Source organism: Arcicella sp. GW821-FHT09D11 (assembly GCF_059416265.1).
On the sequence record NZ_JBWKOV010000006.1, the window covers coordinates 173,014 to 230,684 of the forward strand.

A 57,671-nucleotide genomic window follows, 5' to 3' on the forward strand; every position below is an offset into this window, starting at 1 on the left:
CAATTGTATTAGCAGCCAAAACAGATACGACAGACCTAAAAGGGCTTTTTGCTAACGATAGTCGTATGGGACATGAAGCCTCAGGGAAGCTATATCCATTAGATGAAGCACCGATTTTAGTAAGTAATTCTAATGAATACTTATCGAAAATACAGCCTATCAAAAATACAGCTTTACAGTTTTCAATGGGCGATGCACTTTATCCAAGCAAATACCAATCACTAACGCTAATTCCTTTTTATCAGTTACATGATGCCCGTTATATGATGTATTTTCCTGTAATGAATCAAGAACAATTGGCAGTGAAAGTAAAAGAAATGAAGGAAAAGGAGCAAATAAAATTAGCGTTGGAACAACAAACCATCGACCAAATAGCTTTAGGAGAACAACAACCCGAAGCTGACCATCATTTTCAAGGAAATCAATCAAACACAGGGGGAGAATTAGGGGCTTTTTGGAGAAGTACTACCGACTGGATTAGCTATGATTTAAGAAACGCTGAACAGACTGCTAAGAAATTAAGAATTACTGTTGGAAATGAAAATAAAGCCAGAGAATTTGATATTGTTATTAATGGGGAGTTGTTTAAAACAATTCAACTAGAAGCCAAGAAGTCGAGAAAGCCATCAGATATTGATTATGAATTGCCACAAACATTGAATACAAAGGCTATCAATATCAAATTTGTTGCTAAAAATAAACAAAGTACTGGGGCTATTTATAGTATTAGATTACTGAAGGAATAGTGTGTTTTTTCGCCCTTGGCGTTGCTTACGCTCGTGTTGTTGGAGGACAAACTCCAACAACGGTGGGAACCCTCACAAATACCCGAAACCTCAAACAGAATATACTTATACTATTTTTTACAAATTACATTTACGATATTGTAAGAAAATACTTCAACAAATAATTCTTGCAAAGATGCTTCTAAAAATTCTATCAATCATTTTATTGTGTTCGGGCTTTACTTATGCTCAAGAACGTTTAATTATTATCGGAGGGGGAAAGCGTCCTGCTGATGTACTGACAAAATTTATTGATTTAAGTGGGAAAGACCAAGGCGAGATATTAATCATTACATGGGCAAGTGGCGAACAAGAAGCCAGTTTTGAATCTATCAAAAAAGATATTTCAGCATTATCTCCTATCAAAGTTGTTCATGCGCCAGTTTCTCCGTTGACAGTCGAGTCTAAAGAAGTATTGTTGAGTCAGTTAAAAACAGCTAAAGGTGTTTTCTTTACAGGAGGCGACCAAGTTAGGATTATGAAGGTGTTGGAAGACGAAAGTTTATTCAAGGCTTTGCACGAACGTTATCATAAACAAATAGTTTTTGCAGGTACTAGTGCAGGAACAGCCATCATGTCTGAAAAGATGATTACAGGTGAAGGCAAATTAGACGTAATTGATGGCTCGCAAGTTGAAACAAAAAAAGGGTTGGGATTATTACCCAACGTAATTGTAGATCAGCACTTTGTGAAGAGACAAAGAGAAAATCGCTTGATGGGCTTGATTCTTCAAAATCCAACGTTATTAGGAATTGGAATTGATGAAAATACAGCTGTATACGTACAAGACAATAAATTAGCCGAAGTACTAGGCGAAAGTCAGGTATTGATTTTTGATACCCAACAAAAGAAAAATGAAATGAAAATGTACTTTTTGAAAAAGGGAGATAAATTCGATTTAGTAAAGAAGAGTAAGCTAAAAATATAGTTGACAATATTTTTAATATCATTCAGGAATTAACCCTTGAACATGAAGGTTTTAACTTTATGTTCAAGGGTTAATAATTTACAGGCTATCAGTATTAAAGAGTTTTTCAATAAATCAGCCATCTTTGTATCACCAAACAAGACTAATCAGAAATATTATCATGGGAAAAGCTGCTGAAACACGATTGACAATCCTTCAAAAAGCCTTTGAATTGATTTATATCAATGGCTATCAGGCTACTAGTATTGACGACATTATTGCTACGACTAAAGTAACAAAGGGGGCTTTTTTCTATCATTTCAAAAATAAAGAAGAGATGGGGCTTGCTGTCATCAACGAAATGATGCAGCAAACGATGGGGAAAATGTTGTTAGAGCCACTTTTGACGGCTGAAAATCCATTAATGGCTATTTATCACATAATGGAATATTTATTAATGCAAGAACCTTATTTGCAAATTAAATATGGCTGCCCAACTAATAACCTGATTCAAGAAATGGCGCCTTTAAATGATAATTTTAGTAAAGCACTTACTAAAATTATGGATAATGTTTTACAAAGTACAGAGAAAGCTGTTGAAAGAGCAAAATCTTTAAACTTGGTAAGGGCAGATGTTAATAGTAAACAAGTCGCAATCTTCGTTTCTGCCAGCTATGGAGGTATTAGAAACTTAGGGAAATTATATGAGAACACTGATTATTATCGAGCCTATTTAAACGAGTTGAAAGACTATTTGAATCGATTGAAATAATTTTTTATCTAAAAACATACTATTTAGTATGTTTTTAGATACCTTTGTAACGTTAAAACTTAAAATATCGATGCAAATTCTCTTATTTATTCATTCTCTTTTAAGGTGGCTGGTCTTAATTAGTATTATTTATGCGTTATTCAGGGCTTATCTTGGCTTAAAAAACCAAGCTGTTTTTTCAAAAACAGATAACTCAGTCCGACATTGGACAGCCACCATTGCACATATTCAATTAATTGTTGGGATTAATCTTTACATTAAAAGCCCGACTGTTAAATATTTTTCGAGTAATTTTAAGCAAGCTATTCAGCACTTAGAATTTACTTTTTTTAGTTTAATACACCTCCTTTTAATGTTGATTGCCATCATTGTTTTAACCATTGGTTCGGCTTTGACAAAACGCAGAAAAAGTGATGAAGAAAAATATAAAACCATGTTAGTGTGGTTTTCATTAGCTTTATTCATCATTTTCATAGCCATCCCTTGGCCATTTTCCCCTTTAGCACATAGACCACTTTTTAGACAATTTTAAGATGAAAACTTTTTTCTCAACTAATATAGGGCGTTTACGCATCATCGCTTTTCTTGAAGGGGTATCATTTCTATTCTTGCTTTTTATCGCTACGCCCATGAAGTATTATATGGATAACCCAGCAGGAACGAAAATACTAGGACCAATCCACGGAGCTTTATTTATCCTTTTTATTCTCAATGCTTTGAGTGTGGGCGTAGAAGAAAACTGGAAGTTTTCAACAACCACTTGGAAGGTACTATTAGCCAGTGTTTTGCCATTTGGTACATTTTATATTGACCATAAAATTTTAAAAGAGATTCAAAAAAGTAAAGAAGCTTAAGTATAGTTTTCATCGAACAAATCAACACATTTACAGTACAATTTACCTAAATAGCACTATATTGAAGTACTTATTTGTACTATATGAAAATATTATCATATATTTGTATTGTAATTAAAATAATAGAAATGGAAGTACTAGAAAACAGTCCCAAAGAAAGATTTCAAGCTAGCAAGCAGAAAATGGAAAAGGCTGCCTACATCCTAAAGACAGTGGCACACCCCGTTCGATTGGCTATTATAGAGTTACTCAATCAACAAGGTGAAATGGGCGTAAATGATATTTGTAAAGCCTTAGATTGTGAACAATCGCTTATTTCTCACCACCTGATTAATATGAAACTTCGCGGAATACTTCAATCGCATAAAGATGGACTGAATGTATATTATGATTTGAAGGAGAAAGAAATTGTAAAACTATTGCAATGTATTGAGAATTGTGATTGCAATATGTAAGATTTCTTACGTTTATATATGAAAAAACAACATATATTAATTTTTAATATCACCATTAATGATTAGTCGAAGAACATATACATCCTCATTTTCATTTTCGTTTGTTTCGGGAATTATTAATATTTTGGGCATACAATTTTTAGGATTAGTGGTAACAAATATCACGGGGCATTATAGTACAAGTATTATATTGAATAAAACAGAAACTAATAGAGACATTCTTATTACGTGCTCGTATGTTTTTGTGTACTGGATAGGGTCGTTTTGGGCATCCTCGTGTTTTTATTATGGAAAAAAAAGAGATAAAACTTATATAAAAATATTTCCGATTTTTCTAAACCTGACAATTCTATTATATGCACTTTGGTCACAACACTTAATTATCTGGTTACTTTTTTTAGTTTCTAGCACACAAAATGCTTTAGGGGCTAATCATACTGAAAATCAGGTTAAAGCTTCACAGATTACAGGGGTAGTGATGGCTTCAGGGCTTGACATAGCTAAATATTTTTTTGGTGACTTTTCAGCCGATTACAAAAGGACTTTCTTAAAATCTTTCTATGTTAAGATGTTGAATATCATAGGATTTATATTGGGAGGAATAGCTTCATTTTTTTATAGTTCAATCACTATTTTATGGGTACCTGTAGCATTCTATTGTATAATTGCAATGCTAATTCTAAAGAAAAAACTTTAAGTATTTAATCTTATTCATCAAAATCAATAAACTAATACATTTCATTGATGTATTCTTAACAATGATAGTAGAACAAATTTATACAGGCTGTTTGGCACAAGGTGCTTATTATATTCAATCAGAAGGTGAAGTTGCCATTATTGATCCTCTTCGTGAAGTACAACCTTATATTGCGAAGGCTGCTAGAAATAATGCAAAAATTAAATATATTTTTGAAACCCATTTTCATGCAGATTTTGTATCAGGACATTTAGATTTATCTCGCCAGACGGGTGCTCCAATTGTCTATGGGCCAAAGGCTAATCCAAATTTTGATTGTATTGTAGCAGAAGATGGTCAGATATTTCAAATTGGAAAAGCAACTATCAAAGTACTCCATACACCAGGTCATACGATGGAGTCTTCATGTTTTTTATTAACAGACGAAAACGGTCATCAACATTGTTTGTTTTCGGGAGATACCCTTTTTATTGGAGATGTCGGTCGCCCAGATTTAGCACAAAAATTGGGAAGCATTACAACAAACGATTTAGCAGGATTTTTATATGATTCGTTAAGAAACAAAATAATGACTTTGCCAGATGATTTAATTATTTTTCCTGCGCATGGTGCTGGTTCTGCTTGTGGTAAAAATATGAGCAAAGAAACTTTTGATACATTGGGAAACCAGAAAGCGACTAACTATGCCTTGAAAGAACAAACCAAAGAGCAGTTTATTGCTGCAGTGACAGATGGCTTGTTGCCTCCCCCATATTATTTTCCTAAAAATGTTATGATGAACAAAACGGGTATTAAAACGATGAAGGAGATTGTGAATAATGTGCAGGCTTTATCGGTAGAAGCATTTGAGGCAGCTGCCAATGAAACTGGTGCTGTTGTGTTGGATACTCGTTTGGCGCAAGTATTCAAAGATGCGTTTATCCCAAATTCAATTAATATTGGTATCAAAGGGGATTTTGCTCCGTGGATTGGTACTTTGATTACTGATATTGAACAAGAAATTCTGTTTATTGCAGACAAAGAGAATATAGATGATGTAGTCACCCGTCTTTCACGTGTTGGCTACGACAATGTGATTGGATATTTGGAAGGTGGTATCGAGGCTTGGATAAAGGCAGGTAAAGAAACAGATAGCATTGAGTCTATTTCAGCGACAGAATTTGCTAAAAGATTTGAAGAAGCTAACGGGCAATTAATAGTGAAGGATGTTCGTAAGCAAACGGAATATACAGCTGAGCACGTTGACGAATCCATGAATATTCCACTATCGGCGTTGAGTGATAACATGGCTGAATTTTCAAAAACAAAGACTAATTATATTCATTGCGCTGGTGGATATCGTTCTATGATAGCAAGCTCTATTTTAAAAGCCCGCGGTTTTGATAATGTGGTAGATGTGGCTGGAGGTTTCAATGAGATTGCTAAAACAGCTGTTCCTACAACAGATTTTGTATGTCCTTCTAAATTAAAATAATATTTAACATCCAGAAAAATGATAGAATTAATTCGCGAGCCTTGGCATTGGGCAGTTGCAGGAGTGCTAATTGGCCTGACGGTACCCACTTTACTTATTATTGGGAATAAATCGTTTGGAATTTCATCGTCTTTACGTCATATCTGCGCAGCTTGTTTTCCTGCTAATATTTCTTTCTTCAAATATGATTGGAAGAAAGAAATATGGAATTTGTTTTTTGTAGCAGGTGTATTAATTGGTGGATTTATCGCTACCAATTTTTTATCCAATCCGAGTACAATTGTCATGAGTGAACAAACGGTTACGGATTTGAAAGCTTTGGGTATTACAGATTTTTCAAACTTAATGCCTGCTGATTTATTTAGCGTTGATAATATTTTTACCTTGAAAGGTTTCTTCTTTTTTATACTAGGTGGTTTTATGGTTGGTTTTGGCACACGATATGCAGGTGGTTGTACTTCTGGTCATGCTATCATGGGTTTGTCAACCCTACAACTTCCGTCATTAATTGCCACTATTTCATTTATGGCGGGAGGCTTTTTGATGATACACTTACTATTACCTCTCATTTTTAAACTTTTCTAAGACCATGCAAAAACAAGATGTTTTAATGAATGAAGAGTTTGTGTGTGATGCACCTAACGAGCAAATTAAAAAAGAATCCTTAGCTAGCAATTTTAAATATATGTTAGTCGGTATCATCTTTGGGATAGTGTTTGTAAAAGCTGAAATAGTATCATGGTTCAGAATACAAGAGATGTTTCGGTTACAATCATTTTTTATGTATGGTGTGATTGGTACGGCTGTAGTAGTAGGAATGATTTCGGTATTTCTAATCAAGAAATTAAAGATAAAGACTCTTTCAGGTGAAAAAATTATTTTCCATGATAAGGTATTCAATAAAGGGCAAATCTATGGAGGCTTAATTTTTGGTTTAGGCTGGGCTATTACAGGTGCTTGTCCAGGACCATTGTTCGCTCAAATCGGAAGTGGTTTTGCAGTAGTAAGTATTACTTTAATAAGTGCCATAGCTGGTACGTGGGTGTACGGATATTTAAGAGATAAATTACCGCATTAATTTTTGTATGACTAAAGGATTTTTAGACTTGAGGACTAAAAGTACTTAAAGTGATAAAACTATGAAATCCTTTAGTCCTCAAGTCCTTCATCTTAAAGTCCCCCGAATTCATTGATGAAAAAACCAATTCCAATCATCACCATCGAGCAACTAAATAGTTGTGGTACGCATATTATGATGAATATGGACATTCGGAGATTAGAAGTTCATGCTAAAACGTTGACTCCTGCTGATTTTCCGCATAGACATGATTTTTATAATTTGATTTATATAAAAAGAGGAACGGGGACTCATGATATTGATTTTAGGCATTACGAGGTAGTACCACACCAACTTTTTTTAATGAATGAAGGACAGGTACATGAATGGAGCCTTAGTGATGATATTGAAGGGTATTCCTTTTTCTTTAAGAAAGAATTCTATGAAGTAGATGAAAATAATCTTTCGTTGAATGGATTACCCTTTTTCAATAATAGCCCGAACGATGAACCAATGGTTATTTTTGATAAGTCATTAAGCAATGTAATTGAAGACCATTTTGAAGAAATTATTCAAGAATATGCCGACAAAAAGCCCCATTATGAATCTTACATCAAAACAATTCTCAAACAGATTTTAATTCAGGCACTTAGGGTATATCAACCCAATTATAAAGACGATTCTTCTACTTTAAGTATCTCGAAATTCAAAAGTTTTGAAAATCTGATAGAAGACTATTATCTAAAATACAAATCTGTGAAAGACTATGCCAGTCAACTAAATATCACAGCTAATTACCTCAATGCTATTTGTAATAAAATAGTAGGCAGAACGGCAGGAGAACTAATCCGCAACCGTATTATTTTAGAAGCCAAAAGGCTTTTATTGCATTCAAGTATGTCTATTTGTGAAATCGCCTATCACCTTGGTTATGACGATTGTTCATATTTTATAAGGGTTTTCAAAAAAGATGTTCATCAAACGCCCGAGCAATTCAGGCTGTTGAATCGCTAATTAGTCAAAATCATATCTTTAAAAATCTTCTCGGCTTTCCACATCGAAACCTCAGTAAACCATTTGTTTTGTGGTTGAAAGCACATAACTGGTGCCTGTTTACATCGGTCAGTGCATTCTATTTTAAAAATCTCTACAGTATCTTTTAAGTCATTTTCTTTAATGGCTTCTTTAAAAATCTTCCGCACTTCTTTGTGTTTTCCGCATTTGCTTCCATCACAAATAAAGATTGATTTCTCTGGAAATTTCGAGTCACTCATGGATTTAAGTATTAAGATTGTTTGTCATCTCTATGCGATTATAAAATATAACTTTATTTATAAAAAATAAGTATAAATTAATAATGATAGACTTTATGAAATAAGCCTTTCGCAATGATAAAGCTCATTTTGAGGGGTAAATTAACTATAATAATGGTGATTATTTCTAATTGGTTCATTAAAACTAAAGTTAAGATATGAATATTTACTTAAAAGTTACAGCGGTAGTGGTGTTTCAAACATTTTTTGTGCTAGGTTCAGATGCTCAGAAAGTAATACAGCCTGAACTTGGCAATAGAAGTGTTAACCTTTTAAAAGTCAAAAATCTGACATTCAAAGATTTAAACAAGAATGCTAAGCTTGATAAATATGAGGACTGGCGCCTGCCCATTGACTTAAGAGTAAAAGACTTGGTTGCTCAAATGACTTTAGAAGAAAAGATAGGTTTTATGATTATCAGTACTACTCGTTTGGCTGGTGATTATTCTTTTCAACCTAACGCTCCTAAAGCTGAAATTTCAAGTGGGTTTAATGAAGAAGATTTGATGCAACCCATCAATATGTTTACCCGTAAACCTTTGCCAGTTCCTACCATGTCAACCGCTGGAACAACAAAAGGCGTAATGAATTACAACCTACGTCATTTTATTTTAAGAGCGAATACCAGTGCCAAAATCATGGCAGAATGGGCAAATAACCTGCAAGCTTTATGCGAAACATCACGCCTTGGTATTCCCGCTATTGTTGCTTCTAATCCACGTAATCATGTTACGATTGATGTAGCCATAGGGTTGAGTGTAGGCACAACTGTTTTTTCTAAATGGCCCGGGGAACTAGGATTAGCCGCTATGCGTGATTTAAAACTTACGCATGAATTTGCTGAAATAGCTGGTAAAGAATGGTCGGCAGTAGGTTTGCGAAAGGGCTATATGTATATGGCAGATTTATCTACTGAGCCTCGTTGGGGACGTATTGAAGGCACTTTTGGTGAAAATGCTGATTTAACATCAAGCATGATTCGCGAAATTGTATTGGGTTTTCAAGGCAATAAATTGAACAAAAACTCAGTAGCCATGACAACCAAACATTTCCCAGGGGGTGGGCCACAAGTTGGCGGGCAAGATTCTCATTTTGATTGGGGTAAAAATGCACATTATCCTGGCGGAATGTTTGAATACCATCTAAAGCCTTTTAAAGCCGCCATTGCAGCAGGGACTTCGGCTATTATGCCTTATTATTCTGCCCCTAAAGGAGATGGATTTGAAGAAGTTGGATTTTCGTACAATAAAGCAATTATTCAAGATTTGTTGAGAAAGAAACTTGGGTTTAAAGGAATTATTAATTCAGATACAGGACCAGTAGATATGATGCCTTGGGGAGTGGAGAATCTGTCGATTCTACAGCGTTATCAAAAAGCTATTGATGCAGGGGTTGATATTTTTTCTGGAAGTGCAGACCCATCTTTATTACTAGAAACTGTTAGAAAAGGCTTGGTTTCAGAAGAAAGAATCAATGAGTCGATTGCTAGACTTTTGAAAGAAAAATTTGAGTTGGGCCTATTTGAAAATCCTTACGTTAATGTAGAAGCAGCTATAAAAACAGTAGGTAATACAGCTTTTCAGAAAAAAGCAGATTTAGCCTTGAGAAAATCTATCGTCTTATTGCGTAATGATGCAAAGGTTTTACCTATTACTAAAAAGACAAAAGTATATTTTGAGACCTATTATGACAATGGTAGAAACCCCAATCCAATTACTGTTAATAAACCAAGTATTTCAAACCCTACTATTGAATTTATAGGAAGCAAAGAAGAAGCAGATGTCGTATTATTGTGGCTTATTCCTAATGGTGGAAGTTTGTTTAGTTCGCAAGGCAAACCGATTGAATTGAGTTTATCTAAAAATAAAATAGATATAAATCACGTAAACGAAATCATCAAGGCTAAGCCTACAGTGGTTGCCATTAATTTTACCAGCCCTTGGGTAATTGATGAAATCGATGGTACAAACTTAAAAACTGTAATAGCGACATTTGGCACTACAACTGATGCACTTTTGGATGTAGTAAGCGGTGCATTTAACCCAACAGGTAAAATGCCTTTTACTACGCCTGTTTCAGAGAAAGCCGTTTCAGAAAATCAATCGGATGTGCCGGGATATTTAAAACCAAAAGGCTATGCACTTTTTAAGTTTGGGGATGGAATTAGTTATTAAAAATAAAGAATAGAAAATACGATATGTAACAATAAGCCTCAATTTGGCTTTATCTGTCTTGTTTATGTCACTTTAAGCCAAATTGAGTCTTTAATTTGGCTTAAAGTGACATTTTTATCCCCAAAAAGAAAGGCTACTTTTTTGAGTAGCCTTTCTAGTAAAATATATTTTGTTCTTATTTTGAAAACAAAGCTTCCCAAATTACATCATATACGTCAGGTGCTTGAATTTCGCCGTCTCCTATTTTTTTATCAGAAATTAATATAGGATAGTATTCTTTACCAATATTAATACCTCCATGAGAGCCTTTTACAAGGGTCGCATCTAATGGAATAACGTCCATCAAATACCTGAATCCTAATAATTTACGGGCTAATTTGTAGCCTGCTCTTAATTTAATAAATGGATTAGCAGGATTCATAAACATCTCTACAGGGTCGTAACCAGGCTTTCTGTGAATATCTACCAAACGAGCGTAATCAGGGGCTTTTGAATCGTCTAACCAATAATAGTAAGTAAACCAACTGTCGGCATCTGCCATCACTACTAAATCTCCAGCACGTTCGTGATTAATATGATGAGCCTTTTTCCCTTCTTCGTCCAGTACTAAAGCAATGCCTTTTGTATTTTCTAAAATACTTTTTACACGTGCTTCTTCACTTTTATCATTAATATAAATATGAGCAATCTGATGGTCGGCAATGGCAAAAGCCTTTGAAACACCAGCATCTAATAATTCATAGTCACGTTCAACTCGCACAGAAATCAAACCATTTTCTCGGAATATTCTATTGATATGAATAGGATTATTTACGCTATTAATACCATATTCAGATAAAATAATGATGTTAGTATCCTTAGATTGATAATGCGTTACCAAATCTTCTACTAGTTTATCTACTTCTCCTAATTCTTTATGGATTTTAGAAAAATCAACACCATATTTTTGTAAGCAATAATCTAAATGAGGTAAGTAAATCAAACTTAGGGTTGGATCATGGGCTTTGTCAACCCAAATAGAGGCATCAGCAATCCATTTTGAAGATTTAATATTAGCATTAGGACCCCAAAAACTAAATAATGGAAAAATCCCTAAATCAGCTTGAAGTTTATCACGTAAATCTGCTGGTTGTGTATAACAATCTGGTGCTTTTACACCGTCAGCATGGTATTGTGGTCTTGGCGTTACTGAATAATCAGCCGAAGAATACATATTATACCACCAAAACATTTTAGAACAAGTAAAATTTGGGTCTTGACGCTTAGCTGCTTCCCAAATTTTTTCAGCCTTTACTATTTTGTTGGACTGCTTCCAGAATTTATGTTCATTGTCTTCACGGTCGTACCAACCATTCCCAACAATACCGTGCGTATCAGGGAATTTCCCTGTTACATAACAGCTTTGTGAAGTGGTAGTAACGGCAGGTAAAACAGGTTTTATATGGGTAAGCTGATGTTCAGAAAGATATTTTTTAATGAACGGAGTATATTCTCCGATGACACTAGTACTCAGGCCTACTACATCAATGACTACTGTTTTTTTCATATTATTTTTAGCTATCTGCTGTCAGTCATCAGCTTTCAGCATTTTTGTTAGAAATATGTCAACTATTTATATCTTAAGCTATGAGTAAAGAGAAAACCAAGCCGAAAGCAGATGACCGAAAGCCGATTTGCTCACAGCAATCCTTTCACCCAGCTAATTTCTCGAGCAATAGATTCATTCAGAGGAACTTGTACTTCTGGCGGTAAAACACCCCAAGTATAAGTTTCAATTTCTAAATGATTGGTAAAAGGTTTTTGTTTATGAATGGCTATGGTATCTACAATGTCTGATTGTGTTGATGAAAGCTCACCATATTGTTCGATAAATAAAGGCACATGAAAATGTACTCGCCATTCTACGTGTTTTTCTGGTTCAAATGCCTGAATAGCAAGATCCAAATCCTGATATTTGTCAAAAGTACCGTCTGCTTTCTTAGCAACTACTTGGTGTAAATAACTTACTTCGTCGTATTGAGCAATGGCTTTTAATTTTGCCTCGGCATCTTTCGTAAAATCTACTTTGATGGCAGAGCTTATTTGAATTTTGCCAACAGCAATATTTGCTTTTGATAATTGCTCTACTACGGTGGCAGGCTTCTCGTAGCTTACCGCAAAATGACAAACATCGTAGCATAACTGAATATGAGTATGCAAAATGTCTAATGTTTCGTCAGAAGAAAGTCCTTTTTTTGCAAAATATTCTGTAGCAATGGGTCTTAGATACTCTTCATACCAAGTAATAAATTCGGTAGAATTTTCCAATATACCATCTGGCTCTGGCTCAATGTCTAAATGTAATGTTTTTCCTGTTATTTCTTTAAGTGTAATTAATTCATCAACTACCAAAAGCATATTTTGTGTAGCCAATGTAGTAGCATAATGAAGACTTTCTAAGGGAGTACCACTTTCTGTTTTCCACCAAAAACGGTATGAAAGTGGCGAGGTAGAAATCCCTCCTTCGTTTATCTCAGCAGGTAAAAGTTTAGCTAACAGTTTAAACATTCTGATAGTATATTGTACTCTGTCATCAGTCGTCCAGTCAGGGGCATGTACTTGATCTTTTACTACGACATCATGAAAACCACCGTATGGAAACCCATTCATGGTAAACACATAACAATCGTTTTCGGTCAGCCAATTTTGAAAAGCCTCAAAATTATTTGCTTCGGATAAATCTATACTCGCTTGATTGGCCAAACGCAAGCCAATGCCCATTGAGGCATCTTTACTCACTGACCTTTTAATTTCAGGAATGCTACTTTGGAGTACCGAAAAATGATGTTTCCAATCTACACCAGGATGAATATTACTACAATATGTTAAAAGTCCGAAGGGAGTTTTCATAATTTTTTATGAGCGTTTTTCCAGAATATCTACAGCCTGTTTTACCAATTCAAAATCTATTTCGTGTACTTCTACTCCTATCCCAAGTCCTTCCAATAAAGTAATAGTTAGGCGACCGCCCAAATGCTCACGGAATTCATTAAGACCTTTCCAAAGATTAATTTTGTCATTTTCTGCCAAGGCTGGATGATATAAATCAAAGCCTAGGTTTTCTAAAACTAACAAAATTCTATCTAAAGCATCTTCGCTAATCATGCCTTTTAAATAAGAATACACACAGTCGAGGGCAATGCCAATAGCTACGGCTTCGCCATGACGTATTTCAAAATTGGTAAGATATTCTAATTTATGAGCAGCCCAGTGACCAAAATCTAAAGGACGGGCAGAACCGCTTTCAAAAGGGTCGCCACTAGAAATATGTTGTATATGTAATTCAGCGCAACGGAAAATATGCTCGTTCATAGACTCTTCATCTCTATGAGCCAACAAAACAGATTTATTTTCAAGCCATTCAAAGAAGGATATATCCTTGATAAGAGCCACTTTTACCGCTTCTGAAATACCCGAACGCCAATCACGGTCGTCAAGTGTGCTCAAAAAAGTGCTATCATTAAATACTGCTACTGGCGGAGCAAATGTGCCTAAAAAATTCTTTTTGCCAAAATAGTTTACACCATTTTTTACACCAACACCCGAATCATTTTGTGAAAGTACAGTCGTAGGAATACGGATATGTTTTACACCTCTATGAGCAATAGCTGATGCATAGCCTGTCATATCTAAAAATGCGCCACCACCTATGGCGGCTACAAATGAGTGACGGTCGATTCCATAAGTATCAATTGCTCGGAGTGTTTGAGCTAAATAAATTTCATCATTTTTTACTTGTTCTCCACCCGGTAACACGATAATGTCTGCTACTAGCTCAACTTGTTCTTGACCTTCAAAGTATTTTTTTATGGCTTCTTGCAAGTATTGATGGGTATTGGCAACACCTTCGTCAATTAGAAATAAAATTTTCTTACGAAATTCATTTGCACCATAATGACTGCCAAAATCGTTTAAGAAAGTAATTAAAGTAGTGTTTTCAGGGGCGAAAAGATTTTCGGTAAATAAGATATTGTACGAAAAATTAACCTGAAATGTTTGCTGAATCTGAGACATTTATAATACGAGTAAAAAATCAAATTTTAAATAATAGTTAACTAATATGAAACCCTATTATTGGCTCCATCAACGCATAACTCCTTGCTTTATGTAACGGCAAATAGCTTAGCCAATTTCATGGAAAGGGGCAACAATGCTAAAACAAATAAAGCAAGAATCCAGTTTCCTGACACACTTACCCATGCTGCATCCATTACGATTAAAGACAGCACTCCCGCTTTCACAGCCTTGCCAATATTAGGCCCTATTGGGTTAGCAATAGCAGTAATTAATGGTCTGAAAATCAGGTAAATGTGTAATAACACAAAGCCAAGGGCTAGTTCAAAATAGCCTAGCTGGAATGCAAAAAGCAATTGAGAGATACTAACAAAAGTATATAAAAATCCTGCAAAATATAACGTTTTTTGGCTTCCTCCATGTACTTCTCCTCTACTTACCATCGTAATAGCAGCTATGTATATAACAGGAATAATACCTAAATACCACAGTTCTGCAGGTGCAGTAGCTACGGCAGACATCCCCAAAATGAGGTTTCCACCACGACAAAGCCCCATGTTAATTGGACCGATGATATCATGATGTTTACCAAAACGATTATAAACCAATGCCAAAATAGCAACGGCAGTAGCGATTAGTCCACTTAGAGTACTGTTCAGAAAGGCTGCAATAATACCTATTATAAGTAGAATACTACCGAATATGGCAGCACTTTGCTTGCTGACTCTTCCACTTGGAATAGGTCGTTCGGGCCTCTCTACAGCATCTAGCTTAGCATCAAAAACGTCGTTATACACAATACCGCCACCATATAAACACTTAGTAGCAATGACGAGTAAAAGAACCGTTTGAATACTTTGAGTATCGCTTGAAAAAATAAAACCTGCGATGGAAATCCCAGCGAAAATATCGGCTACGGATGTCACAATGTTGGCAGGTCTTAAAAGTTGGAAGTATGCTTTTATGTTCAAAATTTAACGAATGATTAAGGCATTTTTGTCGACTCTAGGTTGTTGTCCCCCTCTCAAAATCGTGTTGCCATTAAATTTTAGACTTTGGTCTATTTCTTGCGGATTTTCAAAATCATCCACATTAATTTGTCCACTCTGAGCAAAGGCATCAATGGCATTTTGATAAGTAACCAAGCGAATATCATGGTCTGAAATTCCTTTAATTTTCATCAAAGCTGCCGTTTTTGGAATAGCCAACGGGTCGCTAATGCCCCAGTCAGCAGCAGAATTAATCATAATTCTTTCAGAACCATATTGTTTAACCACCTCTACCATACGCTCGTTACCCATTTTTGTAAATGGATAAATGGTAAAAGCGGCATAAAAACCTTGGTCTAATACACTCTTTACTGTTTCTTCATTATTATGGTCAATAATTACCATTTCTGGGCTAATACCATGTTCTAGTGCAATAGCCATACTTCTTTCAGTTCCCTTTTTCTTATCACGGTGCGGAGTATGTACCTGAACGGGTAAACCTGCTTCTTTGGCTAACTCTAATTGTAAACGATAATATTTTTCTTCGGCAGGCGTTTGGTCATCAAAGCCAATTTCACCCACACCTACTACGCCTTCTTTGTATAAATAAAGCGGTAGAATTTCCATCACTTCTTCAGCAAGGGCTTCATTATTGGCTTCTCGAGAGTTCAGACCGATTGTACAATAATGTTTGATACCGAATTGTGAAGAACGAAAACGCTCCCATCCTATTAAACTACTGTAATAATCTTTGAAAGTTGAAAGTCCCGTGCGAGGTTGACCAAGCCAAAAGGCAGGCTCAATAATAGCTACCACGCCTGCATCAGCCAATGCTTGATAGTCATCAGTTGTACGAGAAGTCATGTGAATGTGTGGATCAAAAAACTTCATATCTTTGATATAATCCATGAAATTCACTTGTACATTCGTTGCTGTTGCCAATTCTTCTACTGTTCCTTCAAAATGTGAAGGATTTTGGCTTATTTCATTATGTTTTTGGCACATTAGATTAGTGGTTAATAACTAGTTCAAAGATCAACACACAAACTCCGCTTTGAACTAGCTTTAAATTTCGAATAAAATACTAATTAGTATATCCTTTATTATCGGACAATAGAAGAGATAATCACTTATTCTTCTAAAGTTTTCCAAGAAATATGCTGACTATCAAGTGCTTCTACCAATGTTGAATATTTTTCAAGCAAGGATTTTGCTGGCTCAAAAGTTGTTTCTTTGCATACTAATATTGCTGCAATTTGATTTTGCTGACTATCGGTTAACAATAACTTTTCTATATCTTTTAGTAAACTTTCGTTCAAAAACTGAATGACTAATCGCCAAACTTGTGCTGGAACTGTTCTACCAGCAGCCCAGCGTTCATGAGCAAAATCCGAAAGCGTATCCGCTAATTTTTGATTGGCTCTTTCTGCTAAACCATGAATTAAATGTATGGGCTTATCATTAAAAATACATTTTAACACTAATTGATTCCATTCTGCTTCAGAAAAATAAGTACTGGCAAAGGTATTTCTAAATGCCAACGAATCGAAAATCAAACCAATATTAGAACGAACAGCCTCTGTAGCTCTGTAAACCCATTTTTGAGAGAAAGCCAAATATGGCAACGCAGAATAAAGTGCAACAGCTTCGTTGATTTCGGCAGTATCAAACAGGGAATTAATATTTTTTAGATATGCTTCTTCTGAATCGTGCGGAATGGATAACAATAAATAAACTCTTGTTAATCTATCCAATGTCCACTCATGAATAATGTTTTCGTTATCTAATGAAATAGTTACTGTCTTTTTCGATACAAATCTTGGTGCTGCGACAAATGCCGTTAAAATATGTTTACTATCACCTGATGTCTTACTTAAAATCCAATTTAGCTCCTTTTCTGTAGCATTTTCTTGGATAATTTTTAAAAGGTTGCTCTCTATGCTCACAATTTTTATGTCTAATGAATGCAAAATAATATTTATAATATTTATCAAAGGTAAGAACAGTGAAGGAAATTTAGCGTAATAAAAATCATTGTTTACGTCGTATTTATCTCTTTTTGTCGTTTTATCAAATACCAAACCGTAGAACGGTTGAACAGTTTTCCTTTAACGGTTCTGAAACCAAAATTATTGAGTTCTTGGGCAATACTTTCCAACGTATATTCATCTCTATTGTATCGGGCTATCATCCCGCTTGCCATTTTGTTATTAATGTTTTTAATGGCTTTTTCTCTTTGCATCTTCCCACCAAGGTCTCTAGTTTCTTGTGTAAAATACTGAGGATTGCCCATTTTTTCGCCCCTTTTTTTCTTGGCTTCCAAGGCTACTTTTGTCCTGATACTAATGATTTCTCTTTCTCTTTGAGCAAAAATTGCATAAATTCCTAGTGTAACTGTGTCAGTATCAGGTAAATCACAACTTTTAAAGTTTTCACCTAATAATTTCTTCAATTTAAATATATGCTCAATATCTCTGCTCAATCTATCTAATTTGGCAACGATAAATGTGTATTTTTTTTCATTACACAATTTAATCGCTTCCATCAATTTAGGACGATTTTCAATGTCTTTGCCACTGATGGCTTCAATAAATTCATGTTCAATATCTGCTTCATCAATTTTTGCATAATGTTCAATAATGGCACGTTGGGCTTCTAACCCAAGTCCCGAACGTTCTTGACCTTTTGTTGAAACGCGTAGATAGCTTACATATTTTTTCATAGATAGATTTACAGTTTTAAAGCTCAATTTTTAATCCGCTGAGATTTCATTATTTCCTTACTTGATTAATTCTGCTACAGAATAACCGATTCTCACGGGCTTTATTTTCCTGCTATTTTCAAAACTAAATTTTTGAAGTACCCGAAATAATCAATTTTTAAAACTTAGCCCTTAACCTTTACTTTTAGACAAATATAATATGCTTTGTTTAAAATCTAAGAGGGTCGTATTAGATTTTAAACAAAACTTATAAAATCATTTTTTTATTTTTGAAAGGGTTGATTTTACAATTTTTTTTAACTAAAGAAATTCCGTTCATTCGAAATACCTTTATTAAGGGTATTTTAAATTTTCATTGTATAAGCTAGTTGAGGTGAAATTCGTAAAAGATAAAAACTAGTTACTATTATGACTTTTGTAACATTAGCATTTTTGAAGAGAAAGAAATTTTAAAAATAAGGGCAGGAGGGAGAGCGATTAAAATTAGTCTTTGATAATATGGTCATTTACATTTGTAGTATCACACAAGCGTAAATTAATTAGCTTTGCAGTAATAACAAAATAACTAAGCAAAATGAAGATTGTTGTTTTAGATGGATATACTTTAAATCCTGGAGATTTATCATGGGATGAGTTAAACGCATTGGGAGAAGTTGTAATTTATGATAGAACCCCAAGCGAAAAAATTGTTGAACGTGCCGACGGAGCAGAGATTGTGTTAACGAATAAAACACCACTTGGTGCATCAGAAATTTCCCAATTGAATAGTTTGAAATACATTGGCGTACTGGCGACAGGATATAATATAGTAGATATTGAAGCTGCTAAAAACCAAGGCGTTATTGTAAGCAATGTGCCTGCTTATGGTACGGAATCTGTTGTGCAAATGACTTTTTCACTCTTACTAGAACTTACTTTACATGTTCAAAAACATAGTGATGCTGTTAGAGAAGGGAAATGGGCAAATTCTAAAGATTTTTGTTTCTGGGATTTTCCTTTGATTGAATTAGCTGGAAAAACCATAGGCATTATTGGTTTTGGGAGCATTGGTCAAAGAGTCGCAGATGTTGCTACAGCTTTTGGAATGAACGTAATTGGTTATAGTCGTACAAAAACCGATCAATCGCATCGTAAAAATTTTAAATGGGCAAGCATACCAGATTTGTTAGTAGCGTCAGATGTTGTAAGTATTCATTGTCCACTGACTGCTGAAACAAAAGGACTGATTAATCTTGAAAATTTACAGAAAATGAAAAACGCTGCTTTCCTGATTAATACCTCTAGAGGACCCATTGTAGTCGATGAAGATTTAGCCGAAGCATTAAATAATGGTACTATTGCTGGAGCAGGTATTGATGTACTTTCTGTAGAACCCCCTCAAAAAGACAACCCATTATTTACAGCAGAAAATTGTATTATTACACCACACATTGCTTGGGCTACTAAAGAAGCGAGAACAAGATTATTGTCTATTGCTTTAGAAAACATCTCGGCTTATATCACAGGAAATCCTACAAATATTGTCAATAAATAATTTATACTATAATAGTTAACCTTCTATAAATCAACATATTAATAAAATGGTCTCTATATTTTTTAGCATAGAGACCATTTTTGAATGTGTATTATGCTTGCTTTAATAACTGAATATTAGCTATTAATTTCACTTCTTCACTTACCAAAACTCCACCCGCTTCTGTTGGAGCATTCCAAGTTAAACCAAAATCTTTACGATTAATTTTAGCGGTTAATTCAAAACCAGCTTTTACATTTCCCCAAGGGTCAGTTGCTGTTCCACCATATTCTACTGCTAATTTCACAGGTTGTGTTACGCCTTTGATGGTTAAATCACCTACTAATTCAAACTCATCATCATCTTTTTTTGTAAATTTCGTAGAAGCAAACGAAAGTGTTGGATACTTTTCAACTTCAAAGAAATCAGCACTTTTTAAGTGTCCGTCGCGTTGTTCGCTGTTAGTACTAATAGAATCCACTTTGGCTTCAAATGATATTTTTGCATCTTCAAAATCATCTCCAGCTTCCACTGTTCCGCTGAATTCTTTGAAATGTCCTGTTACAGTTGTGATAACTAAATGTTTAACTTTAAACTGTACTTCTGAATGTGAAGGGTCGATAGCCCAGATTGTAGTTGACATGATGTTTTAAGTTTAATTTTATGAAATTGATAATTAATTTTCTTTAAAAATATATTGGTTCGCTAAATTGATTTCCTCGAAAGAAATAGCATGTTGCTTGCCTTTAAAAACGTTAGAATGAACATTCGAATTAAGATTTTTTAAAATAGCAATACTCTCTTCTACTCTTATTAACGGAACATGAGGGTCTGGATTGCCTGTTGTAATCAATATTGGTGTTTGCTCAAAGTCTCCTTTGTACCTTTCTTTTACTAATACTTCGCCAATCACTCCACCAGTAAAAGCTACTACGCCGCCATACTTTTTAGCATTTCTAGCCAAGTATTCTAATGTAAGACAGGCCCCTTGAGAAAATCCTAAAAAGTATATTGAATCAGCAGGAATACCTGCCTTTTCAATATCTTTCACTACTTCATCTATTACATTTAGCGCCGAATCTAGGGCAGGTTGATTTTGTCCCTCGGGTGCCATAAAACTATATGGATACCAACTTCTTTGGGTAGCTTGAGGAGCAAAAATCGCCATTTCACCAAGATTCAAATGTTCTTTTAACGTAATGATATCTTGGGCTGAACCACCGCGACCATGAATCATCACGATCGCTTTTTTGGCTTTTTCGATTGAAATACCAGTGGTCAAAACTTGTTTGCTATGTAAATACATAATTTTAATAAGTAAGTTAAACCAGTTTTGGAAGGGTTTTTTCGATACCAGCACGATATTGTTCATATTGAGCAGGTAATTTTAAGTTTAATCCCAATTCTTCTAAAGATTCATCTACTGTAAATCCTGGGTTATCACTCGCAATTTCAAAAAGCACTCCACCTGGTTCACGGAAATACAATGAATAAAAATAGTTTCTATCGATTTTCTCTGTAATCTGTAAACCCGCATCCATTACTTTTTTGCGAAACTCCATTAGGATATTATCATCACTTACTCTGAAAGCTACGTGGTGAACAGAACCTTTTGAAACGTGTCCTACGCCTTCGCCAGGTACTTCTACTAAATCAACAATGGCAGCTTGTTCAACAGCATCAGTTACAAAACGATAACGATTTACATGTTGTTCTAATAAACGATACCCGAAAATATCGGTAAGCACTTTAGCCGTAGCATCAATTTTATTAGTAGTAATCGTAATACTATGAAAGCCTAAAGTAGCATGCTGTGCTGTTACTTCATCAGTTTCAAATGGAGTACGAGTATCAGCTTTTTTAGGAACAATCAATTCAAATTTCAAACCGTCAGGGTCTAAGAAAGTAAGGTATTGTTCTCCAAATTTCTCAGCTACTTTATTATAAGTAACATTGTTTTGCTCGAATCTCTTTTGCCAGAATTCTAAACTTCCTTCTGGAACAGCATACCCAATTTCTGTAGCTTGACGAGTCCCTCTTCTTCCTTGTGGAATACCATCGCCCCAAGGGAAGAATGTTAATACTGTTCCTGGTTCGCCTGTTGCGTTACCATAGTAAAAGTGATATGTATTTGGGTCATCGAAATTGACAGTTTTTTTAATCATTTTCAATCCCATTACTCTTGTATAAAAGTCGTAATTTCTCTTTGCATTTCCTGCAATAGCAGTGATATGGTGCAATCCATTTATTCTATTTTCCATAATTGTTTTCCTTTTTTGTTGATACAAAGTTATCTCATCGAATATTGTTTTCTCTTGAACTAGGACAAGAAAACACAGGAATGGAAATTTATTTTTAGGAAATGCCTAAAAACAAAATAGCTTATTATTCACATGAAGGTTTTGTGAATAATAAGCTATTTTGTTCTATACTTAAGTAAGTGAGTAATTGTTTTACATTCCTATTTGGTTTACTTCACCTTCCACTCATGAATCCCCGCAGCATTATCTTTCGATAACTGTACTTCTAACTTTAAGGCTTTGGTACTTACGAGTTCAAACTGAATAGTATTGAATTTATCTTTAGCAATAGCCTCTTGATTGATTACTTTCACAGGAAGCCATTGCCCATCTTTCAAGTATAATATTTTCCAAGCACTTGGCAAATAACAACCTCCCCACGGACTATCATCAAACCAATATACTTCTGATGATGATACCGTATATTCTTGGTCAAAATCATACTGAATAAATTCGGTTGAGTTTTTCTTTGGCCACCAATGGAAGAAATTACCACTTCTATCGATTGAATTTTCAACTTCATATTGGTCGTTGAGTGCTTTTAACATCATCGGACTTTTGATGGAAGCCAATACTTTACTTTTACTAGCTATGGTCGGAGCAGGCTTTGGTTTTGATGCCGACGCTTCAAAAGGAATCCAAACTTGCATTTCTGACGAACCACGATTTGCCCATGTATAATATGGAATAGCGATTACTTTCTGCTGTGTTTTAATCAATTCATTACTATTGATTTGTCTTTTAGTCGACGAACCATCCATTTCTAAGGCCATCACACCATTCAATAAACTGGCTTGAAAAATAGGAGTAACTGTTGAGTTTTTGTCAACAACAATATTCAATACTGACGAATCTGCATTATCCATACCTTCTAAGCAATAAACTAACGGTCCTCGTTGTAAAGCAAATCTTAAATAATCTGCTTTTACACTATCTTTCGCTTCGATTTTCTTTACTTCCATCGGTAAATCCAAACTTAGCTTATCGCCTTTCACCCAAGTACGATTAATCACAGCATAGCCTTTTTCGATGGAATATTTTGCAGGTTTTCCATTTAATAGAAGTGTAAAATCGGCACTTTTGCTTTTATCTTGATACAAATCGCCTTGAATAGGTTGATTTTTTGCCCAACCCGGAATACGAATATGAATGTTGAAATTAGCTTTTTTAGCTGGATTAATAATAAATTCATCTTTACCACTCCAAGGATAATTGGTTTCTTGATGGATAGCAACTTTTGTATTCGTTAATTGAATATCGGTATCCCCCCCTACGAATAAATTAATGTATAAATCGTTCTGATTTTGAGCATATGCATACCCTGGTACGGATGGCAAAAAGCGAGTCATGTTAGAAATACAACAAGCACAGTCATACCAAGTTCTACGTTGATGTTGCCCCATTGAAGCCAGCGGATTTGGATAAAAGAATTTATCGCCTGTTAAAGAAATGCCAGAAAGTAAACCATTATAGAGCGTACGTTCTAATACATCAATGTATTTGGCGTCTCCGTGGAGTAAAAACATTCTATTATTCCAATACACGTTGGCGATGGCCGCACAAGTTTCAGCGTATGCACTCATATTGGGTAAATCATAATCTGCCCCAAAGGCTTCTCCGTTACCTGTAGCTCCTATACCACCTGTGATGTAAATTTTTTTATCAACTACATCATTCCAAATATCATCAATAGCACTTAAGTATTGCTTGTCGCCAGTCAAAGCTGCTACATCAGCCATGCCTGTATACATATAAGTTGCTCGAACGGCATGTCCCACTGCTGTATGCTGATCTACTACTTTTTTATGGGACTGACTGTATTCTTGGTTCAAATGTCCTTCTTTACCTCTTAAATCCAGAAAGAATTTTGCTAAAGTCAAGTACTCCTTTTTGCCAGTTACTCTATATAATCGGGTTAAACCAGTCTCTACGATTTGGTGACCGGGAAAACGTTCTTCTTTGCCCCAGCCAAACGTTTTTACTAATAAGTCAGCATTTTTAGTAGCAATATTCAGTAAGTTCTTTTTGCCAGTAGCTTGATAATGTGCTACTGCAGCTTCATAAAGATGCCCCGCATTGTATAATTCATGACTTAGGTCTTCTTCTTTTTCCCAACGTTTTGTACCAATCCACTCATGTGGTTTGGCAATTTTCATGGTTCTGAAAGTATATAAATAGCCGTCTGGTTCTTGGGCGGCTCCGATATTGCTAATTAAGGTATCCAAGTATTTTTCAAGGGCAATATCTTTTTTAGTTTGAAGACTATATGATGCCCCTTCTATTACTTTATACAAATCGGTATCATCAAATGTATAAGTAGTACTTTTTTCAGCGGGCATTTTTCCTGCTGCTTTGGCAAAATTATCAATCCGTCCTGTTATTTTACATTGGTTTAATGTATAGGGAATGGTTACCTCGGCATTGATTTTCATTTTAGGTAACCAAAAATTATCCTTAAAGTGTACTTGTGTAAAAGTGACAGGTTGAATAGGATAATCATTGTGTTGTGCCTCAGTTTCATTGATAAAAAATGAAAAAAGAGCCACTAAAGTAAATAGCCTTTTGAAAGATAATGATGACATATTTTTGAGTATTTATGGCTAATGATGATATTTATGATTGAACCTTCTTGCCTAGAAAAAGATAATAAGCTGGAATACCTAACAATACAATTACTAAACCTGGCAACGTAAATGAAGGACGATATATCAATAATGAAATACTAATTACTGATGCCGAAACGATGTAAATAAGAGGTAAAAAAGGATAGCCAAAGGCTTTGTAGGGACGAGGTAAGTTGGGTTGTGTAATGCGTAATCTGAAAATTCCGATAATAGTTAGTATATAAAAAATCAGTACAGCAAAGATTACATAATCAAGTAATTCACCATAGCGACCACTCAAGCAAAGTATAGATGCCCAAATGCATTGTATCCACAACGCTTTTTCGGGTACGCCATTTTTATTAAGTTGAGCTACTTGTTTAAAAAACAAGCCATCTTTTGCCATGCTGTAATACACTCTCGCACCTGATAAAATCAGACCGTTATCACAACCAAAAGTAGAAATCATTAGAAAAACAGCAATAACGATTGTACCCACCTCTCCGAAAATATGTTGTGATGCCACCATGCCTACTCTATCATTTTCAGCGGTAGCGATTTCTTGTAGAGATAATACGTTCAGATACATTACATTGCACAGAAAATAAGTCGCCGTTACGATAAGTGTTCCTAAGAATAAACTTAACCCAATATTTCGTTCAGGTCTTTTAATTTCGCCTGCAATAAAAGTAACGTTATTCCAAGAATCACTACTAAATAAACTACCAACCATACTAGCTGCGATAGCACCCATAAAAGCCATATTAGAATATGGTAAGGATGAAATGCCGTCAAATTGGAAAAGAGAAAAACCTGTATGCCAATTGGCTTCCCAAATTTCTTTTTTGGCAGCTATGGTAAACCCAAAGATAATCAGTCCGAATAATGCTATAATTTTGATGAGTGTCAGTATTGTTTGAATGGTTTTTCCTTCTTTCACACCACGCGTATTGATATACGTTAACAAGGAAACCATTAATATTGAAGTAAGTTGAGCAGCCGAAACTTTGAATAATCTAAGGTCGAACAAGATATTTTTTTCACTGAGAAAAGGAAAAATATAAGCTGAAAATTTACTGAAAGCCACTCCCACAGCAGCAATAGAGCCTGTTTGGATGACGGCAAAGAAACTCCACCCATACAAAAAGCCAACAAGGGGATTGAAGGCTTCTTTTAAATAAATATACTGTCCGCCTGCCTTAGGAAACATGGCACTCAGTTCTCCGTAACTTACGGCAGCAATTAAGGTTAATAGCCCTGTTATCAACCAAATGACTAACAGCCAACCCGCAGAACCTACATTGCGGGTAATATCGGCACTCACTATAAAAATCCCTGAGCCAATCATAGAACCCGCAACAATCATGGTGGCATCCAATAAACTCAACGAACGTTTGAATGTACTTGAATTTTGTTCAGCCGAGGGGTCTATAGTAGTTGGTTGATTCATATTGCTCAGGTTGTATGATGAATTTATTTGTTACAATACTTGGAAACCATAAGCATAAGGATCGTCTTCATCGTCAATATTGATAGTATTATAGCCATAAATTCTAGCCCAACCTTCAATACTTGGTCTGATGGCTGGTTTACCCCCAACAGTAGTTTCTTCTTCTATTCGACCAATGAACTTTGAGCCAATGATACTTTCATGCACAAAATTATCTCCTTTTTTTAGTTTGCCTTTAGCATACCACTGCGCCATTCTAGCAGAAGTACCAGTACCACATGGTGAACGGTCGATGGCCTTATCCCCATAAAAAACAGCATTTCTAGCCGTAGAACTAGGGTCGAGTATGTCGCCAGTCCACAATATATGCGAACAGCCGTTGATGGTTTCATTATCAGGATGAACGAATGTATATTGCTCGTTGATTCGTTTACGCATTACTCTACTCCAACTAATCAATTGGTCAGCAGTATAATGTTGTAAACCCTTAAAGTTCTCTTGAACATCCACAATGGCATAAAAATTACCGCCATAAGATACATCTACTGTCAATGTTCCCAAATCAGGGCATTCTATACTGATATTTTCAGCAGCTAAAAATGACGCTACATTAGTCAGTTTTACGCTTTTCACTTTATTCCCTTCCTGTTTATATTCAATCATTACCAAGCCCGCAGGAGCTTCCATTCTGATAATGCCTTTGGTTTTAGGAATGATTAAACCTTCTTCAATAGCAATAGTTATTGTACCTATCGTTCCATGTCCGCACATAGGTAAACAACCACTTGTTTCTATGAAGAGGACAGCGACATCATTTTCAGGATTGTGTGGGGGAAACAAAATACTTCCACTCATCATGTCATGCCCACGAGGTTCAAACATCAAGCCTTGTCTAATCCAGTCATATTCTTTTAAAAAGTGCTGTCTTTTTTCACTCATGTTTTCACCAATGAGTGTTGGTCCACCGCCTGCTACTAATCTGACAGGATTTCCACATGTATGAGCATCAATGCAAAAGAATGTTTTTTTCAAAGTATTGTATGGTTAAGTAATCGAAATGCGTAAGGTATTGTGTGTATGCTGTAAAGAATAAAGTTTGTTGATGAAATTTTAATAAAAACAGCTTACAGAAAATAATCGAATTTAACATCCGAGAACCCACTAAAGGATTCTCGGTGTGTTAAGCATTAAAATTATATATATGATTTGGTTTAAGAATTCTGTTTCTAAGAATACTTTACTAAACGTTAAACTAAACAAAAAATTAGTCAATCACAATAGACTTATAATCTGGCAATGTTGGTCTTGTTGCTATTCCAGTATTAATGATGTTCAAAATTGTCTCTCTTTCTTCACCGATTAAAGTTAGTCTTGGAGGTCTAACGGCCTCGCTTCCTATCCCTACTTGGGCCTCTGCTAATTTGATATATTGTACTAACTTAGGGTGAATATCAAGCTCTAATAAAGGGATAAACCAACGATAAATACTTCTTGCTTCAGCGATTCTACCTGCTTTCACTAATTTATAAATAGCAACGGTTTCCTCTGGGAATGCACACACCAAGCCTGCTACCCAACCATCAGCACCCATTACCAATTGTTCCATCGCAATGGTATCTACCCCACAAAGAATGCTGTAACGGTCGCCAAATAGATTTCTCATACGAGTAACATTGGTTAAGTCACGCGTTGATTCTTTAACTGCTTGAATGTTTTCACAAACTACTAATTCAGAAAACATCGCTAAAGTTACTTCAATTTTATAATCAACAGGATTGTTATAAATCATAATTGGAAGCGTAGTTGAATTAGCTACTGCTTTGAAATATTCAACCGTTTCACGATGGTCTGTTTTATAACGCATAGGTGGCAACATCATCAACCCCTCTGCTCCCCATTCTTCTGCTAAACGAGCCAACTCGATAGCATCTTTAGTAGCTCCTTCTGCAATGTTTAAAATTACTGGTACTTTACCTGCTACTTTTTCAACAGTAAATTTCACTAAAGCACCTTTTTCTTCTAAACTCAATACACTTGATTCCCCTAAAGTTCCACCCAAAATAATTCCGTGAACACCTGCTTCTAACTGAAATTGTAAATTCTTATCAAAAAGCTCGAAGTCAAGCTCATCTTTTTCATTAAACTTTGTAGTAACTGCTGGGAATACTCCTTTCCAATTGATTGCCATAATTTTCTTTTATTTTTAATCAAAATTATCAATAAAATAGTGTGCAAAAATTACCATTTTTAATCAAATATAGATTGATATTAACCTATTAAAATGATAATTGCTCAGTTTGAGGCTAATACATTGTAATCTTAGGGAAAGAGCAATGATTAAACCTCATAATATCTACTTTACTTCTCTACTTTAATAATCCTACACCCAAATACTCTGCCAGCTGTTCTGCCTGCATTGGCTAATATTTTCACTTCAATCGTGCTTTTGCCTTGGATAAGCGCTGTAGGAATTGGATATACTACGTCAAAAAACTTTCCTGTAGTTCCTCCTTTTAATTCTTGGGTGGCAATTTTTGTTCCGTCGATAACAATATCAAAAAGTCTACCCTTATCATCGCCTAAGTAAGTTAATAAAAGGCTGTTTTCTATGGCAGAATTTACTTTCATCTGAAAAGAAAAGAATCCACCTGCTCTTACTTCTCTGCCTGTTTTTCCTAAGGCAATGTCCGTATAAGATTGTTCACTGGCTTTTAATTCATGGTCACGTTCGGGTTGCATTTCTCCAATTCTAAATTCATCAATCGTCATTGCCTCAATTTGCTGTTGACGTTTTTTTTCTGCTTCATATTCCGTTTGCCTATTTTGCCAATCTGCTTTCGTAAAATAGTCCCAGTAAACACTATAATGTTGCTGGTAAGTCTGATAAAATGGAATTAATGTAGCATCAAAAGGCTTCCCTACCTGCTCTATTTTGAATGTCAAGGGCTGATTGGCTACAGGTTTTAACCAATTGTTGATATTTTTATCGTCTGTCAACAAAACTGGCGTTCCATAAATGGGGTCAGGCAATTCTTTTCCTAATTGTCCTGCCAAGACCAAAGGGCCATATAAAAAAGCAATACGATTGGCATTGTCGGGCATACTTTCGGTATAGAGGGACATCGGAAAGTTAATGTCTATTTTGTCATTATTCTTCCATGTTCTGTTAATTACTAAATATCCTGACTCATCTTTTTCAGCTTTTTGTACTTCCCCATTGATATGTATATTTCCTCCTTTTGTTGCCCACCAAGGCGAACGCAGGCGTAAAGTGAAAGATTTTGGAGTTTTAGTTTGAATGGTTAAAGAAGTATTTTCGCTAGTAGGATATTGGGTATTTTGAGTAATGGTAATGCCCTTTGCTTGCCATTTGAGTACCGAAGGAATGAATAAATTGATAAACAAGCTTCCGTCAGCGCCTTCATAATAAATACTTTCTGTGTATTTAGCATGGTTTTCCATCCCACTACCCACACAGCAAGTAAAAGTATTGAAGGGTTCACTAAATTCTTTTTTTGTGCCCATTCTCAATGGTACAAAATAACACATCATCCCATTTTCAGGATTTTGTGATGCTAAGATGTGATTGTACAATGCCCTTTCGTAATAATCTCCTAATTGGCTATTAGGTTGCCAACAAAACAAATGTCTTGTGAGCTTTAGCATATTATAAGTGTTGCACGTTTCGCAAGTATTATCGCTTAGGTGATCGTTTAGTTTATGCGGCTCAGTGCAATACTCATAATTACTATTGCCCCCAATTACATAACTATGGTTATGCACCATAATATCCCAAAAGAAAGACGCAATGGTTTTATCAGATTCATTTCCTGTTAATTCATATTGTCGAGCACTGCCAATGGCTTTTGGCACATTAGTATTGGAATGTTTCCCCGCCATCGGGTCTATTTTTTTTGACAACGGCACCATGACAAAATCGTCATAGAATTTGTATGACACATCTAAATACTTTTTATTACCCGTAATAGCATAAATATTAGCCAATACATCACTCATTCCTCCGTATTCGCATTTTAACATTTTTTGCAAAAGTTCTGGTGAAAGTGGGTTTACAGTTTTTGTTGTCCAATCGGCCATGCCAGTTACCACAGCGAGGGCTTGTTGATTATCGCAATATAGGTAGGCATCTACTAATCCAGCCATTACTTTGTGGACAGTATACCAAGGACTCCAGCCTCCGTTTAAGTCGAAACCACTAGATTTTATTTCACCACGAGCAACTTTTGCAAACAGTGTATTTTCTTTGGGAATGGCACCTACATAGCCCGTTTTTCTAGCTTTTTGGCATTTTGCAAGTTCCGTTACGATATAGTCAGTTCGCTTTTTAAATTCAACATTGCCAGTAGAGGCATACATCATGGCACAAGCAGAAAGATAATGCCCCAGGGTATGTCCCGAAAGTCCTTCGCTTTCCCAACCGCCATACACAGCTCCCTTAGTAGGCAAATTGGCATTTAGATAAAAGCGGTGTAGCAAACGGTTAGGCTCTACTGTCAATAGATAAGCCGCATCTTTATCCATGGCATTTTTAAAAGGACTACCTTCCAACAGAGTGATGTCTTTAATGTTAAATGCATAAGCCTTTAATTCAGCTACTGGTTTTATTTTGAACCGTTTATCGTTTTTTTCTGGGATATAAGATTGTCCCAATAAAGTAAAGTGGAATATCAAAAGAATTGATAAAGGGAAATAGTAATATAATTTTTTCATAAAATTCGAAATCGGGTTGACCATTATAATCGTAGATACAAAGATGAAAATATTATAGTTGGAAGACTTAACGGGAATTAATAAGAAGTAGCTAAATATTAGCCTACATCAAGCTATAAAAGCCTAAAGAATAAAAATATTAAAACTTATTTAGACTTATTTCAAATAATATTTTGAAGTTTATTTTTTGCTTACTAAATTTGTTCCATAAACATTGAAGTAACAATAGTATTATCAGATGAAAATGTCAGAGAATCAATTAAATGAATTGTATAAAAACCAGAAAGGAATCACTTGGCAGTGCGATTTGACGGATAGAATTTATATAAAATTCAACGATACTCTAACGGGATTCAAAGTGAGTGACTTCCTAACTTTTCGTAGAAAAGTGCATAAGGTAGATATTCACGAGATGATATTTAATTTATCAGATGATTATGACTTTGAATTAATTCAATCTCCTAAAAATAATTTCTCTTCTCAATTAACACTCTGCGAAATCATTCAATTGCGTGATTTACTAGATGGCACAAAGTTCAGTTTAGACCTCAATTCTATGCTTTATGAGGTTTTAGGAACTGTGGAACTGGTATGATTTTTTTAGACTAATTCTATATTTCGGTAGATTTTGTATCTGATGATAACATTAGATTATATTTCGTCGTAATATTGTCAAAAAAATAAGGAATCACATAACTATATTGATATGAAAGATTTAATTCGTCTCCGTACTTCGCTCAAAGAGGAAATAGAACTAGTGTTGAACGCACAATGCAAAATGGAAGCAGAGGCTTCTCAAAAATATCTAGCAATGGCTTCATGGTTAGATAGAAATGGTTTTGAGAAAGCAGGAGAGTATTTATATGCACAAGCTGAGGAAGAAAGAACACACTTTTTGAAAATTTTCAAATATATTAACGAAGTTGGAGGTACAGCTATTACACCAACGCTTGAAGAAGTTGCTCAAGAATATATTTCAATCAAGCAAGTGTTTGAAATGGCTTTACAAGGCGAAATAGCAGTAACTAATTCTATTAATAGAATTATTGCTAAATGTCGTGAAGTAAACGACTATGCTACTGAAAATTTTATGATGTGGTTTGTAAAAGAACAACGTGAAGAAGAGAAAAATGCTCGTCGTGCATTAGAATTATTTGAATTGATTGAGGTAGAAAGCGCTACTGGTAAATTTGTTCTGGATAAAGAAATTGCTAAAATAGGCAGTGAAGAATAAGAAAAAATTCTTTTATAATTACTGTCAATTAAAACTCCTCTAATTATAGCCTTCAAATTAATTTTGAAGGCTATTTTTTTTATAATTTAAAAAAAATAAGCTAAAAATTTATAAAAAAAACTACAGAAAAAGTAAGTAACTATAAAAAGAGTTTTTTTATAATAAAAAAATCTCTTCGATTAGCCCTCCTTTATATGGTATACTCTCTCTTTTTATTCACTAATAAAACTAAGAAGAATTTAAAGCATCAATTTTCAACATTAAAATACTTTTTCCCTCATTTTATCACAAAGAATCAAATGTTAATAATATATTAATAAAATAATATATTTGGTAAAATTTTTGCTATTTTTCCATAAGATAGTACCATTGTAAATCAATTAATTACTGTAACCGCCAAAACTTTAAGTACTGTTTACCATAACCATGAACGATAAACATATATATATATTCCTTTTTGTATTACTTAAGCATACATTCCTTTTCTCGCAAGAATTTAAACCAGTATTTCAGCGTATATCTACCAAAGACGGTTTGTCCCAAAGCCACGTCAGCGCTATCACTATGAGCAAAAAAGGCTTTATGTGGTTTGCTACCGACGAAGGCCTTAATAAATACGATGGTTATAAGTTTACGATTTACAAGCACCAGCGAGAAAATAAGAATAGCATTAGTGATAACTATATTTATGATCTATTAGAAGATCATAATGGAGATTTATGGGTTGCCACAGCCGTTGGACTTGATAAATTTAATCAGGAGAAAGGAATATTTGAGCATTTTTTCAAAGAAAATCATAGACTGATCATCCGTGATATATTTGAAGATAGCAAGAATAGGATGTGGTTAGGAACCACTACAGGGATATATTTATTAGGAAATCAAAAAAATACGTATATCCAACTTAGGCATCATGAACATATTAAAAATAGCCTTAGTAGTGATTTTGTGTATAGATTAGAAGAAGACCAGTTTGGTAATATTTGGGCTGGAACCAAAGAAGGGTTGAATAAATATAACCCTGATAAGAAAGAGTTTACTCATTTTTTTCATGAGGCTAATAATCCTAAAAGTGTTGCTGCCGATTGGATAAAAGCACTTTTTTTAGATAGTCAGAAAAACCTGTGGATTGGTACTCTAACAGGTGGTGTTTCAAAATATAACCCTAAAGACAATACTTTTACCAATTATGTAAACGACCCGAAAAATCCTAATAGCTTGTGCTATAATGATGTGCTATCTTTTATGGAAGATAAAAACGGAAATTTATGGATTGGTACAGAGAACGGTGGAATAAGTATCTTCAATGTAAGAACGAATAAATTTAATACCGTTGCTTTTAATATCTATGACGATAGTAGTTTGAGCAACAATTCGGTGTATTGCCTTTATCAAGATTCCATTGGTAATATTTGGATAGGTACTTATTCTGGAGGGATTAGCTTTTTACCAAAATTTGGGAATAAGTTTACTTTTTTGAAGCAAACAGTAGATAAAAATGGCTTGAATAATAGTAGTATTTTGAGCATTTTAGAACATGGAGACGATAAAATTTGGTTAGGAACAGATGGCGGTGGATTGAATGTATTTGATAGAAAAATAAACAAATTTTCAGCATATACTCATGACCATACCAATAAAAATAGCATCAATTCTGATTTCGTGCTATCTATGGTGGAATTAGATAAAGACTTATTAGCATTAGGTTTTTTTATAGGAGGCTTCGATTTGTTTAATACCAAGACAAAACAATTCGTACATCATGTACCTGATGCTAAAAATAAAAACTCGGTGTCTTCTAATAGTATCTTTACAATGCTTAAAAGCAAAGACAACAACCTTTGGCTAGGTACTTGGACGGGTGGATTGGGATATTATGACATAAAAAATAAACGATTTACAAATTATTTACACAATCCGAAGGACCCTCATAGTATTTGCAATAACTATGTTAAAGCCATTTATGAAACTGATGGAGATGACCTTTGGCTAGGAACAGAAGATGGATTAGAACTTTTTAATAAAAAAACAAAAATATTTACCCATTTCAGAGCCAACCCTAATAACCCGAATAGTTTGAGTAATAATAATATTCAGACGATTAAAGAAGCTAAAAAAGGCTTTTTATGGGTGGGTACTACCCAAGGTTTGTGTTTGTTGAATCTAAAAACTAAAACTTTCCAGACTTTTACGGAAAAAGATGGATTGCCAAACGATTTTATTAATGCTATCCTAGAAGATGAAAAAGGTATTTTTTGGATGAGTACTAATAAAGGGATTTCAGCGTATAATCCTTTGACAAAAACATTCAAAAACTATAATATTTCAGACGGGCTACAAGGCAATGAATTTAAACCAAGAGCAGCTTATAAAACCCATAGTGGCGAAATGTTTTTTGGTGGGCCTAATGGCGTAAACTTCTTTAATCCAGATAGTTTAAAAGATAATACCTTTATTCCTCCTGTATTTATTACTGATTTTCAGATTTTCAATAAATCTGTTGTGGTAGGTGCCGAGGACTCTCCGCTTACGAGTCATATTAACGAAATGAAGAAGATAGTTTTAAATTATAAACAATCTGTTTTCTCATTTGAATATGCAGCCTTGAACTATACGTTACCTTTAAAAAATGAATATGCTTATAAATTAGATGGTTTTGATAAAGACTGGGTATACGCTGGTGGTAGACGAACAGCAACCTATACGAATCTTGACCCAGGAACGTATATATTCAATGTAAAAGCTTCTAATAATGATGGTATCTGGAATGAAAAAGGGACATCTATTACCATAGAAATTTTGCCGCCATTTTGGGCAACATGGTGGTTCCGTATGTTGGGTATATTGTTAATCTTAGGGTTAGCGATAAGTTTTTATAGGTACAGAATTAATTTAGTACAAAAACAAAAATATAAGCTAGAGCAAGAAGTAGAGATAAGAACAGCTCAACTATTAAAATCTACACAAGATGAGCTGAAAGCACGACAAGAAGCAGAAAGAGCTAATAAAGCCAAAAGTGTTTTTTTAGCGACCATGAGTCATGAAATTCGTACTCCTTTGAATGGGATTATTGGTATGGCATCATTGCTAGAGGAAACACCTTTGAATGAAGAACAGAAGAGTTATTCTGATACGATTCATGCTTGTGGAGAAGGATTGCTTACGGTTATCAATGATATTTTAGATTTTTCTAAAATTGAATCTGGTAAAATGGAATTAGATGAGCATGATTTCAACCTAAGAAATTGTATTGAAGAAGTGTTGGATGTTTTTGCTGCAAAGGTATCAACGCTTAATCTTGATTTATTATACCAGATAGAATGGGATGTACCTATTCAGATTATTGGTGATAACCTCCGTTTACGCCAAATTCTATTAAATCTTATTGGAAATGCAATAAAGTTTACGCACGAAGGAGAAGTTTTTGTGCGAGTTTTTATCGTTGGAACCAAAGAAAATGATGAAATTGAATTAGGTTTCGAGGTCAGAGACTCAGGTATTGGCATTCCACCTGATAAGTTAGACAAACTTTTTAAACCATTCTCGCAAGTTGATTCTTCTACTACTAGAAGATATGGTGGTACGGGATTAGGACTAATTATCAGCGAGAAAATCGTTAATTTAATGGGGGGCTCTATTCAGGTAGAAAGCCAAGTAGGCAAGGGAACTACGTTTAAATTCAAGATTAATACGCGTACTAGTTCCGCTCAGCTTACTACTTTCCCTTTTAACCTTGAAGTGTTAAGAAATAAAAAAGTATTGGTTGTTGACGATAATATGACAAACCTTAGTATTCTGAAAGGGCAGTTAGAACATTGGAATATGTGCGTTACCTTGACGTCATCTCCGAAAGAAGGTATTGGCTTAATCGAAGCTAAAGAAGTGTTTGATTTAATAATAACGGATATGCAAATGCCTGATATTGATGGTATTGCTTTTGCTTTGGCAGTTCAACGACTAAATCCTTTTTTACCAATTATCTTATTAAGTTCGGTATCAGATACTTTTCATCGAGAATATCCCAATTTGTTTAAATCAGTGTTGATGAAGCCTGTTAAACAGCATATCCTCTGTAAAAGTATTCATGATAATTTAATGAAAAGTGAACAACCAAAAATAATAGATAAATCAGGGACAACTGTGCCAGCGCAAAAGTTAAATAATGATTTTTCTGAAAACTATCCAATGAAGATTTTGGTTGCAGAAGATTATGTTATGAATCAGAAACTAGCCTTGAGAATTTTAAGTAAACTTGGTTTTCAGGCAGATTTAGCGGAAAATGGTATAGAAGTACTAGAGGCTTTTGAACGAGAGTATTATGATTTAATTTTAATGGATATGCAAATGCCTGAAATGGATGGCATAGAAGCAACCATTAAGCTTAGAGCAATGGATATGCCACAGCCAGTAATTATTGCAATGACAGCGAATACCTTAGAAGAAAGCAAAGAAGAATGTATGAAAGCAGGAATGGATGATTATATAAGTAAACCAATTAATCTTGATTTCTTGATTAGTGTATTAGAAAAGTGGGGCAAAAAAATCAAGACAGAAAAAGAATTATCATAAAAACCATGCTGTTGATAGTGCCAATCCATGTTGAGAAAAGATGGATTGGCACTTTTTTATTTATAAAATTTTATTGCCAGGAAGTACTTTCTTAAAATCTCCTCCATGAGGTAAATCGTTTATTGGGTTGATTCGGAACACTTCTTTACTTACGATTCTCTGCATAACGATTTCGACCAATGTCGTACTATTGGGTTTTAATATATAGTCGAACATGGTTTTATCGGCCTTAATTTCACAAGGTACATAACGTACAAAACCTTCGGAAGGTCTGGGAATGATTTTCAACCCTAATTTATTAATACCCTTTTGCTTACGCCGTATTTCTTTCTTGCCACTTTTTATAGCCTCAGTTCCTTTCAAAATATCATAGTTTAAGTAATACGTGATATTCTCACTATTGTTTTTATTCTTCTGTCTGTCTTCAAAAAAGCCCTCTGGTAAGTGATTAGGGTCATTTTCATCTCCTGCAGAAATGATTAAATCATAGTCTTTTATCGGATAACCTTCTGTATCAATTACCCTAAAAATAACCATGCAGTATTGGTCATGAATAAAATAACGTCTAGCAATGAAAAAGCTACTTTCAATTTCTAACTGTTCATTTTTTAAAACTTCTTTGGTCTCTCTTTCAAATTGTTTATAAAGGTTATTATAATCTGTCTTTGTTCGTACATTGATACAATCTAGAATTGCTTTTATTGTCTCCCGACTTTCTTCATTATCCGAAATCCTGACACTATTGATAATGCCCATATCTTGGCCAGAATGTGATTTTCCTTTAATAATTCTTAAAGGAGTTTTGGGAGACTGTTTATAAATAGAAATCTCAAAATCTTTCGTAACAAGGGGGCTTGTTGAAATAGGATATGGTTGCTGTAAGCATACATAGTTACTTTCTAGATTGGCTGCTGCTACCCTTACAACTCCGTCAGAACCTAATTCTCCTGTATAAGCATTTAAGTTATCATATAACTTCCTATCAATAGATTGTCCAATCAGTACAAATGGAAAAACATGTTCAGGATTAATATTATCCTCATTACTATTAATCCAGTCTTTGTTCAAAGCCCAAGCTTCAATACTGCCTAGTTCGAGCCAATCCAAGACACCTTGCCCAGGTTCAACTGCACTAAACCAAGATTTTAGTCGCCCTACTCTTCCTTTTCCTAGTTGCGCTAGTGCCGAACCAAAATTAGCAGGAGCTAGCATAATCAGGTGGCTCATCGGACATTGAGGACTACTATCTGAAGAATATCTTTTCCACCAGTCGCGAATTACTGGCCCACCTGTAGAATGAGTGATACAGATAAATCTTTCGTTATTATTAATTTGGGAATCCAGTTTATCTTTTATCGCAGTTTCAAAAGCTCTGGAAATATCTTTCAATCGAACTTCATCATGAAAACTGATGTATTGTCCAAGAAATATTTCCTCAACACTCATCTCAAAGCCATTAGCCAAGGCTTCATTTTGTAGCCGAGTGGGCAATTCTCCATAAGTATCAAGGTTGGTGACACTCCATCCATGAACAAAAACAACAATTAATTTAGACATAGTAAATGATGATTTAGAAAGCATTCAATATCCTTAAAGGCTATAACATCAAAGATAAAAATAAAGTAAACGACGATTTGAAGCGCATCAGTATTTTTATTATACGGTAGTCCATTCAACACTTGTAATTACCATACGATAAAGTCTTTGCAAATGATTGGGAGATTCAAAAGAATTAAAATACTTTTGTTAAAAATACAAACTCTATAAATTAATAAGTGTTCTATGGTTAAAAATTTACAGTTATCACTACTCCTAATCTTGTTCTCCTTCATCTTGAAAGGCCAAACTATTGGGATTTCTAAGGTACAAAGCGAAACAAATTCAATCATTTGCCTTGGGAAAAAAGTTTTAGTGACCTACACTAAAACAGGCACCTTTAACCAAGATAATATCTTTAAGGTGCAAATGAAATCTTCTTATTCAGAAAACTGGACAAATTTAGAGACTAAAGATTCTTCTGGATATCTAGTAATAACTTTACCTTCAGAAATGCCCAATGCAATAAGTGGCAATTCTTATTATAGTTCTGACTTTAGGATTGTTAGTAGCTCTCCTAGCTTAGTAAGTAATAACTTTAGTTATCAGAATACATATTCACTTCCTAGCGTTGAATTATTAGGCCTTAAAAAGGTAGCTATCTACCCTTATGAAGCTGTGGGTATGAATGTGAATGTTTACGGAACAGGACCTATTACATTGTTGATGAGTGATAGTACATCTGTAAAAATTGATTACAATGGTACTAATCAAAATGTTCTTGTTGCTCCAAGTAAGGCTGGGAAGTTCAGTATTTTGAGTGTAAATAATGAATGCGGAGTAGGTAAAAACTCTGGGAGTGTGGATATTAAAATAATTGATAATAGTCTGAAAATTATTGACATTGTTAACTCAAGCATTTGTAAAAATAGTAAGATTAATCTACATGTGATAAAATCAGGAAAATGGACTGCTAATAATAAATTTACTATCCGCTTGACAAATAGCAACTCATCTACAAAATATTATTATGATTTTGAGGCTATTGAAAGTGACGGCATTTTTTCTGCAAATATTGGTTCGACTATTCCTTATGGTACATATAACGTAAAATTGCTAGCGAGTGATAATGGAGTAGAGTCTGATGATTTTGAATCTTCTTTATACGTTCATAATGAGTCTAAAGTTGAACTATTAACAGACAGTAAGTCTATTAGATACGGAGAATCTCAAGAATTAATTACTCGATTGAGTGGGTATGGAAATCACACAATCGAATTGAGTGATGGGCAAAGTTATTATACTTATATAGATGATTACTATAATACGAATCCTACATTCAATATAGAGCCTAAAGTAACCATGGAGTATTTTATAAAATCATTTACTTCAGAATGTGGTATTGGAACAGGTAAGAACAAAGTAATAATTACGGTAGAAAAAGGAATAAAAACTGACTCTGTAAAGGCCGGAAAATATTGTGAAGGTGCTACAGTAGAAGTAAAATTCACAACAAATACCTCACTGCCAATAGGAAGTGCGGTAAAAATAAGAATGACGAATAACACTTCACTGAATTATGGTAATTATAAAGATGTAGATGCCACCGTTATTGGAGAAAATGTTGTAGCCTTTACTATTCCTACTAATTTAAGTAGTTTTTTTAATGGACATAATTTCTATGTGAGCATTTTTACAGATAATATACCTACTTCAAATCTTAGTCCTAATTATATAACGGTGTCTGAATTTCCTTCCGCTATAGTTAGTAATAGTGGTAGCATAGTTATTAACCTTAAGAACCCTCAAGTTAACAATATTGAGCTTGTTTTAAAAGGTGGAGCTCCTTACGAAATAACAATGACAGATAGCTTGAAATACAAGTATAATAATGAGGAGTACTATTGGGAAAACACTACCTCTTTACCTGTTTTTGTGCCAAAAACTTCTGTTATTGCTGTTAGGTCAATCTCTAATGTATGTGGTACCAATTATCAACCTTATTCAACATACAAATATGTAACTGTAGAAAATGCTGAATATTCTATTCGCGTAACTTCTTCTTTAAAAACACTAAATACAGAAATTTGTGCTGGCAATAAATTAGACTTATCACTATTAACTACAGGAAAGTATGGAAATGATAACCAATTTACAGTGGAATTAATTTCAGCATATTCTTCAACCTATAATAAAAAATTAGGTACTATTACAGTAGAGAAACCTCAGATTACGATTCCAACTGATGTAAATGTTGGAGAATATAGTCTCAGAATAGCCTCTAGTAACCCCTTAGTTTACAGTAATCTTTTTACTGTTTCTTTAAAAAAAATACCAAGTGCAGAATATACCACAAACTTTGATCAACCTATTACCTCTGGGAGGAGTATATATACTAGTTTGAAATTAAATGGAGGCGGCCCACAGACGTTGAGATATAAGGATGGAACCCAAGGAACGATTTCAATAAGTAATTATGACGGTAGCTACTATGCAACTGTAGACAAAAAAATAAATAAGACCTCTACATTCGGGTTACAATCAGTAAGTAATATGTGTGGCATTGGAACGGTAAACAGTAAAGATTTTACCATTTCCGTGGTTCCTTATGCTATTGAAAATAGAATAGGGAGCTATTATGCACATTGCTTAAAAGATAAGATTATGGTCCCTTTTAATATTACGGGTTTAGCCCTAAGTGATGCTAGTTTCTCAGTACAGATTGCAAATGATGCAGATACTAATTTTACAACTCTTCAATCAGGTATCAAACAAAGTCCCGCAACTGTATCTCTACCAAGTACCTTTAAAGAAGGTAAGTACAAAGTTAGAATAGTAAATAATGACAATTCGATTAAATCCAATGTCGTAACAATTAGCCTAAGGTCTGCTCCTAATTTTACCTTAGAGTTAAGCAGTGGCGGTAATTTAACTGAGATTGAAGCAGGAAAATATGTTGGTATTCGTTCAAATAATACACAGGATTATACTTTTTATAACTCTCCTTTGAGATATGTTATTAAAGATGACAAAAATATTAAAACAATAGGTATTGGTAGTTATAACTATATATATGAAAATAAATTTCCCCTTGTAACTACTACTTACACCCTCATTTCAGCTACAAATGAATGTGGAATAGGAAGTACTTCAGGGAGTGTAAAAGTAATTGTAAAACCCATATTGGATATGGATTTGAGAAGTATAGATTATGTTAGCAATTTTTGTGCAGGCTCAAATGCTGATATTGTGATAAATTCAAAAGGGATATTTGAAGCTGATAATTTATTTAAGATATATGCCATAGATGAAAACAATGTTAGAACAGAATTATTGAAAACCGCTAAAAACGGGAATTATAGAATAACATTGGGAACTGAGCTAAAAAAGGGTGTTTATAAAATTCAAATGGAGAGCTCAAATCCATCTCAAACCAAAGATATAAAGACAGTATTTATAACATCAAAACCGGATGTTTCACTATTGGGGCAACCAACTATTAATGCTGGGAATGGCACAAATATTATAATAAAGAATAATACTTCTTATAAAGTCAACTCAAATTATTCTTTTTATGACAATCACTCTTATGAATTAAGTAATGGATTTATCGGGAATATAGACTTATATAATTCTGAGGTGTTAAATAATATTTATGTACAACCACTTACAACCCAAACCTATACTATTAAATCAATTTCAAATGTTTGTGGTACTGGAAAAGCAGATGGTTCTGCTACTGTTACAGTCAATCCTCCTTCAACAAAACAAGTAAATATCTCTTCTTATTTAGCTAATTTATGTCAAGGATCTAGTAACAACGTCTATTTTTCAACGGTAGGAACATTTTCAGCAACTAATAAATTTATAGTGCAATTATCTGATATCACAGGTAAGAATTTTACAGACCTTGAAACAGAAGGAACTACTAGCCCCTTAAAAATTAAGTTCCCATCAAATCTGGCATTAGGAACGGGTTATTATCTAAAAGTTGTTGCTAGTGATAAAGATGCAACAAGTATTACAAATAGCTCTCCTTATAATATTAAAGCTGGTGTAACTGCTAAATTTGATACTAGTTCGTACTATTTTAATTCAGATAAGCCAGTAACTATTAAAGTAAAATTTACAGGAACGCCTCCATTTAATTTTTCAATAGGTACTGATGATTTAAATACTAAATCTTATACTGCGAGTACTATCGAACAAAGTATACCCTTTAACCCAATTGCAAATGTGGCTTATCGTCTATTATCGGTAAATAATTTAGTATGTGGTTCAGGAACGATTCTCAGCCCTTCAACAGTAAGGTTAGAATTGATTACAGCTATCGAAGAACTAGGCAAATTAGGTATTAATGTTTTCCCAAACCCAACTATCGACGTCATCAATATTGACAGCAATGGGAAAGAGCTGGATGTTCAGGTAATAGATTTTTCTGGGAAAATAATTCATGAAGAAATACTAAAAGGAGATAATAAGCGAATAGATTTATCAAAAATATTGTCTGGAACATATTTTCTACACATACAAAAAGAAGGTAAGCAAGCTGTTTTTAAAATTCTGAAACAATAATCAATATTACAGTCAGCAGGAAAGTGCTGACTGCCGAGCTTTATAATCCTACAAGCATTTCTATACAAAGAAGTTTGAAACTACCTCACTTTATGTCTTTCTAATAGAGATATTATAGGTAAAATAAAGCATTATACCCATTGTATTTATCATTATCAAGACACTCAAAATAAAGAATTATATGTTACGAAAATTACCATTAATGCTACTCCTATTACTTAGTACTTATACTATAAATGGGCAAACACTAAGTATTTTTAAAATCACCAGCGAACCTAGTAAAAATATCTGTTTAGGGAAAAAAGTATATGTAACATATACTAAAACAGGTGTTTATAATCAAGATAACTCCTTTAAATTACAAATAAAATCTGTTTATTCTAGTACTTGGTCAGATGTTGCCGTTACAGACTCTTTAGGTTATTTTGTAGCTACTTTACCGACGAACGTAACTAATATATCAAATGGATATAGCAATTATGCTGATTTCAGGTTATTGAGCTCTTCACCAGCTGTAGTAAGTAGTTCTTATTCATATATAGACGTTTACTCTCCTATAAATATTGAAATTACAGGTATAGAGAAAAGTACGTTATTCCCTTTTGAACCAGTACTGATGAGCCTTAAAACCGAAGGTTCGGCACCTTTTACAATGCTAATGAGTGATAGTACGTATGTGAAAGTTAGTAGTAATAATACTAAGGATGTGACAATAGCTCCTAATAAATCTGGTAATTATAGTATTTTGGCTGTTAGTAATGGTTGTGGTATTGGCAAAAGTACTGGTAGTGTGAATATAAAAGTTTTTGATAATAGCTTGAAGATAATTGCGGTGACTAACAACCATATTTGCAAAAATGATAAAGTAGGCCTGAAAGTACAAAAAACAGGTAAGTGGAGTACTGGAAATAAATTTAAAGTACGTATAACAGAAGCCTACAGTAATAGTATTGCTAAAGTTTATGAGTTTGACGCTGTTGAAAGCAACGATTTATTGTATGCCACTATAAATGATGCAGTGCCAAATGGTATTTATAAAGTAAAAGTTGTTGCCAGTGATAATAATATAGAATCGGATAATTCTATAGTTTATCTTAATATTCACAATGAATCTAAAGTAGATATAATAACGGAAAGCAGTTCTATAAAATATGGAGAAACACAAAATTTAAATATTTCAATAAATGGATATGGCTATTATTCTTTTGAATTAAGTGATGGTCAAGTTTATACTAGTAATTATAACTATGATGTGAGCGATTATGGTTCAACAATTAGTTTAACAGTTGCCCCTAAAGAAACAACGCAATATTTTGTCAAATCATTTAAGACTCAATGTGGCAGTGGAATAGGGAAAAATAAAGTTCTAATTACAGTTAATAAAGCGATAAAAACAGATTCCTTAAAAGGAGGTAGATACTGCGAAGGTAGTACATGTGAGGTTAAGTTCTCATCGAATGTTTCATTACCTATTGGAAGTAAACTCAAAATCAGATTAAGGGGTAATACTCTTTTTGGTAATACCACTTATCTAGATATAGAAGGAAAAGTACTTAGAGAAAATGTAGCTTCTTTTGTTATTCCAACTAACCTAAGCTATACATTTTATAATACAAATTTGTATGTAATGGTTTTCCTTGACGATGTTGTTGGTACTAATTTTAGTCCCAATTATATAAACGTATCTGTATTCCCTTATGCAAATATCAGTAATAGCAATAGTAGTGCATATATAAACCTTACTAAACCGCAGATAGCTAATATTGACATAGTCTTAAATGGTGGTGGGGATTATGAAATAACGATGTTGGATAGTTTAAAATTCAAATTTGAAAATGGGAACTCTTGGCAAACCGTCACTAGTGTTCCAATATATATAGATAAATCTTCGACTATTGGTATAAGAAGTATTACTAATGTTTGCGGAACAAACAAAAATGTTTCTACCCAGAATAAATATGTTAATATAGCAGATTCTGACTATTCGATTAAGATTGTATCTAATAAGTCCACAAGTATAGAAGTTTGTACAGGAGGAAAAATAGATTTGTCAACATTAATCAATGGGAAATATGGGGATGATAATCAATTCACAATAGAATTAATTTCAAGGTATAATCCAAGCTATAGTAGAAATTTAGGGATTATTACTGCTGGTGAAAGACAGATTATAGTTCCATTGGATGTTCAAAATGGGGAGTATACCATTAGGGTTTCAGCGAGTAATCCATTACTATATAGTAATTCTATAAAGGTCTTGATAAGATCTTTACCTGTAGCGGATTACTATGCCTATAACGCTACAAGTATTGCTTATGGAGAATATATTTACACTACATTAAACTTGCAAGGGGGTGGAAGACAAATGGTTACATATAAGGATGGCAAAGTCGAATTTTTTGAAACAGATTCATACAATGGGACATATGGTACAAGCAATTCAACAAGGATGTATGCTACCACTACATTTGGAATAAAATCGATAAGCAATGTTTGTGGCATAGGCACTATTAAAAATAAAGATTTCACAATAACAGTAACCCCTTACTCTATTAAAAATCTAGTAGGTGTTAATAATAGGGATGGGGTACAATGTTTGACAGATAAATTAATTGTACCATTTGATATAAAGGGTAGAGTACCCATAGGAACAACTTTTTCTGTTCAAATGTCTATTAATTCTGATTCTATTTACACCACCCTTCAATCTGGAATTACTGAAAGTCCTGCATATGTTCTGATACCAAGCAAGTTCCAACAATCTGGGTATTATAATATCAGGATTATTAATAATGACAATAGTATAAAGTCGGACGTAGTAACAGTAGGATTTAAAGATGTTCCCAAAAATATGTCATTACAATTTTATGATGGAGCTACAACGACTGAAGTGGAAGCAGGAAATGGTGTTTATATTTACTCAAATACATATCAAAGTTATTCATATTCAAATACTTTGAGGTATGTTATTAGTGATGATAAAAATTATAAAACGATAGGCTATAGTGATAACAATTATATTCAATACTATATGACTCCAACTGAAACAACATCATATAGATTAACGTCTGCTTCATTTGAATGCGGTGTAGCAAATGTTTCTGGTAGTGTGAAAGTGATAGTAAAACCTTCTCTATTAATGAATTTTGGAGGGTCATCTAATAATTTTACTACTTGTGTTGGTGCACCAGTAAATGTTAACTTGAATTCAATAGGTAAATTCGAAGCAGATAATGTTTTTAAAGTGTATGCAATTGATGAAAAGAATATAAAAACGGAACTGTTAAAAGCGACACAGAATGGTGATTATAAGATTACTTTTGGGGATGACCTAAAAAGAGGTTCTTATAGGATACAGCTAGAAAGTTCAAAGCCATATCAAATTAAAGATATCAATAATGTTACTTTAGTTACAAAACTTGATGTTACTTTAATGGGATCTCCTATTATTAATGCTGGAGGAGATGGTTATATCTACATTAAAAATAATGACCCTTATATAGAGGGCACTAGTTCTAATTACAATGATATTTTTAGTTATACACTGAGTAATGGGAAAACAGGATTCACACAGTTTTATTCTAATAAAAATTTAGCCTTTTTGTATGTGAATTTACTTAAAACTGAAACTTTTACTTTAAAAACAATAAGTAATTCTTGTGGAGAAGGTAAAGTAAGCGGTACTGCTACTGTTACAGTAAATCCTGCTTCAAATAAACAGGTCTATGTTTATGATATTAATAATTCTACTATTTGTGCAGGTTCAACTATAAATGTAAACTTTTCAACCCTAGGCACTTTCTCTGCGACCAATAAATTTACTGTTCAATTGTCAGATAAAACTGGAAAAAACTTTAAAGATTTAGAAACAACAGGCACAACTAGTCCCTTGAAGGTAAAAATTCCTTCGGATATAACGTCAGAATCAGGGTATTATATGAGGGTTATTTCAAGTGATCAAGATGCTACTAGCTCTACGAATACCATACCTTTAACTGTTTTATCAGGAATTACAGCACGTTTTGATACTACTTCGTATTACTTCGCGAGCAATAAAACTGTAGCAATTAAAATTAAATTTATGGGTACACCTCCTTTTAATTTTAGCATAGGTAGTGACGAAATTAGTGCTAAAACTTTTACGTCTTTGACAAATGAATATGTTTTAACCGTCAACCCAATTGCCAATACAGCTTATCGTCTTTTTTCAGTAAACAATCAAGTATGTGGCTCGGGTACGGTTTTAAGTCCTTCAACTGTAAAATTAGAACTAATCACAGCCACTGAGGAAGCAGGAAAATTAGGAATTAACGTTTTCCCAAATCCTACCTCTGATATTATTAATATTGAAAGCGACGGCAAAGAACTTGATATTCAATTAATAGATTTATTTGGAAAAGTTGTGCATGAAGAAAAACTAAAAGGAGAATATAAACGAATAGATTTATCAAAGGTAGGTGCTGGTACATACCTTTTACATATTCAAAAAGAAGGAAAACAAGTTACCTTTAAATTATTTAAACAGTAAATATCTTCGTGGTCAGTCATGGCTCTGACCACGATTTTTATAATATTAATAACCTTTCAATCAAGTTATAAGATAAATTGCTATGAAAAACATCCTAGTTTCGGAACAATTTAAAAAAATGACTATCAGGGCAATTCTATCAATTTGCCTTTTCTTATTTACCTATTTGGTTTTAGTATTATTAGGAATTGCTTTCACCATATTATGTGGTTTTGGTGGTATCTCGTTGATAGCATTCAAACCTATGTTTTTAACTATTCTAGTTGGAGCGGGTTTAATTATTATGGGTATTTTAGTGCTTATTTTTCTGTTTAAGTTTATTTTCAAGAAAAATGTTGTTGACCGCTCTCATCTTGTTGAAATTACAGCTAAACAAGAACCCGTACTTTTTAATTTTATTCAAGCAATAGTCGATGAAGTAAAGACAGACTTTCCTAAAAAGATTTACTTATCGTCTGATGTCAATGCGAGTGTTTTTTATGATTCTAGCTTCTGGAGTATGTTTTTCCCAATTAAGAAAAACTTACAAATCGGTATAGGCTTGGTAAACGCAGTTTCTGTTGATGAATTTAAGGCGATTTTAGCCCATGAATTCGGACATTTTTCGCAGAAAACTATGAAAGTCGGGAGTTATGTGTATAATGTAAATCAGGTAATTTATAATTTACTTTATGAAAATACTTCTTTTGAAGCCTTGGCCCAGAAGCTAGGGAATATTCATAGCTACTTTACATTCTTTGTCGGATTGTCCTTTAAGATAGTCGAGGGAATACAATGGATACTTAGGAAAGTATATGATATTGTGAATTTAAGCTATATGAGCTTGTCGAGAGAAATGGAATTTCATGCTGATGAAGTAGCGGCTAATGTGGCAGGGTCAGAACCATTAATTACAGCTTTATTGAGATTAGATTTAGCAAACCATTCTTACAATGTAGTATTAAATTATTATAACGATAAAATTCCTGAGGCTATAAAAACGACCAATATTTATCCTCAACACCAGTTTGTAATGAATTTTCTTGCCGAAGAAAGTAAATTACCTACAAAGGATGAACTACCTCAAGTGAACCTTGAACATTTTAATCGATTCAATAAAACTAAGTTAGTCATTAAAAATCAATGGGCTTCTCATCCTAATACCGAAGATAGAATAGAGGCGCTAAAGCGATTGAATATAAGCACAAAAGAGGATAATACTCAGAAAGCATCTGTGTTATTTAACGCTATTGATAGTGTTCAAGAAAAAATAACTAATAAACTTTTTGATGTTATTTCTTATAATGCTGAGGTAACTAATGAAAAGGCAGAACAATTTATAGAAACGTATACTAAAGATTATAAAGCTAATTCTTTCGATATTATTTTCAATAGTTATTACGACAATAAGAATCCGTCTTATTTCGACATAGAAAATCTAGTTAATCAACCACTTACTATAGCTATTAAATTTGAAGATATATTCAGTAATCAAGCTGTTGATTTAGTTTATACAGCAATAGCAACAGAATCAGACATTCATACACTTAAGCAGATTAAAAATGAAGAGTTCATCATTAAATCTTTTGATTATGATGGTGTGAAATATTCGGCTAATGACTGTGATGATTTGATACCTGTTTTAGAAAAAGAGTTATCGGTTTTAAAAGAACAAGTATTGGAAAATGATAAAACTATATTTCAATATTTTTTAAGCTTAGCTCAGCTACAAGGATTGGAAAAAAATTATATAGAACAGTATATGGACTTTTTTAATTTAGATAAAAACTATGATGCTAAGTACGAAATATATGTACAACTGATGAATGATGCAGCCTTTATAAGTCAAACTACTCCTTTTGAGATAATAGAAGAAAAAATGCTTTCTTTAAAAAAGTCTGAAAGTATTTTTAAAGAACAATTAAATGAAATGTTCAAAGAAGAAGTTTATCAGTCCGTTATTACAGATGAAATCAAAGATAATTTAACCAATTACCTTTCAAAAGACTGGATTTATTTTACTACACCCGAGTATGATAATACAGCCTTAGATATTTTGTATTCAAGTGTACAACAATATAGCTTTATATTAGGAAAAACATTTTTTGTGAAAAAGAAAAGCCTGTTAGATTTTAAAGAAAAGCTTTATGTAAATCACAAATAAAAACAGAGGGACTATCAATTGTGATAGTCCCTCTGTTTTTGCATTAAAACTTCATCTTTTGTATTCTAACAGCATTTAGAATAGCCATAAGTGCCACTCCAACATCAGCAAAAACAGCTTCCCACATGCTTGCTAAGCCTCCTGCACCTAAAATAAGTACTAAAACTTTTACGCCAAAAGCCAATGAGATATTTTGCCAAACTATTTTTTTAGTAGCTTTAGAAATATGAATGGCTGTTACGATTTTGGAAGGTTGGTCATTTTGAATGACTACATCTGCTGTTTCTATTGTTGCATCAGAACCCATCCCTCCCATCGCAATTCCTACATCAGATAAGGCAATTACAGGAGCATCATTGATACCATCTCCTACGAAAGCGATTGTATTTTGTTGATTTCGTAGTGCTTGTAATTTAGTTACCTTATCTTCTGGCATTAGGTTACCATAGGCTTCACTGACGTTTAATGTTTTAGCTACCTTGTCAACAACAGATGCTTTATCACCTGAAAGCATCACTGTCTTGATATGAAGCTTTTGTAAGTTAGCAATAGTTTTATGAGCATCCGCTTTAATTTCGTCTGCAATTAAAACATACCCAACGTATACTGTATTGATAGCTAACACAACAATGGTTTCTGGAATTTCTCGAAGGTTTTCGGGAAAAGCAATATTGTATTTTTCCAAAAGCTTTAAATTGCCAGCTAGTACTTGATTATCTTCTATTTGTCCACTCAAACCAAAACCAGAAATTTCTTGGAAATTACTTAACGTACTTTCAGGAAGGGTGGGTTTTACAAATTCAACAATGGCCTTAGCAATTGGATGTGATGATTTACTTTCTAATAAAGCAAGTAATTCTAAGGCTTTTCTTTCATCAAAATCTATGATGGCTACTTGCTGTATCTTGAAAACACCTTTTGTCAACGTACCTGTTTTATCCATTACCACAACGTTTACTTTAGTCATGATGTCTAGAAAATTGGCTCCTTTAAACAAAATACCATGTTGTGATGCTGCTCCAATACCGCCAAAGTATCCTAAAGGAATAGAAATTACCAAGGCACATGGACAAGAAATTACTAAAAATACCAGAGCTCGATAAAGCCACTCTCCGAAAACATATTTTTCTACTATAAAATAAGGCAAAAGAGTAATCAGTACTGCCAAGACAAATACAATTGGGGTATAAATTTTGGCAAATTTCGAGATAAATAATTGTGTTGGAGATTTCCTAGCAGTAGCATCTTGAACCATTGTCAAGATTTTAGAGAGCTTGCTATCTTTGAAAACTGCTGTTACTTCAATATCACTTATGGTATCCAAGTTAATCATTCCAGCTAACACTCTATCGCCTTTTTTCTTGGTTTCTGGCACACTTTCGCCCGTTAAAGCTGCGGTATTGTAAGCACCATAGTCAGACACTTGGATGCCATCAAGAGCAACTTTCTCTCCTGCTTTTACTTGTATGATTTCGCCAATAGCTACTTTTGCAGGATTTACTACGATGATTTTACCATCTTGTTTTACAGAAACTTTATCAGGACGTATATCTAGTAAAGCTTTGATTGAGCTTTTAGCTCGTTTTACAGCAGCTCCCTGAAATAATTCACCAATGGTATAAAATAGCATTACGGTAACACCCTCTGGATATTCGCCTATCCCAAATGCTCCGATGGTGGCTAAGCCCATCAAGAAAAATTCATTAAAAATATCACCGCTCTGAATACTTTTAAAAGCACTTTTCAAAACTGGATATCCGACTGGTAAATAAGCTAATAGGTACCAACCTAAGCGCAGATAATTTTGAAAGAATTTTAAATCAAAATAATCGAAAATTATTCCTAATAATAATAGTACAAGTGAAATAATTGAGGGCAAATATTCTTGCCAATCTGCATTTTCGCTGTGGGTATGTTCATGATGATGGTGTTCATCATTTTCATCATGGTCGTGTTGATGATTATCTATTGTTGAATGTTGGTCGCACATATAAAGTAAGGTTGATGATTCATTTAAAAACTAACGATGCGATAAAAGTAGATAAAAATGTAGTGCAACAGGGAGACAAAAAGCAAATTTGATTAATTTTAAATGATATCTAGTGTTTAGTATAAATTCTAAAATATAATGTTTTGAAAAAATCTTTCCATTTTCGTATTCGTAAAATTCACCGTTATTTAGGCTTAGTATTAGGAATTCAATTTCTGTTTTGGACGATTGGGGGATTATATTTTAGCTGGTCGGATATGGATGATATTCATGGTGACCATCAAAAAGCACATATTCATCCCTTAAGTGCTAATATTCGACTGGCAAATCCGCAGGCTGTTATTCAACAAATAAAACAAACAGATGCTATCAATTATATTTTTGATATTAAACTAGTACAGATTTTAGGGAAACCTACCTATCAGATTGTTTATTCACGGCAACATGACAGAGGCAAGAAAATCAAATTAGCCGATGCTGAAACAGGAAAGATTCGTGGAGTATTAACAAAATCTGAGGCTATTGAAATAGCCAAAAGAAGTTTTATTGAGGAAGCAAAAGTTAGTAAAATTGAATATTTAACTACTACCAATGGTCATCATGAATATCGCGAACAGCCCTTACCTGCCTATGCTATTACTTTTGAGCACCCTAGTAAAACGACGATTTATGTAGCTACAGCATTAGGAACGGTTCAGAAATTTAGGAATCAACACTGGAGAATTTTTGATTTTCTGTGGATGCTACACACGATGGATTTTCAAGGCAGAGATAATATTTCCAATTACTTGTTACGTGCTTTTTCTATTTTTGGATTATTAACTATTTTGTCAGGTTTTATACTTTTTGGGGTTAGTGCTAAGGCTGTTAATGAACGGAAGAGAAAGATTTGATTTTTAAACTTTTCTATTAGGGTGCGACTTAAGCACCCTAATAGAAAAAAATTATTCTAAGTGTTTAATAAATATAGGTTAAACCTATTTTGTCACTAAAGTCTTCTTCAAAAATGCCGAAATATACTTTACCGTTGGTTCAAACCAAGGATTGAATAAACAAAAAGAATGTGGGGCATCTGCAAAAGTATGTACTTCTGAATAAATATGATGCTGATCTAAAACCTTCCGAAAATCGTCTCTACCTGCGTGCATTCTATCTACAGAACTATTTAAAAAGAGTGTCGGAGGGGTATTTGCTCCAACATGGAATAATGGTGATGCTTCATCCCAAAGTTGAGGATTATCTTTTTTAGGGTAACCAAACCAATAAGTAGCCGCTGACGTGCCTTTTGAATCATTGCCTTCTCCAGATTCTGGATGGACGAAAGAAAGTGTACCATCAATATCCACGATTGCTTGTACTTTGCTAGAGAATTTTAAGTTACCATTCGTTCCTTCAAAGACTGGATTATCGGCCGTTACGCCCATAAACGACGCTAATTCCCCTCCTGCTGAAAATCCTAAAACTGCAATTTTGTCAACATCAATGTTCCATTCAGCGGCATTTTCACGCATCCAACGAAGAGCCGTTTTTAAATCATAAACAGCTGCTGGATAAAGTGCTTCTGTGGATAACCTGTATTCTGGTGTAAAGCATACATAACCTTGTTCAGCTAGTCTCCTTGCTAATTGGTAGTGCTGTGTCCTATTACCTGTGCGCCATCCGCCACCATGAATAATCATAACAGCTGGTAATGGTTTTTCGCCTTTCTTCTTTAGGGAGAAAACGTCTAGCAATAATGCTCTACTCCCAATTTTTCCGTAGGTTATTCCTTTATTTTCTAAGACATTCGGTAGTGATTTTTCAGGAACAATCTCAGTAACAGGATGAGACTTTTTACTATTCAAATAAGCACTATAATTACTATATGAAGTGTCAACTTTCCCCGTAATGCCAAAATGAGCGGGTTGATGCCAGAAAGCATTTAATGCTAGATTTGGATTGCCTGAAAATATGTTCTCTAACGTATATTCACTTATCTGTTTTTCAGAAAGCTGATGCGTCCATCTTGCCCTAGCATCAGTTTTTGCTCCTTCTCCCGTACTTCCATATTCGGCATAAAAGGTTGTTTTTTCATTTTCAACTTTTCCCCAAGGGTCCCATCCTTCTGGTAAAATATGCTTACCTAGTTGACAATTGATAAAAACCGTTTTAGCATAACTTCTCCACGGGCGACCCAAATATACTTTGTTGACATCTGCCGAAGCCGTTAGTTTACAGTTTTTGAAAACATACCCGTAATTCACCCATTTTGGGGTAGAAGCAGCGGTAACATAACCATTTGTTTTACTATGAATAATACAGTTTTCAAATAAAACAGTGGCTGGACCAAAGATAAAATCAACAGTACCTTCAATGTAGCAGTCTACAAAATGTTGTCGTGAATTATCGCCTGCCGCAAAAATTGTATCTTGGTTACCTAAAAAACTACATTTTTTAATCACACAGCGGTCACCTTCAATGTGCAAAGCCACTGCCTGACCTACTCTCCCAGCAGTATTTTCTATGATAAGGTTTTCTAAGGTAATATCATTACCCAATACTCTTAGAGTATAAGAATCAAAGGTTTCCATTTTCCCTTTACCCGAGAAATCATTGTAGGAAATAATAGTACTGTCTTCCCCAATAATAGCAATATTGCTTAGTGTACTCGGAATAGTCACTTTTTCTTTATAGATACCTTTTTTGATACGAATCGTAATTTGATTGGGAAGATAAACCCTAACAGCATCGATGGCATCTTGAATGTATCTGAAATCTCCCGAACCATCTTTAGCAACAACTAAATCATGCTGAATTTTTAGTGCTTGACTATTCCCCAAAAAGGAAATCAAGCATAGTAAAAGTATAAAAATATAGTTGTGTTTTGTTCTCATAAAAGTTATGTAGGTAAATCGAAAAATACTTAAATTATAAAGACTAAATATTCTGAAAACTAATGTTTATCCAAAGGGTTTTTATGAATAGTTTTAACATTACCTATTTTAAACATAAAATCAGTTGATAAACGAAAATTGCTTACCAACTGATTTTTACTTTTCTATTAACGGACGAATTAATTCGCCAGATAATAGAAAGGTAAATTATAATATATTTAGTTGACTGTTAATCACTCATTCACAACTCACTAAATCACCATTACCTTACCAACCTGGATTTTGTTGGAACTCAGATTTGTTAGTAATAACATCTAAATGTGACTGTGGAATAGGTCTTAATACTTGATAATCTTTGATATTGCTTTTAGCATTCGGATTATAAGCTTTAATATATTCTACTAGCTTACCTGTTCTTTTTAAATCGAACCAACGTAATAATTCACCTCCTAATTCTCTAGCACGCTCGTCTAATACAAAATCAATGTTTAATTGACTAGCAGTTATTTGCATATCAGCAGTACGTCCAGGTTTAGCACGGTTTGTTCTTAATAGATTCATGTATTTTACCGCTTCAGCAGTATTACCTGCTTTCATTTCTCCTTCCGCCGCAATCAAATACATTTCGGCAATTCTCGTTACGAAAGCGTCTCTCTTACTTCTAAATTCAAAAATCGCTGTTCTATCCGTCGTGCTGTTGTGTTTATGCATTTCGATAAAATTACGGAAATCTACTAATGATTGGTCTGGATTATATAAATCGTTGATGTCTTTCAACTCATACTTTTTAGCTTTACTTGCTTTAAAAGCCGATGAAAGTGCTTTATGACTCCAATATACAGCGGTATCGCCCTGAATCATACTGGTATAAACGCCAATCTGACCGCCGTTTGCTTTCCACACTTCTTTAAAAGTACCATCATAACGTTGGTCAATATCGCTATTGAAAAGCTCTAAATATCTTCTGGTACAGGCATAACGTTGAAAACCAATACTATTTGGAATATCCAAAATCATTCCTGCGTGGAAATCATAACGAGGCGTAAACATTAAATGTAATTGATTTCCTCCTTCAGGTCTGAAAGCGTTGGCAGTAGAGTTTCCATCAAATTCTAAATCTGCAGGATTTAACAGATTATCAGCAGAATAATTTACATAGAATATTACTTCTGAATTAGTTGAACCTTCACTGTTATTAATATCCCAAAGGGCTGTATAATCACTGAATAATTTGAAATTATAATCACTAATTACCTTTTTTGCCAAAGCTGCTGCTTCTGCATTCAGTCCTCTTGTTAATAACATCCTTGCTTTGAATGCTTCCGCAGCAGGTTTGGTTACTCGTCCGCCTTCATGATTAACTCGTCCGCCAAGATTAGCAATCGCTAGGTCTAAATCAGCAAATATTACTTTGTAAAACTCATCTACAGAACTTCTAGTAGAGGTAGTTTGTACGCCTATTGTTGGTTTGGTAGATAAATGCACGCCACCCCACGTTTCAACAATGAGCCAATTATACATCGCTCTTAGGTAATATACTTCCCCTAAACGCAATTTTTTAGTAGCTTCTGGTAGAGGAGAAGTTGGTATTTTCTCAATAGCAGTATTACAATAGTTGATTGCCGCATAAAGCCTACTCCAATATACCTGTATAATAGGACTTTGGCTATTAAAATTGGCGCTCATATCGGCAATTTCTGGATGATGACAGTCACCTCCTTTTAGAAAAAGGTCGGTAGCTAACTCTGTCATGGTAGCACCGCCTTCTTTGCCATACCAAAAACGTAATGGCGTATAAGTACTGTTTACTAATGATTCTATTCCTGTAGTGGTGGCATAAAAAGTATCGCCTGTTAGTCCACTTTTATTGGTTTCATCTAAAAAATCTGAGCATGACGATAGCCCGAAAGCTACAACGCCTATAACGAATGTGAGTATCTTTTTCATGATGCTGGTATTTAAAAAATCGATAAATTAAAAATTAACATTTAAACCGAATATCAACTGCTTTGTCATTGGGAAAGCCAAACTTCCACCACGCTCTGGATCGTATGGTGCTAACTTGCTGAATGTAAAGTAGTTTCTCATGGTTGTGTAAATTCTAATTCTCGAGATGCCCCATTTACTGCTTATTTGTGAAGGTATTTCGTACCCTAAAGAGATGTTTTTGATTTTCAAAAATGAACCGTCTACATAATATAGCGTACTCATATAAGTACTGTTTTGGTTTTTGTTCATATCTGGACGAGGATGGTCGTTCGTTGGATTCTCTGGAGTCCAATAATCTACTTTCGGACCATTTTCTCTACCATCAATCTTATAATTGCCACTTGCTTCACTTTTAATCATTTGTCCTTCACGAGCAAAAAAGAAGATAGATAAATCAAAATTTCTGTAGCTGATGTTATTATTTACCCCAAGGTTAAAGTTTGGACGAGGTGTCCCTACTACCATTCTATCGGCATCTGGTGTGATTTTTCCATCATTATTTACATCTTGAACCCTGATATCGCCTGGTACTTGACCATATTTTGCTGCCTCTGATTCTTGTCCTAATTGCCAGATACCAATTTTTTTATAATCATAGTATACTTGGGTAGGCTGACCAACAATCCAACCATTTCCTAAGTCTCTGTCAGCACCACCTGTCAATGCTACGATTTCTTCTTTGTTGGTCGAGAAGGTAAAATCAGTTGACCATTTTAAACCTTTGGGTGATTGATTTACAAGATTTAACGTTGAAATTTCTATTTCTAACCCTTTATTGGCTGTTTTTCCTACGTTTTCATACACGCTTGTGTAACCAGAAGTATTAGGTAAAACACGTTGCATCAACAAATCGCTAGTATTACTTTGGTAGTAATTGATTGCTCCGCTTATTCTATTATTCAAGATACCAAAGTCAATACCAATGTTAGTGGTTGCTGTCGTTTCCCATGAAAGATTAGGGTTTGAAATCGCCTTAGGATAATACCCATAAGCTGCCGTTTCGCCGAAAGAATAAGTTACTTTTCCTAAACCACCCAAGGTTTGATAAGGAGAAATCGCTGAGTTTCCTGAAATACCATAACTACCTCTTAATTTTAAATCAGTGAACAATGAGCCATTTTTCATAAAAGATTCCTCAGAGATTCTCCAACCCAATGCTATCGACGGGAAGTATCCCCATTTATGACCCGCTGCCAATACTGATGAACCGTCGGCTCTTAAACTGGCACTCAATAAATATTTGTTATTGTATTGATAGTTTACACGGCCAAAGAACGATTCCAAGGTACTTTCTACCAAACCACTTTTAATAGCTACTTGCGTTGAGTTTGCCCCTAAATCATAAAAAGTAGTAGTCTCTGATACTTGATTGAAACCTGTTCCAG

Annotated in this window: 41 protein-coding genes (2 of these 41 only partly in view); 20 read left to right on the plus strand and 21 right to left on the minus strand. The window is 34.2% G+C overall.

Translation table 11 applies throughout. The features are described from left to right. The 11 genes from AC07N0_RS17775 to AC07N0_RS17825 all read left to right on the plus strand — a co-directional run. Positions 1 to 746: the 3' end of a beta-L-arabinofuranosidase domain-containing protein gene (locus AC07N0_RS17775; RefSeq protein WP_494590264.1), read on the plus strand. It extends 1,594 nt beyond the left edge of the window; only the last 746 of its 2,340 coding nucleotides appear in the window; the start codon falls outside the window, past its left edge; its stop codon occupies positions 744 to 746. Between the two features lie 175 nt (positions 747 to 921). Beyond that, the gene (locus AC07N0_RS17780; RefSeq protein ID WP_492804053.1) at positions 922 to 1,713 is read left to right on the plus strand and encodes a cyanophycinase; all 792 of its coding nucleotides are present in this window, start codon (positions 922 to 924) and stop codon (positions 1,711 to 1,713) included. Positions 1,714 to 1,873: 160 nt separating this feature from the next. Continuing rightward, the gene (locus AC07N0_RS17785) at positions 1,874 to 2,464 is read left to right on the plus strand and encodes a TetR family transcriptional regulator (protein ID WP_492804051.1); all 591 of its coding nucleotides are present in this window, start codon (positions 1,874 to 1,876) and stop codon (positions 2,462 to 2,464) included. A gap of 70 nt (positions 2,465 to 2,534) precedes the next feature. Further along, positions 2,535 to 2,996, plus strand: a complete 462-nt coding sequence (locus tag AC07N0_RS17790; protein WP_492804049.1) for a hypothetical protein — start codon at positions 2,535 to 2,537, stop codon at positions 2,994 to 2,996. Between the two features lies 1 nt (position 2,997). Further along, positions 2,998 to 3,318, plus strand: a complete 321-nt coding sequence (locus AC07N0_RS17795) for a DUF3817 domain-containing protein (protein WP_494590265.1) — start codon at positions 2,998 to 3,000, stop codon at positions 3,316 to 3,318. A gap of 128 nt (positions 3,319 to 3,446) precedes the next feature. Beyond that, on the plus strand, positions 3,447 to 3,773 hold the full coding sequence (locus AC07N0_RS17800) for an ArsR/SmtB family transcription factor (protein ID WP_492804045.1): 327 nt from the start codon (positions 3,447 to 3,449) through the stop codon (positions 3,771 to 3,773). 58 nt (positions 3,774 to 3,831) lie between these two features. After that, positions 3,832 to 4,470: a DUF1275 family protein gene (locus AC07N0_RS17805; protein WP_494590266.1), complete on the plus strand. Its 639-nt coding sequence runs from the start codon at positions 3,832 to 3,834 to the stop codon at positions 4,468 to 4,470. A gap of 61 nt (positions 4,471 to 4,531) precedes the next feature. Next, positions 4,532 to 5,944, plus strand: coding sequence for an MBL fold metallo-hydrolase (locus AC07N0_RS17810; RefSeq protein ID WP_494590267.1), 1,413 nt, complete (start codon positions 4,532 to 4,534; stop codon positions 5,942 to 5,944). A gap of 18 nt (positions 5,945 to 5,962) precedes the next feature. After that, positions 5,963 to 6,529: a YeeE/YedE family protein gene (locus tag AC07N0_RS17815; protein WP_494590268.1), complete on the plus strand. Its 567-nt coding sequence runs from the start codon at positions 5,963 to 5,965 to the stop codon at positions 6,527 to 6,529. Between the two features lie 4 nt (positions 6,530 to 6,533). Next, positions 6,534 to 7,022 carry a DUF6691 family protein gene (locus tag AC07N0_RS17820; protein WP_494590269.1) on the plus strand — a complete coding sequence of 163 codons (489 nt, stop codon included), beginning with the start codon at positions 6,534 to 6,536 and terminating at the stop codon, positions 7,020 to 7,022. A gap of 114 nt (positions 7,023 to 7,136) precedes the next feature. Continuing rightward, entirely contained in the window at positions 7,137 to 8,015 is an 879-nt protein-coding gene (locus AC07N0_RS17825; protein ID WP_494590270.1) for an AraC family transcriptional regulator, read from the plus strand. Here AC07N0_RS17825 and AC07N0_RS17830 read toward each other — a convergent pair. Further along, positions 8,012 to 8,275, minus strand: a complete 264-nt coding sequence (locus AC07N0_RS17830; protein WP_492804036.1) for a (2Fe-2S) ferredoxin domain-containing protein — start codon at positions 8,273 to 8,275, stop codon at positions 8,012 to 8,014. The two genes, AC07N0_RS17825 and AC07N0_RS17830, sit on opposite strands and share 4 nt — an antisense overlap. Positions 8,276 to 8,472: 197 nt before the next feature. Between AC07N0_RS17830 and AC07N0_RS17835 the strand changes: the two genes are divergently transcribed. Next, positions 8,473 to 10,488: a glycoside hydrolase family 3 protein gene (locus AC07N0_RS17835; protein ID WP_494590271.1), complete on the plus strand. Its 2,016-nt coding sequence runs from the start codon at positions 8,473 to 8,475 to the stop codon at positions 10,486 to 10,488. A 175-nt stretch (positions 10,489 to 10,663) separates the two neighbouring features. Here AC07N0_RS17835 and AC07N0_RS17840 read toward each other — a convergent pair whose 3' ends face one another. From AC07N0_RS17840 to AC07N0_RS17870, 7 genes are all read right to left on the minus strand, one after another. Next, positions 10,664 to 12,034, minus strand: a complete 1,371-nt coding sequence (locus AC07N0_RS17840; RefSeq protein ID WP_494590272.1) for an alkaline phosphatase family protein — start codon at positions 12,032 to 12,034, stop codon at positions 10,664 to 10,666. A 131-nt stretch (positions 12,035 to 12,165) separates the two neighbouring features. Then, the gene (gene eboE / locus AC07N0_RS17845) at positions 12,166 to 13,377 is read right to left on the minus strand and encodes a metabolite traffic protein EboE (RefSeq protein WP_494590273.1); all 1,212 of its coding nucleotides are present in this window, start codon (positions 13,375 to 13,377) and stop codon (positions 12,166 to 12,168) included. 6 nt (positions 13,378 to 13,383) lie between these two features. Then, complete coding sequence (locus AC07N0_RS17850; protein WP_494590274.1) at positions 13,384 to 14,541, minus strand: 3-dehydroquinate synthase; 1,158 nt, start codon at positions 14,539 to 14,541, stop codon at positions 13,384 to 13,386. 89 nt (positions 14,542 to 14,630) lie between these two features. Next, positions 14,631 to 15,512: a UbiA-like protein EboC gene (gene eboC / locus AC07N0_RS17855; RefSeq protein WP_494590275.1), complete on the minus strand. Its 882-nt coding sequence runs from the start codon at positions 15,510 to 15,512 to the stop codon at positions 14,631 to 14,633. Between the two features lie 3 nt (positions 15,513 to 15,515). After that, complete coding sequence (locus tag AC07N0_RS17860) at positions 15,516 to 16,535, minus strand: TatD family hydrolase (protein ID WP_494590276.1); 1,020 nt, start codon at positions 16,533 to 16,535, stop codon at positions 15,516 to 15,518. A gap of 125 nt (positions 16,536 to 16,660) precedes the next feature. After that, complete coding sequence (locus AC07N0_RS17865) at positions 16,661 to 17,476, minus strand: EboA domain-containing protein (RefSeq protein WP_494590277.1); 816 nt, start codon at positions 17,474 to 17,476, stop codon at positions 16,661 to 16,663. 92 nt (positions 17,477 to 17,568) lie between these two features. Then, complete coding sequence (locus AC07N0_RS17870; RefSeq protein WP_492804020.1) at positions 17,569 to 18,252, minus strand: recombinase family protein; 684 nt, start codon at positions 18,250 to 18,252, stop codon at positions 17,569 to 17,571. Between the two features lie 574 nt (positions 18,253 to 18,826). Here AC07N0_RS17870 and AC07N0_RS17875 point away from each other — a divergent pair. Continuing rightward, positions 18,827 to 19,786: a D-2-hydroxyacid dehydrogenase gene (locus AC07N0_RS17875; protein ID WP_494590278.1), complete on the plus strand. Its 960-nt coding sequence runs from the start codon at positions 18,827 to 18,829 to the stop codon at positions 19,784 to 19,786. A gap of 91 nt (positions 19,787 to 19,877) precedes the next feature. Here AC07N0_RS17875 and AC07N0_RS17880 read toward each other — a convergent pair whose 3' ends face one another. From AC07N0_RS17880 to AC07N0_RS17915, 8 genes are all read right to left on the minus strand, one after another. Further along, positions 19,878 to 20,408 (minus strand): YceI family protein, encoded by a 531-nt coding sequence (locus tag AC07N0_RS17880; RefSeq protein WP_494590279.1) that lies wholly within the window; start codon positions 20,406 to 20,408, stop codon positions 19,878 to 19,880. A gap of 33 nt (positions 20,409 to 20,441) precedes the next feature. Next, the gene (locus AC07N0_RS17885; protein ID WP_494590280.1) at positions 20,442 to 21,071 is read right to left on the minus strand and encodes an alpha/beta hydrolase; all 630 of its coding nucleotides are present in this window, start codon (positions 21,069 to 21,071) and stop codon (positions 20,442 to 20,444) included. 16 nt (positions 21,072 to 21,087) lie between these two features. Further along, the gene (locus tag AC07N0_RS17890; RefSeq protein ID WP_494590281.1) at positions 21,088 to 22,026 is read right to left on the minus strand and encodes a ring-cleaving dioxygenase; all 939 of its coding nucleotides are present in this window, start codon (positions 22,024 to 22,026) and stop codon (positions 21,088 to 21,090) included. Between the two features lie 209 nt (positions 22,027 to 22,235). Next, the gene (locus AC07N0_RS17895; RefSeq protein ID WP_494590282.1) at positions 22,236 to 24,647 is read right to left on the minus strand and encodes a glycoside hydrolase family 127 protein; all 2,412 of its coding nucleotides are present in this window, start codon (positions 24,645 to 24,647) and stop codon (positions 22,236 to 22,238) included. A gap of 31 nt (positions 24,648 to 24,678) precedes the next feature. Beyond that, a complete protein-coding gene (locus AC07N0_RS17900; RefSeq protein WP_494590283.1) occupies positions 24,679 to 26,118 on the minus strand; it encodes an APC family permease in 1,440 nt (479 codons plus the stop codon). A 30-nt stretch (positions 26,119 to 26,148) separates the two neighbouring features. Beyond that, a complete protein-coding gene (locus AC07N0_RS17905) occupies positions 26,149 to 27,150 on the minus strand; it encodes a 4-hydroxyproline epimerase (RefSeq protein ID WP_494590284.1) in 1,002 nt (333 codons plus the stop codon). A gap of 232 nt (positions 27,151 to 27,382) precedes the next feature. Continuing rightward, positions 27,383 to 28,300 (minus strand): dihydrodipicolinate synthase family protein, encoded by a 918-nt coding sequence (locus AC07N0_RS17910; RefSeq protein ID WP_494590330.1) that lies wholly within the window; start codon positions 28,298 to 28,300, stop codon positions 27,383 to 27,385. A gap of 176 nt (positions 28,301 to 28,476) precedes the next feature. After that, positions 28,477 to 30,849 (minus strand): beta-L-arabinofuranosidase domain-containing protein, encoded by a 2,373-nt coding sequence (locus tag AC07N0_RS17915; RefSeq protein WP_494590285.1) that lies wholly within the window; start codon positions 30,847 to 30,849, stop codon positions 28,477 to 28,479. 244 nt (positions 30,850 to 31,093) lie between these two features. Between AC07N0_RS17915 and AC07N0_RS17920 the strand changes: the two genes are divergently transcribed. From AC07N0_RS17920 to AC07N0_RS17930, 3 genes are all read left to right on the plus strand, one after another. Then, positions 31,094 to 31,444 (plus strand): hypothetical protein, encoded by a 351-nt coding sequence (locus tag AC07N0_RS17920; RefSeq protein WP_492804003.1) that lies wholly within the window; start codon positions 31,094 to 31,096, stop codon positions 31,442 to 31,444. Between the two features lie 111 nt (positions 31,445 to 31,555). After that, complete coding sequence (locus AC07N0_RS17925) at positions 31,556 to 32,083, plus strand: ferritin (RefSeq protein ID WP_492804001.1); 528 nt, start codon at positions 31,556 to 31,558, stop codon at positions 32,081 to 32,083. 426 nt (positions 32,084 to 32,509) lie between these two features. Then, entirely contained in the window at positions 32,510 to 36,652 is a 4,143-nt protein-coding gene (locus AC07N0_RS17930; RefSeq protein WP_494590286.1) for a hybrid sensor histidine kinase/response regulator, read from the plus strand. Positions 36,653 to 36,712: 60 nt separating this feature from the next. Here AC07N0_RS17930 and AC07N0_RS17935 read toward each other — a convergent pair whose 3' ends face one another. Further along, a complete protein-coding gene (locus tag AC07N0_RS17935; RefSeq protein ID WP_494590287.1) occupies positions 36,713 to 38,209 on the minus strand; it encodes an esterase/lipase family protein in 1,497 nt (498 codons plus the stop codon). Positions 38,210 to 38,485: 276 nt separating this feature from the next. Between AC07N0_RS17935 and AC07N0_RS17940 the strand changes: the two genes are divergently transcribed. The 3 genes from AC07N0_RS17940 to AC07N0_RS17950 all read left to right on the plus strand — a co-directional run bounded on the left by AC07N0_RS17940 (position 38,486) and on the right by AC07N0_RS17950 (position 49,434). Next, positions 38,486 to 42,763 (plus strand): T9SS type A sorting domain-containing protein, encoded by a 4,278-nt coding sequence (locus tag AC07N0_RS17940; protein ID WP_494590288.1) that lies wholly within the window; start codon positions 38,486 to 38,488, stop codon positions 42,761 to 42,763. A gap of 181 nt (positions 42,764 to 42,944) precedes the next feature. Next, positions 42,945 to 47,291, plus strand: a complete 4,347-nt coding sequence (locus AC07N0_RS17945) for a T9SS type A sorting domain-containing protein (protein WP_494590289.1) — start codon at positions 42,945 to 42,947, stop codon at positions 47,289 to 47,291. A 244-nt stretch (positions 47,292 to 47,535) separates the two neighbouring features. Further along, positions 47,536 to 49,434 (plus strand): M48 family metallopeptidase, encoded by a 1,899-nt coding sequence (locus AC07N0_RS17950; RefSeq protein ID WP_494590290.1) that lies wholly within the window; start codon positions 47,536 to 47,538, stop codon positions 49,432 to 49,434. 43 nt (positions 49,435 to 49,477) lie between these two features. Here the strand turns inward: AC07N0_RS17950 and AC07N0_RS17955 are convergent, their stop codons facing one another. After that, positions 49,478 to 51,424, minus strand: coding sequence for a heavy metal translocating P-type ATPase (locus AC07N0_RS17955; RefSeq protein WP_494590291.1), 1,947 nt, complete (start codon positions 51,422 to 51,424; stop codon positions 49,478 to 49,480). 143 nt (positions 51,425 to 51,567) lie between these two features. On the opposite strand from AC07N0_RS17955, the gene AC07N0_RS17960 reads away from it, so the two are divergent. Next, positions 51,568 to 52,317, plus strand: a complete 750-nt coding sequence (locus AC07N0_RS17960; protein WP_494590292.1) for a hypothetical protein — start codon at positions 51,568 to 51,570, stop codon at positions 52,315 to 52,317. An 84-nt stretch (positions 52,318 to 52,401) separates the two neighbouring features. On the opposite strand, the gene AC07N0_RS17965 is transcribed toward AC07N0_RS17960, so the two are convergent. From AC07N0_RS17965 to AC07N0_RS17975, 3 genes are all read right to left on the minus strand, one after another. After that, a complete protein-coding gene (locus AC07N0_RS17965) occupies positions 52,402 to 54,297 on the minus strand; it encodes a pectinesterase family protein (protein ID WP_494590293.1) in 1,896 nt (631 codons plus the stop codon). Between the two features lie 267 nt (positions 54,298 to 54,564). Continuing rightward, positions 54,565 to 56,244, minus strand: coding sequence for a RagB/SusD family nutrient uptake outer membrane protein (locus AC07N0_RS17970; protein WP_494590294.1), 1,680 nt, complete (start codon positions 56,242 to 56,244; stop codon positions 54,565 to 54,567). A gap of 27 nt (positions 56,245 to 56,271) precedes the next feature. Beyond that, on the minus strand, positions 56,272 to 57,671 hold the end of the coding sequence (locus tag AC07N0_RS17975) for a SusC/RagA family TonB-linked outer membrane protein (protein WP_494590295.1). 1,936 nt of this gene lie beyond the right edge of the window; the window shows 1,400 of its 3,336 coding nt (coding positions 1,937-3,336); its start codon lies off the right edge, out of view — the gene reads right to left on this strand; it ends in the stop codon at positions 56,272 to 56,274.

Coding starts and splice junctions, on each gene's coding strand:
- AC07N0_RS17780 (WP_492804053.1), top strand. CDS start 922: ATGCTTCTAAAAATTCTATCAATCATTTTATTGTGTTCGGGCTTTACT.
- AC07N0_RS17785 (WP_492804051.1), top strand. CDS start 1,874: ATGGGAAAAGCTGCTGAAACACGATTGACAATCCTTCAAAAAGCCTTT.
- AC07N0_RS17790 (WP_492804049.1), top strand. CDS start 2,535: ATGCAAATTCTCTTATTTATTCATTCTCTTTTAAGGTGGCTGGTCTTA.
- AC07N0_RS17795 (WP_494590265.1), top strand. CDS start 2,998: ATGAAAACTTTTTTCTCAACTAATATAGGGCGTTTACGCATCATCGCT.
- AC07N0_RS17800 (WP_492804045.1), top strand. CDS start 3,447: ATGGAAGTACTAGAAAACAGTCCCAAAGAAAGATTTCAAGCTAGCAAG.
- AC07N0_RS17805 (WP_494590266.1), top strand. CDS start 3,832: ATGATTAGTCGAAGAACATATACATCCTCATTTTCATTTTCGTTTGTT.
- AC07N0_RS17810 (WP_494590267.1), top strand. CDS start 4,532: ATGATAGTAGAACAAATTTATACAGGCTGTTTGGCACAAGGTGCTTAT.
- AC07N0_RS17815 (WP_494590268.1), top strand. CDS start 5,963: ATGATAGAATTAATTCGCGAGCCTTGGCATTGGGCAGTTGCAGGAGTG.
- AC07N0_RS17820 (WP_494590269.1), top strand. CDS start 6,534: ATGCAAAAACAAGATGTTTTAATGAATGAAGAGTTTGTGTGTGATGCA.
- AC07N0_RS17825 (WP_494590270.1), top strand. CDS start 7,137: ATGAAAAAACCAATTCCAATCATCACCATCGAGCAACTAAATAGTTGT.
- AC07N0_RS17830 (WP_492804036.1), bottom strand. CDS start 8,275: ATGAGTGACTCGAAATTTCCAGAGAAATCAATCTTTATTTGTGATGGA.
- AC07N0_RS17835 (WP_494590271.1), top strand. CDS start 8,473: ATGAATATTTACTTAAAAGTTACAGCGGTAGTGGTGTTTCAAACATTT.
- AC07N0_RS17840 (WP_494590272.1), bottom strand. CDS start 12,034: ATGAAAAAAACAGTAGTCATTGATGTAGTAGGCCTGAGTACTAGTGTC.
- eboE (WP_494590273.1), bottom strand. CDS start 13,377: ATGAAAACTCCCTTCGGACTTTTAACATATTGTAGTAATATTCATCCT.
- AC07N0_RS17850 (WP_494590274.1), bottom strand. CDS start 14,541: ATGTCTCAGATTCAGCAAACATTTCAGGTTAATTTTTCGTACAATATC.
- AC07N0_RS17860 (WP_494590276.1), bottom strand. CDS start 16,535: ATGTGCCAAAAACATAATGAAATAAGCCAAAATCCTTCACATTTTGAA.
- AC07N0_RS17870 (WP_492804020.1), bottom strand. CDS start 18,252: ATGAAAAAATATGTAAGCTATCTACGCGTTTCAACAAAAGGTCAAGAA.
- AC07N0_RS17875 (WP_494590278.1), top strand. CDS start 18,827: ATGAAGATTGTTGTTTTAGATGGATATACTTTAAATCCTGGAGATTTA.
- AC07N0_RS17880 (WP_494590279.1), bottom strand. CDS start 20,408: ATGTCAACTACAATCTGGGCTATCGACCCTTCACATTCAGAAGTACAG.
- AC07N0_RS17885 (WP_494590280.1), bottom strand. CDS start 21,071: ATGTATTTACATAGCAAACAAGTTTTGACCACTGGTATTTCAATCGAA.
- AC07N0_RS17890 (WP_494590281.1), bottom strand. CDS start 22,026: ATGGAAAATAGAATAAATGGATTGCACCATATCACTGCTATTGCAGGA.
- AC07N0_RS17895 (WP_494590282.1), bottom strand. CDS start 24,647: ATGTCATCATTATCTTTCAAAAGGCTATTTACTTTAGTGGCTCTTTTT.
- AC07N0_RS17900 (WP_494590283.1), bottom strand. CDS start 26,118: ATGAATCAACCAACTACTATAGACCCCTCGGCTGAACAAAATTCAAGT.
- AC07N0_RS17915 (WP_494590285.1), bottom strand. CDS start 30,849: ATGAAAAAATTATATTACTATTTCCCTTTATCAATTCTTTTGATATTC.
- AC07N0_RS17920 (WP_492804003.1), top strand. CDS start 31,094: ATGTCAGAGAATCAATTAAATGAATTGTATAAAAACCAGAAAGGAATC.
- AC07N0_RS17925 (WP_492804001.1), top strand. CDS start 31,556: ATGAAAGATTTAATTCGTCTCCGTACTTCGCTCAAAGAGGAAATAGAA.
- AC07N0_RS17930 (WP_494590286.1), top strand. CDS start 32,510: ATGAACGATAAACATATATATATATTCCTTTTTGTATTACTTAAGCAT.
- AC07N0_RS17935 (WP_494590287.1), bottom strand. CDS start 38,209: ATGTCTAAATTAATTGTTGTTTTTGTTCATGGATGGAGTGTCACCAAC.
- AC07N0_RS17945 (WP_494590289.1), top strand. CDS start 42,945: ATGTTACGAAAATTACCATTAATGCTACTCCTATTACTTAGTACTTAT.
- AC07N0_RS17950 (WP_494590290.1), top strand. CDS start 47,536: ATGTTTTTAACTATTCTAGTTGGAGCGGGTTTAATTATTATGGGTATT.
- AC07N0_RS17955 (WP_494590291.1), bottom strand. CDS start 51,424: ATGTGCGACCAACATTCAACAATAGATAATCATCAACACGACCATGAT.
- AC07N0_RS17965 (WP_494590293.1), bottom strand. CDS start 54,297: ATGAGAACAAAACACAACTATATTTTTATACTTTTACTATGCTTGATT.
- AC07N0_RS17970 (WP_494590294.1), bottom strand. CDS start 56,244: ATGAAAAAGATACTCACATTCGTTATAGGCGTTGTAGCTTTCGGGCTA.